We start from the raw sequence: 57,671 nt of genomic DNA, 5'->3' as shown, positions 1-57,671 counted from the left end.
ATTCCCAGTTATGGCAGATGCTCAAGACGACAGACAAAGGCTTCTGAAGATATATAAGAAAAGTTTAGATATGACGGCATTTATTGTACTCCCTTGTATGGTCGGGTTGGTCGTAATTGCTGAACCCTTTGTCAGGTTATTTTTGACGGAAAAATGGCTACCATCGGTGTTTATTATTCAGTGGTTATCTCTTTCTCGTATGATTATCCCACTTGGTGCAATAAACGCAAATCTTTTGAATGCTGTCGGACGTTCTGACCTCTACTTGAAAATTGATTTGATAAAGCTACCTTTGACAATATTAGGTTTGTTTATTTCAGCGCCATTTGGACTTGAGTATATGGTGATAAGTAATTTTGTTGTATCCATTTTTTATTTCTTCATCAATGCTTATTACCCTGGGAAGTTGTTTGGATATGGTGCATTCAGACAATTAAAAGATGTTTTTCCTGTTATCACTGCTACATTCTTGATGTTTTTATCTACAAATTACTTTTCATTTGATGGTGGACTTATTGACATCCTTGTTAAGATTTCTGTTGGTGCTTCCATTTATATAATATGTTGCATTATTTTTAAAGTTGACTCTCTGTGGGAGGTATTAAATTATGCTAGATTTAAGTTTATTAAAAGAAAATAACTGAATGCTATTTTCATATGTGATAAATAGCAGCGCGAATATGTTTCAGTCGATTTTTTGATTTTTGATAATAATATTCTAACTTAAGAATTTAAATGGGATGAAATGATGAAAAGAGAGAAGGTATTATACGTTGATACATGCCATGATGTTGCTGGAGGTCAGAGGAGTTTAATCGCTTTATTAGAAAAAATAAATGATAAAATAGACTTCAATATTTTAATAGATAAGGATAATAACAAGTATAAAAAAGAGTTATTAAAATCAGGAGTAAGTGAAAGTAAGATTAAATATATTAATAGCAAACCATTTAACTCACGATTTCTTGGTGGAATTAATTTAGCATTAAGAACATTAAGTAAAAGTAAGAATTATTCTATTATCCATTGCAATACATTTTATGATGGTTTATTTGCTATGCCATCATTCAGGCTAAGAGGGAGAAAAACTATCTTCCGAGCAAGATGCGGTATTGATTTGTCAAATCATGGCTATGTAGACAATATCATTTATCAACTCTCAACAGTAATACTGGCAAACTCTGAATATGTAAAAAAAACATTTGATCGTGTTTCTAATTCATTGTCTAAAATTAAAGTCATATATAATCCATTGGATTTGAAGTTTTTAAAACAAAAAAATATTGAAAATATTAACAATGATGGTACATATGTAATTGCGGTAATTGGTGCAATTACCGATGTTAAGAACCAAATGGAAGTGTTAAAGGCGTTGTTCTTAATGAATGACCCCTCTGTAAAACTGCGTTTTATCGGAGAGCCAAGGAGTACTGAAAAGGACAAGGATTACTATGAGGAAATACGAAAATTTACGAAAGATAAGAACCTGCAAGATCGCGTTGAGTTTACAGGGTTTATCTCTGATGTTCGAGACCAGTTGAATGATGTTAAATTAGTTTGTGTACCTTCAGATAGAGAGCCCTTAGGGAGAGTGATTTTTGAAACACAGTTATACGAAATCCCTGTTCTTGCATCAAATTCCGGTGGGAATTCAGAGTTAATAGAAAATGAAATTACTGGGTATCTTTATGAACTTGGAAATATAGAGCAATTATCCGAGAGACTTAAATTAGTTAAAGAAAATAATGATAATATAAAATTAAAAGCAAAAGAATTTATAATCGATAGATTTTCACCTAAAGAGACTTATCTTGCTGAATTGAATTTATATTCTGAAATCTTGAAGTGACTGTGTAATGCACCATCGCGAAATGAAAAGGTAGATTATTATTTTTAAATGTCATTCTTTTATTAAAAAATAGATTTTTTATAAAAAGGTGTAATATGAATAGGAGGTTGTTCTTAAGATTGATATTACCTATTATAGCTTTTAAAGAAAAGTTTTCTTATGCATTGGAAAATAAAAAACTTATTAATATAACCGGCTTGATAATAGATCTTATCTCAAAAAATAAACCTGTAAATATCCCAGATGGCAATTACTCCATAGATGTAGTTTCAATTAAACTTCGTTCAAATAGTAAATTAATTTTCTCAAGAAATGCATATTTTACTCTCAACAAGAATAAAGATAATAAAAATTGTTTGTTCTTAATCGATGGATCAGAGAATATTGAAATTAGTGGCGGTATATTCAAAGCAGATGATGATGTGGTAGAGGTTATTAGCATTAAAAATGGGTCAAAAAACATATCAATAAATGAACTATTTTGTATTGGTTGTCGATTGTTATCTTCTAACGTGACAAAAAACTATGATGCAATAAGAAATACTGACATCAATATGAATTTGAACATCACTGAATGTCGTGGAAAGACAGTAAATGTTAACACCAAAAAGGCTTTTATTGCATTGCGATATACTAAAAACTCAGTGTGTCAAAAATGTATTGTTGATGGTTACTATCATGGCATATTGTTTTGGGGGGGGGATTCTAACCCCAAAAAGAATGGGGCGGTATATAAAGAAAGAAAAACAGGTAACATTAGAATAATAAAAAACAGTATAAGTAATGTTCAACAAGGTGGCATCTGGGGCTCAATGGGGGAGTATGTTACTATTGACTCAAACTACCTTGAAAAAGGAGGCGATGTTGGAATTGATTTTGAAGGATGCAATAGGTCTACGGCTATTAATAACATAGTGAAAAATTTTAGGCATGGTGGGCTTGCCACATTCTTTCTCTGCAATGATATTCTCTTTGAGAATAATACAACAGTTTCATCCGAAGAAGGCAATGTCGTTGTTGCTATTTTCAATTCAACGCTTAAACAAACCAATACAAACATAAAATTTATTAGTAACTATTTTATTGGCGATGGTGTTATATCTTCATTTACTCAACATGGCTCAGTAAATGAACTTCTTGTTCAGAATAATAAGTTTTTAAATACCTTGTTAATTCTTACTAGTCCAAATAATGGCGAGATGAAGATTGCAAAAAACAAATTTAAATTTAACATTCCGCCACATGAAAATACGTTTATTGTTAATGTGTCAAGTGTGCTTAAAAATGACGGCGGTTTTATATTAGAGAGTAATGATGTTTTCAGCGATAACAAATGGTTTTTGAATGATTCTATATATCGTATAAATATTTTAATGTATAGGGATTCAGAGATCTTACCAATCATAAGAGATAATTCTGTTGAGAAAAGACAGGTACCTAATTCAGTAACGGTTTCAACAATACTTCAAAAGTAAATTTCAAATTATCACTTCAGGAATTATGATGATTAGGTTAAAAAATTTTTTGCTATTTATGACATTTGCTTTACCTAAAGCAGGAGCCAAGATTGGAGGGTTTCCGCTTTATGTATCACTTATAAGTAGTTTCTACTTTATGGTATCTGGGTTAATATTTGTTTTAAAAAGAAAAACAGATCTTCTTTTTGTCTTGTTGGCTTTTAGTCTAATATGTATTATGTTTTTGTTTAATCAGTTATCTTTTGCCGGGGCCGACTACTACAGAAATGGATATCTCGGATTTGCATCTGTAATTGCATACATAACTTCATTTTTTTCATTTTTATGTTATTACGGTGCTTTGAAAATAAAAAACTCTGAAGAGTGGAAGAAACATATTGCAGTCATATTTTACCTTCTTGTTATTTATGCATTAATGCAAAAAATATTTGGTGACTACAATGTCACGATCCCTGGAATAACAGCTAATTATCAAGATGCTATGACGCATGACTTTTTAGCGGGTAAGAATAACATGATCTGGGGAATTGGTTATTTAAAAGCAACTTCGACATACCAAAATGGTAACTTATTTGGTGCTAACCTTTTACTTATTGGATATTCAGTGATAGCGAATAACAGGTCTGCTAATAAAAAAATAATGCTCCCGATGATTTTCTTATGCATTGTCGTATTGCTGACTGCGTCTGTTTCTATCTACCTCGGTTTAATTGTTGGCTGTTTATGGATGTTCTTCACATCAAAAAATAATTCTGGGAGTACAGTTGTGATGTTTTGGTTCGGCGTGCTAATACTTGCACTAATATTAACTGTTATGTTTAGTACTGATAATATATTTCTTACAATAATCCAGGAGAGATTATTTAACAGAGATCTGTCAGAAGGGAGCGGTCGAATTGAAAAAATAAAAGAATATGTCACTCTCGTTGGTAATAATCCCTGGGTCTTGGTTAACGGAATGCTTTTTTACAGCAAAGAGTTTGAGGAGGCTTATGAAGTTTTACCTGTTGCTATTTTACAAATACTAGGGTTGCCCATACTGATTTTCTATGTTTTTTTTGTTTTATCAAAGTTAAAATTAATAGTGAAATCTCCATACGTCCTCCCATTTATAGCATATTTTTCAGCATCATTGTCAGATGGTGCTTATTGGCTCCCTCCCACTGCAACAAATCTGTTTATTATATTGGGGCTTTGTACCTCTTGGCATATTCAGGGAAGCAGGAAATGCAACATGGATTTAGCAAAGTAATTATTATTTTTGATAATGTAATTCAGAGAATAAGGTTGATATTTTATTGGCCTGAATTGATTTGGCATGAAAAGATCAAACATTTTTTCGATTTATATAATTTTTATCATGCGGGATTATAATTTATTCGACATGAAATTATTATTTTCCATTACGCATTTTATTTTATCTCGATCTCGATATATCTTTTAAATGTATAGTCTACTTCATGGCTTATCACACTAATCTCTCAGAAGTTAGAGCAGTATCTTTTCGTCGAGGTAATCATGATCCTTCCAGTAATCATGGCCGGTGGTACCGGCAGTCGTTTATGGCCAATGTCTCGTGAACTTTATCCTAAACAATTTCTTCGTCTTCATGGCGAGCAATCGATGTTGCAGGAAACTGTCACGCGATTAAATGGTTTAGGGGCTTCTGAACCTTTGGTTATTTGTAATGAAGAGCACCGGTTCCTTGTTGCTGAACAATTACGGCAGATTAACCGGTTATCAAAAAATATTATCCTGGAGCCTGTGGGGCGTAATACTGCGCCGGCGATTACGCTGGCGGCGCTCAGTGCAATCGATGAAGGCAGCGATCCCTTATTACTGGTTCTGGCCGCTGACCACGTGATTGAAAATCCCGAAGCCTTTCATCAGGCGGTGCAGAATGCCATTCCGTTTGCCGAGCAGGGGAAGCTGGTAACGTTCGGCATTGTGCCGACCGGCCCTGAAACAGGATACGGGTATATTCAGCGTGGAATGGAACTGAGCAGTAACGCGGAATCTGTTTTTCGTGTGCAACGTTTTGTGGAGAAACCCAATTTACCGACGGCACTGCAATATCTCGAGACAGGGGAATATTACTGGAACAGCGGGATGTTCCTGTTCCGGGCAAAACGTTTTCTCGAAGAGATGGCCACCTTCCGGCCAGATATTCTGCAAGCTTGTCTGAAAGCTATCGAAACACTGGAACCTGATCAGCAGCAGAATTTTATCCGCGTAGATAAGGAATCATTTTCGGCCTGCCCGGATGAATCTGTCGATTATGCGGTTATGGAAAAAACGACTGATGCCATTGTGGTTCCGTTAGATGCGGGCTGGAATGATATTGGTTCCTGGGCGGCATTGTGGGATGTCAATAATAAGAATACCGCCGGGAATGCCGTTACCGGCGACGTGTTTACCCATAATGCTGAGAATTGTTATATCAATACCGATGAAAAACTTGTGGCGGCAATTGGCGTTGAGAATCTTGTTATTGTTAATACCAAGGATGCCGTTTTAGTTATTGATAAATCCCAGGTGCAGGACGTTAAAAAAGTCGTTGAATATTTAAAGAGTGCTCAGCGCCGCGAATATCGTTTGCATCGCGAGTCTTATCGCCCGTGGGGCAGAAACGATATTGTGGTTAATACCCCGAGATATCATGTTAACCGAATAACAGTTAAACCGGGCGGTCAGTTCTCCCTGCAAATGCATCATCACCGCGCTGAACACTGGGTCATTCTTTCAGGAACGGCCAGAGTCACAATTAATGATGAGAACTTCCTGCTGACTGAAAACCAGTCAACGTTTATTCCCATCGGGGCGCAGCACAGGCTGGAGAACCCCGGAAAGATCCCGCTGGAGCTTTTGGAAATTCAGTCAGGCTCCTATCTGGAGGATGACGATATTGTCCGTACACAAGATCACTATGGTCGTTGTTAATTTGGGGATGAATGATGTCAGATAAATTGACCTGCTTTAAAGCTTACGATATTCGCGGTGAACTGGGCGTTGAACTTAATGAAGATATTGCTTACCGGATTGGTCGGGCTTACGGTGAATATTTAAAACCAAAAAAGATGGTAGTAGGCGGGGATGTTCGTTTAACCAGTGAAGCGTTAAAACTGGCACTGGCGAATGGTTTGCAGGATTCAGGAACAGATGTTGTCGATATTGGTGTGACAGGGACAGAGGAAATCTATTTTGCGACGTCTTATCTGGCACTGGATGGCGGAATAGAAGTGACAGCCAGCCATAATCCGATGAACTATAACGGCATGAAATTAGTTCGTGAAGAATCTAAACCTATAAGCGGCGATACCGGGCTTGGGGAAATACAACGTCTGGCAGAAGAGAACAATTTTTCACCTGCCGATCCTGCTCAGCGTGGAACCTACGAAAAAGCGTCGGTACTCGATGCGTATATCGACAAATTACTCAGTTATGTCGATTTAAAGAATTTTACCCGCCCGCTGAAACTGGTCATTAACTCGGGTAATGGCGCTGCGGGGCATGTTATTGATGCCATCGAAGCGCGCTTCAAACAGGCCGGTGCGCCGGTTGAGTTTATCAAAGTCCACCACCAGCCAGACGGCACTTTCCCTAACGGGATCCCCAATCCGCTATTACCAGAATGTCGTCAGGACACTACGGACGCCATTATCAAACACAACGCCGATATGGGGATTGCGTTTGACGGTGATTTTGATCGGTGTTTCCTGTTTGATGATCTGGGGAATTTCATCGAAGGCTATTATATTGTCGGGTTATTAGCTGACGCTTTCCTCGAAAAATATCCGCAATCCCGAATCATCCACGACCCGCGCTTAAGCTGGAATACCATTGATATTGTCAGCGGAGCGGGTGGCGTGCCTGTTATGTCGAAAACCGGCCATGCTTTTATTAAAGAACGTATGCGCCAGGAAGATGCAGTTTACGGCGGTGAGATGAGCGCCCATCATTACTTCCGTGATTTCTTTTATTGCGACAGCGGGATGATCCCGTGGCTTCTTGTCGCGGAATTACTGCATGTAAAAGGCAAGTCCCTGCGGCAACTGATTAATGACCGCATTATTGCCTATCCGGCTTCGGGTGAAATAAACAGTTTTCTGCATCAGCCGAAAGAATCTATTGCGCGCGTGCTGGCGGTGTATGAAGGTGAAGCGATTCACGTCGATCATACGGACGGTATCAGCCTTGAGTTTGATGAATGGCGGTTTAATCTTCGCAGCTCAAATACGGAACCGGTTGTGCGTCTGAATGTGGAATCCAGGGCTAATTCAAAACTGATGCAGGAACAGACGAGAAGGATCCTTTCTATTCTCCGCAGTATGTAATTATCTGTAAAATATTTTCTGGTGAGTAATACAGCTCACTCTCTTATTCGTATTATTCACTTTTAATTTCCGAGAGGTTTCGCGTTTACTCTTATTTATATTTTTTATCATCATACCAAAATAATAATTTATGAGGTTTTAATGATGTCACATGAAGTGAGTGTTGGGATTGTCGCTGACTGGTTGGTGACTTTTGCCGGGGCAGAAAAAGTTATTGCAGAATTTATAAAACTTTATCCTGAATCTGAGCTTTATTCGGTTGTTGATTTTCTCTCTGATGAATCCAGAAAACAATTTTACGGTAAAGATGTAAAGACATCTTTTATTCAACGGCTTCCGTATGCAAAAACAAAGTATCAGCAATATTTGCCGCTGATGCCGTTAGCCATCGAGCAGCTGGATGTCACAAAGCACAATATTATTCTTTCCAGCAGCCATGCCGTAGCAAAAGGGGTTCTCACCGGGCCCGACCAGCTGCATATCAGTTATGTCCATTCTCCGATACGTTATGCCTGGGATTTTCAGCATCAGTACCTCAGGGAAGCCGGTTTGGATAAAGGCCTTAAGGGAAAATTAGCACGATGGTTCTTGCACAAAATACGTATCTGGGATTGCCGTACCGCCAACGGCGTGGACCATTTTATTGCTAATTCACATTTCATCGCGCGGAGAATTAAAAAAGTCTACGGGCGTGATGCAGATGTTATTTATCCACCGGTGAGCGTGGACCGTTTTACGTTGCAGGAAAATAAAGACGACTTCTATTTTACCGCGTCCCGTATGGTGCCCTACAAGCGCATCGATATTATTGTGGAAGCATTCAGCCAGATGCCGGATAAGAAGCTGGTGGTCATTGGCGACGGATCTGAGATGGCCAAAATAAAGGCCAAGGCGGGTAAGAATATCCAGATTTTAGGGTATCAGCCGGACGAGGTCATGCAGGATCATATGCGTCGTGCGAAGGCGTTCGTTTTTGCTGCCGAAGAAGATTTTGGCATCACGCCGGTTGAAGCGCAGGCCTGCGGTACGCCGGTTATTGCTTTTGGCAAAGGCGGCGTGCTGGAGTCCATCCGGCCTTACGGCGAAGTAAATCCTACCGGTATTTTCTTTGCGGAGCAGACGGCAGATTCACTCCTGCGCGCTGTTTTGCACTTCGAGACCATTCAGGAATCGTTCCTGCCAGTGAATTGCCGCAACAATGCATTGCGGTTCTCTGAGGAACGTTTTCACAGTGAACTGGATGACTATATTAAAACAAAGTGGCAAGCGTTTAATGAAAGTAAGAAAGTCATCTATTAATTATTCACGGTTCATTTATGGAATTTATTAAACCGTTTCTGCATCTTAATTCTGGTTCGCTCTCTGCCTTCCGGTGAATAACCTTACGATTATAATCGGGCATCGTTCATGATGTGTTTATTAAATTGTAATCAAAGGATCTTATATGTCTAAAGTCGCACTGATTACCCATATAACCGGGCAGGATGGTTCTTATCTTGCCGAACTTTTATTAAAGAAAGGTTATACTGTTCACGGGATTGGCGGGAATGTCGTTCCGCTTAATACCGGTAATGCGGGCAGTAATTTTCACGATAAATCCTCTGATCTTCATATTTATACCCATGCTGATATCAGCACGGGAACGGCCCGTGATTTACTCGCTATTATCCGGCCGGACGAAGTTTATAATCTGGGCGGAGCGGGTCAGTTGTCCGAAAACTCTGACTCCGCAGATGATCTGTTTTCCACGGGGGAATTCAGTGCGCTGAAGGTACTGGAGGCCATCCGTATTCTCGGGCTGGAAACGAAAACACGTTATTATCATGCGTCGCCTTCGGCATTATGCGGTCTGGTGAATGGCATCGCGATTAATGAAATGGTGAGCCTGAATATTTATCCCTCCTGGTATGCCACGGGGATTTCTGATTTCTGGACTATTGTGAATTATCGCGAAACGTTCGGGTTATATGCGTGCAGCGGCATTCTTTTTAATCATGAATCACCGCGCCGCAGCGAGAACTTCGTCACCCGCAAAATTACCCGCAGCCTGGCCAATATCACGCAGGGGCTGGAGAAATGCCTGCATCTCGGGAATCTGAATGCGCTGCGTGACTGGGGCCATGCCCGGGATTACGTCAAAATGCAGTGGCTGATGCTGCAACAGGATAATCCCGAAGATTTTGTAGTGGCTACCGGCGTGCAGTATACCGTCCGCCAGTTTGTGACGTTTGCCGCGCTGGAGCTCGGGATTAAACTGCGCTTTACCGGCAAGGGCGTGGAAGAGAAGGGAATTATTACCGCGATCATCAGCCCGGTTGCGGCGGCCCTGAAAGTCGGGGACGTGATTGTCGCCGTCGATCCGCGTTATATCCGGCCTGCCGAAGCCTGTAAGGTCAATGCCAATCCGACCAAAGCACGCCGTAAACTCGGCTGGGCACCGGAAACATCTTTGCAGGATATGGTGATTGAGATGGTTCAGGCAGACCTTGCTTGCGCGAAGAAAGCTGCACGGCTGAAATTGTACGGATAACGCCAGCCGCTGTTTCTGAGATGTATAAAAAAGCCGGAGAATGCGCTGACATTCTCCGGCTTTTTTTTGCCTGCTTTTTACCGTCCGTATCCCAGCCAGAGTGCCAGTAAAACAGCAGCGATATTGGCAGCGATACTGAGCATAAATCTCGTTCTGAAAGGTTGCTTCTGCGTTTTATGCCGGAAAAGTTGCTGACCCGCCAGCGCACCAGCCCAACCACCGAGCAGCCCGAACAGCAATAATGTGGTTTCCGGTATCCTGCGCCAGCTTTTGCGGGCAGCAAGCTTGTCGGCACCGTAAATCAGCAATGTCAGCAGGTTGATCAGCAGCAAGCTAACCGGGACAAGATAAGGAGAGATGAGGCTGACACCGGCCGCCAGTATCAGCAGGACATAACACACAGCGTTCATTGAGCTATCACCGGAAATTGAAGGAAGACCCAGAGTAACTATAAAGAGAAGAAAGGACAGAAAAACAGAAAGGACAGAAAGCAAAAAACCAGCCGTTAAGCTGGTTTCTTTAAAGATGGTGCCCAGACTCGGACAATGCTGCGGAGCAGCTTTGAACAGCGCTTGCGCTGGCCCCGAAGGGGTGAGTCTCAGTATGAGACGAATAATCGAACGGAGTTCGATGGAGAGTCCGTAGCTCAGAAAGCAAAAAACCAGCCATCAGGCTGGTTTCTTTAAATATGGTGCCGGACTCGGAATCGACACTCAAGTTTAACTCGTTGATATATATTAGTTTTATTTAATTTGATTTATTTTGCACCCTCATTTATACCCTCAATCCCATTTGATGTTGAAATAAGGGACGTAAACTCAGGAACGAGAGGGCAGCATGGAAGGAAAATGTTTCGCCACGATGTCGTTCATCTTATCAACGAGGTCCAGCCTTTTAAAGGTGATATGCCCGTGCCTTTTTGAAAGTAACGAATACTGAAGTAGTCGTCCTCGTAGATATGCGATGCTTTCTGTAAACTGACATGATCCATCAGCCGGGTAGTAATATCACCCCGGTTGTCCGGGATGGGTTTTCCATCCAGTAAGTAAAGCATTCTTTCCAGGTCAGCTAATTGATCCCGCCGCCATCCCCCGCACAGACTGAAGCCCCAACGGTTGTAAGCCACCAGACTGTTGATGATGATCTTCTTTCCGAAACTGCACGGGCTATTGGTTTTGTAGTCCCATAACAGTCCCTTAAAGACGTTGATAATCCCCCGCTCAAATACATCGCTTTTACTCTGGTGCAGTTGCTCAAAGGTGCTGAGTATGTTGGCTTCACTGATGGCGGGGATTTCGTCCCCTTCAAGATTTCTGCCCCAGTGCTCCCGGGCCTGAGAGTCCATCAGACTGAGCATACCCGACTTTTTCATCAGATCCCGCCATATACCGCGGTCGAGATTGCGGGTGATCACTTTCATTGCCGTTTCTGCTTTCTCCATCAACCAGCAGCCGCAGCGAAAATCCTGTTTCATGGCCCAGTCCAGGGCAGTTTTGCCACCGATGCTGCCGGTCAGCGTCGAAATATCGCCAAACTGGCGGATCAATGCTTCAATTTGTGCCAGCGCGGTATCACGTCCGGTGACAATGCGTTCAATGCTGGTGGAGCAAATCACGTCAGTGTGATCGGTTAACACTTCGGGTTCTGCCTGCATAATTTTTTCTCCATAAAAGAAAACACCCGCCGGACGAGGACGGGTGTTGTGTGCTGATGATAAGGTTTGAAGGATAAAATGGCGTGGTGTTGCAACCGATGGCTACCAGTCAAAGGTCGCAAACGTTGGCAGCACGTCGCCCGCCGCGTCCAGGTGAAGCAAGTCGATACCGTGTAATTGCATGAGCCTGACAATAAGCCGGCGACAGGGTTTTGACAGCCCCATACGTTTTAGCCGCAGTAGGGGATATTCCCAGGCGCTGAGCCTGAGCAGATATCCCGTGCCGGAAAAGTGGATCCATTCCGCAGCGCCGTATTCTTCCCGCTGATGCGATGCATGAAATAGCAGGCTATTGTCGGCATGGGTGATATGGGCGGTGCTGCATTGGATACCGGTAAGGCGGACCGTCGTTGGTAAAGTACTCTCAACGATGATATTGCCGGGTTCATCAGCGATACGCAGTGTCCCGTGGTGATGGCTGACGGCATTCTCCGTGGCATTAACGGGGATTTTCATTTGTCCTGCCTTCGGTGGTCCTTTTGCCTTGGGTGAGAACGCTTATCTCTTTATACCCTTCTTGTTGCATCAGGCCGGTGGCCCGACGTGCCTGAAGAATGTTGACGTAGGAAATGAACGGCGGCTGCTCCGTGAAAGAAAAGCTGCTGCAGTCAATGCGCAGCAGGCCATATCGTTCAGCCACAAAGTTCACCGCATCTTTCAAAGAAATACAGGCATCAATATATTCCTCTATCACGGATTCATAGTGTAACGGCGTGTCGTTGAGCGTCAGGCCGTAATGGCGGTCGAACAGGTACGTCAGCAGTTGCTGCCAGACGGCTACAGGTGACGGGCATGACGATACGGGCACCGCTGACGGTGCCGCAGAGGTTGAAATTTTCATGGTGGTGATCTCGCTATGCGTGAGAAATAGAGTCAGGGAATGTATTGAAGTAACTGTAAGATAAGTGGAGGGATTTCATGTTGCCGCAGACGGTGTCGGATAAACGGACAGGTACACATACCCGTGCGATCCGAGGGTGTCAGCGTCGCAGGTCAGGCCATTGTGATGCAACGTAACGCGTTGCTGATGGCGCGGTTCAAGCCCACCGGACACCAGCGTTCGCTCCAGCTGTTTGTGTATCAGTGGAAATGCCTGGTCGAGCCGCAGGGCGGCGTCTGCGCTGAATTCACCGCAGAAGCCTGCCCGGTCGGCCAGATAATGCAGACGGCTGCTTTCCTGCACCAGGCGGGCACTGAAGCACGGAGATATATCGTTCCTAAGCCCCCAATGCGGACTCACAGGGACGACAGTCGGCTGGGTGACAGAGGGGAGTAGTAGAGTCATTTCAGTATTCCTTGAGGTTATGGGGAAGGGATCACACCATCAGGGGCATATCGCTATCCCCGATAGTCGGTAAAGCGTTCACAGTAAAGCGTGTAGTTGTCCGTGCCGATGGCACAGGGCCAGCGCTCTGTGCCGATTAACCGGCTGCACAGCGATAAACGGCCTGGGTAATGGATGAGGTAATAGCACTCGGTACAAAGATCGTCATCAGCAATGAGGCGGCCATGGGCTTTTTCACTGTTGGACAGGGTATCTGCCATCGGCATACCTCACAGCCAGCCACGTTCGGCAAACGACACCGCCTGGCCGTGGCCAACGACGACGTGGTCCAGTACGCGGATAGCGACCAGTAACAGCGCGTCAATGAGTCGCTTCGTGACCTTCCGGTCTTCTTTGCTGGGCTCTGCCAGGCCCGAGGGGTGATTATGAGCCACCACGACGGCGGCCGCGTTGTGCCCCAATGCCGCCTTGATAATTTCCCTCGGGTAAACGGCGGCGGCGTTGATGGTGCCCATTGAGGTGGTCTCGCTGGCGATAAGGCGGTGCTGATTGTCCAGCTACAGCTCCCTGAAGACTTCGCGTTCGAGCGGCTCCAGCTGAAGTCGCAGGTACTGCATTGTTTCTTCTGTCGAATTGAACCCCACGCGTTTCTGTTTCATTTGTTTTTCCAGCAGGGTCAGTGCCATCTGGACTACCCGTTGTTGGGTTTGGTATTGCATAGTTCACTCCAATGTATGAAAAGCCGACAGCCTGTTTCTGACGTGCGGGCTTGTATGATGAGGATATTTTTAGCGAGGAGATGGCTGATTGTTTTACATCCGGATTATACTGACGACGGCCCGCTGACCGGAGTTTCGTATAACTGATGGGCGACCGGGAAATCTCCGTTCTGTGCTTCGAACAATGACCAGATGTGCAAAACAGGCATCCCTGTCGCAAAGGGGCCGAAAGACTCACAGATAACCACGTCCTCATCCTCTTGCGTGGTACCCACCCTTCCCAGCGCATGCTACAAACGTTCCAGTTGTGCAAATTCAAGCCGGTCCATACCGGTTACCTCAGTCAATCAGGGTAAAGATGGCCTGGCTTTCGCGATGGTGCAGCGCGTATTCCCGCAGCCGGTAGAAATGGGTGATCATGTCGTCGTGCTCTGTGAGGCAGGCGTGGTGGCTGTAGGTCATCAGGCTGGCGACAATACCTGCGGCTTCACGACTGACGGTGGCCCCGTTGCCGTTGAACTCGTTAAACAGCGCGTAGTTCTGTTCAGTGCCCGGAACCATAAACGCGCCGCCGTTGGGTAAGGTATAAAAATCCCAAAAGTCGCCGTGATAATCCGCCCTCAGGCGGTCCAGCCAGGTGAAGATTTTGGGTTCGAGCAGTATCTATTGGGGAACGGTGCCAAAGTGTTGCGGCCAGAAGTTCGGGCGCAGGTGATCGGGCAGCAGAGTGGCGGTGATGGCATCGGTATTTTCAGTATCTGTAGCGATGTGTTGATTTACGGCGTTATTCATCGGTTGTTCCTTTTGAAAGGTAATAATCAGGGTCCCGTTGAACAGGGGCCTTATTGGCGAGAAGCAAGGTTCGGAGCTGAAGGGAGAGCGGTATTATCCGCAGGTAACATCAACAGGTAGTACGATCCGGTGCAGCAGCGGGCAGGATTGCGCTTAGCCGTCAGCGTTGCATCGTGAAGGCCAGATGCCGTCAGCCTCAGCCTACCGGCACAGACTGAGTTCGCCGGGGCGGTAACAGAGATGTGTACACCAGGCGCACAGGTCATCATCAGAAATAGAACGACAGGCGGAGTGTTTTTCCAGGGGCACAGGCCAGACCTCCGCCTTGCGTGCATTTGCAGGCACGTGCTGCCTCATCTCAGGGTCTGTTGCAACTCTTCGGCCATAACCCAAAGCGCACGGTTTAATTTGATATCGCCATCGATACCGTTGACTGCACGGGTGCGGCTGTGTTTGCCCTGCGCCGAACGCCCGGGCAGGCCACCCTTACTCAGATTCTCCTGGCAGCGATTGAAGACTGACCACAGGTCGTCTTTCCGGTCTTCATATCGACGCGGAGTCAGTATTTGCGCCTCGATCACCGGCTGGTGCTCTTCACCAAACCGGTACGTTAGAGCCGCTTTCGCCAGAGCGTGTTGTGCCGGCGGTGGTAATAGCAGCGACTGCATGGCCTCACGTTTTTCCTCCACCCGGTCAAATATCCCGAGGACCTCGTAGGCCCCTTGAATCACTTTCTCCACAATATCGCCGCGGTGCGGAACCCTTATTTCACCAAACGACTGTCCACAGACAAGCGAGTTCGTGCACACGCTTCTGAAGATCCCCGGAATTAACTGGAAACTGGATTCGCCGCCGTGCGAATTCAGAATGATGATTTCCGGCACCTGCTGACCGTTTATTTGACCGGCGCGTCGAAGGCGCAGCATGTGTTTGGTGTGCTCACGGCGGCCCGGGTCGCGTACGCGGGTCTGACAGGCGAAGAAGGGTTCAAAGCCTTCGCGCTGAAGGTTTTCCAGCAGGGTAATCGTGGGGATGTAGGAATAGTGCTGGCTGCGTGATTCATGCTTGTCACTCCCAAATACGCTGGGGACATGGTGCATCATCTCTTCGCGGGTTAACGGACGGTCGCGGCGTATCTGGTTTATACGGCCAAAACGGCTGGCTAATCTCATGGTAATTTCCTTAAATTGACGGGCATAAAAGCAAAAACCCCCGCTCCGTGAGGAGGCGGGGGCTGTGTGTGTTACGCAGGCGTCGCAGCACGCTGTAGCGTCAGAGGCTGTCCAGAATGTGCAGTATCTGTGCCATCAGCGCCGTTATCAGTGCGGTGACCAGCAGGGTCACGGCTTCTCTGGCGGCATCAATAGCCTCGTCGTCATAACCGGCCTGACGAAAGCGGATTTCAATAAACTGTCGGGCATGCTGCCCGCCGCACCAGGTCAGCACCTGACCCAGGGCGGTCACCAGCATTTTCAGAAAGGTCATAGGGTGTGTGCTCCGGACTGCCGGGCAGCAGTCCGTGGGGTCATGGAGTTATTAAGGGGGATAAAGCAGAAGCGCCAATCAGTGATAGGTGTAACGCCATGCGCCTTTATCGGTCGTGACTACCACTTCAGATGCCACGCAATTGTTATAAAAGTTCACGCTGACCGACTGCCCGTAGTGCAGGGCGGCAGGCAGAATGGTTTCCTTATTGCTGGAGTAAAGATACTTCTGGTTATCGATTCGGCAGTTACCGCGGTTAACGTCAATATTTTTGATCGTCACGCTGTCATCGAGTGCGGTGACGATGACGTTGACAAAGTGGGTTCCGGCAGGATGAACGCTGTTGCTGGCCTCCACTTTTATCAGCGGGTCCGGTGCGGCCATCGCCTGAGCGGACAGCAAGAGCAGTGCGGGTATTAACCCATGTTTAATTTTCACAGAGCAGTCCTTTCCGAGTATAACGACGGAATGCAAATGCCGGCCCGTGACCGGCAGTCAGTTAAAACGCAGCAGTTTTTCTGCAAGTGCGGGGTTAAGGCTGAGAGGGGATGTCGGAAGACGTTTGAATCTGCTGATGAATGATGCGGTGCTTTGCCAGCGCCTGCGGCAAATCGTTGATGCAGTACGTGATATAGAAGACGTTGAACACCACGGTATAGAAGGCATTCATCTTCAGGTCAAAGCGGAAGGTGGTCAGCGCATAGTGACGCAGCGCGGCTCTGGCCCTGAATGCCCAGACGATATACATCACGGCGCAGGCCAGCGACAGCAGGCCGCTCAGTGCCAGCAGCGTGTCGCTGGTCGGGTCGTAGCCCATTAAATCCGGTGATGCCGATGCCGCCAGCTGGCGTCCGACGCCAAAGCAAACCGTCAGCCAGATGATGAACAGGTTACCGAAAACCGGCATCCCCGTGGTGTCGCTGATAATGTCCTGCTTTTTGTACAGCCAGAGCAGCGGCCAGACGCCGCAGGTGACGATAGTGAGCAGCACGAAGTGCAGGGTAGGAGTTGCCAGACGCTGGCTGAGGGTGGAGATATCGTCCATACAATGTGTATCCTTACTTGATTTAATAAGAATTCAGGCAGTCGCCTGACCTGAGTGGTTACAACGCAAACTTCGAAACGCAGCCGTGTGTGTTAAAGGCGGGCAGAACTTTCCCGGCCCCGCTGAGCGTAAATGTTGCCGAACGCACGCCGTCACCGGAGACGGTGACCTGCTTACCGGTTCGCATGGCATTCCAGGCCAGAGTGAGATTACTGTCACCGACGCGGCTGTCGGAGTCGCTGATATCAATGGCTTCCTCCCTGTCAATCTGGACCTGAAGCGTTTTTCCTTCGTCTATACTGGTCTGATGTCCCCTGACGTCCTTGAAGATAATGGTGGCAGGCCTCGTGCCTTCGTCTTCACAGGCGAGGTACAGCTGCGACTGACCTTTTCCTTTAATGACAAACTCAGAAACGCCCTGACCCCAGCCACTCGTCCAGGCATCAGCGTTTCCGAATGCCAGTGCAGTCGTGGGTAACAATGTGCAAGCCAGTAGTGATGCGTATATTCGTTTTTTATCCATTTCTTGCTCCTTATCAGACAGCGTGAGGTGTCAGCCTCCGTGCCAGAGATATTTATTTAAAGCGATGATTTTGAATAAAACCTTCAGGGTCGCAGAAAGCCCAGAGGATTCTATAACCACAAAAATGCGGGGGATAACGATGAAATTCGATCGTACCGATCGACAAAATCGATCGTCATTGAGCAAGCATATTTATCGAAGCCATTAATTTATTAACCCAACATTTTAAGAGTCCAGACAAATATTATCTCCCTTCATTAAAACGTCCTCAGAGCGTATATATAGGCCATGGATTCATGAGGGTAATATATATCTTAAAAGTTTCTGAAACAGAGTAGTTGAAAATGATTCATTAAATCAAATACGCAAGGAAGGTAATTGTAACTTCTAATTCCCCGTCTCCACTTATACCCTTTTTCAATGAATAGAAAAATCATTGCTAATCCGAAAAATAGAGTTATATGTTATAAAAATAACTCAAAAAACTTGCTTAATTCTATGGACATCTCTCTTTGTCTACAGAAATCAATAGGCGTAATCGACTGAAAATCGTCAGCGATAATTGCTTGTAATAAATACAGTGAATGCTTTCAATAGATTCAGGAGGCACTATTCATTACCTAAAAACACAGAGGAGATATTGTGAACAGTATTTATCCATTAGCTACCTTAAATGAAGGGCCGCAGTTTCCCTTAAAGTCTGTACCAAACCTGATCCGTGAAGCGATTATTGGCGCTGCCAGCAAAACAAAAGCCCCCCTGCCGTTGATTTTTGCTTCCGCAATGGCACCGGTTTCTCTGCTTTGCCAGGGATTAACGGATGTCAGTCCGGCTGAAGGACTGACATTTCCTGTTTCAAGCAATTTTTGCACTGTAGCGGAATCTGGAGAACGTAAGTCTACGGTGGATAAGCTTTTTATGGCCCCAATACATGAGTTCGAGCGTGAAGCCGGGATTCGGTATGGCAATGCGATTCAGCAGTATGAGACTGAACGGGAGATATGGGAGGAGGAACTTAAGGCACTGAAAAGTAAACTGAATAAACAGGTCAAAAAAAACCAGCCAACAGAGGAGATTAAAGAAAGCATCAGGGCGCACCGGGAAACCATTCCGCAGGAACCTTTCCGGATACAATTATTAGCCAGCGATATCACTCCTGCTGCGTTGCAATATCAGTTGTATAAAGGGGGAGGCTCAATAGGCTTACACTCCGCAGAGGGGGATATCATTCTGGGAGGACAGGCAATACAGAATCTGGGGCTGCTTAACGACCTGTGGGATGGCGCACCGTTTACTGTCTCCCGCCGTTGTTCTGAGAGTTTTAGTGTCCACGGTGCCAGACTGAGCGCGAGTCTGATGGTGCAGGATGCCCCGTTACGTAAGTATTTCAAGCGCGCACAGCAGCAGGCACGGGGAAGTGGTTTTCTGGCAAGGTTCTTTTTCGCTAGCCCTGATAGCACTATTGGTACACGTACCGGCTCTACTCTGGAAGGGTATCAACAATTGCTGGCCCCGTACCATCGGCGTCTGCAACAACTGATAGAGGATTATGCCCATAAAACAGAAACAAAGGCCCTTTCTGACCGTCAAAAACTGACTTTCACGCCAGAAGCACAGCTTCGATGGGGGGATATAGGTGACTATCTTGAGCGGGAAATGGCTGAGAATGGCCGCTATTATTCCCTGCGCGATTTTGCCTCTAAAGAAGGAAATAAAGTGGCGCGTCTTGCTGCCTTGTTCCACTACTTTAATGGTGATGAAGGCTGCATCGCGGAAAAAACCTTACTGGATGCGCAGAAGGTCAGTGAGTGGTATCTCAAGGAAGCACTTTGTTTGTTTGGCACTCAACCCGAGCAACCGCAATATGTTCAGGATGCAGATCTGTTATGGCGATGGCTGCATGAGCGTTTTATGGATAATAACGGTCAGCCCATAACGAGAAGCTGGATGAGCCCCAGGGTGCCAAATCAGCTTCGCAGGCCGGGTCGGTTGCAGCCGGCACTAGAGCACCTGCAGAGTAACTACCGGGTAGCGATTGCACATAACGGCAGAACGATGCTTATCGCTCCTTATGATTTCAGGTGGTAAAGCAGTAAACGGCAAATTTAACCAATCTAGATTAACATAGAGCCCATAAAGCTGCTAAATCTGCTTAACTTAGCAAATTTAGCCGCTTTAAATGAGAATGATGAGGTGATTAACACCCCTTTATTTTTATTTTTGCAATATAATTCCACTCGAAATAATGCTACTTCTGTTCAATAAGGAGAACATATGAAGGACGAAATAAAGGATACAAATGTTGCTAGGGACACGGAGGAAAAGAGCTATTACCATCAGGTTCTGTCTCGTGCAAAGTGTGAGAAATACAATGCCTCACAGGAGGATGTAGATTGGTTTGACATAAAAAATTATCAGTTTACAAACAGAATCCCTTTCAAAGAACTTATTTGTGAGTTGATAGCGAGGGTTGATTCAGCGAATGTTGCGTATACAGAAGGTAGCTACGGCATTGTATCTGCATCGATATTTGATAAAATTTATTCTGATATAATAACCGGTCATCCCACTATAAATAATTACTTTGTTTATGATCATGATGACCCGCGAATTATATCTCTAGCTAATAAAATGGAAGAGGAAGTTGAAATATCTGACAGTGGCGAGTTGAAATTTATTACACTCGATCAGGTCCGTTCCAACATACCGGTACGAGAATTGAATATCAGCGATATCCATGATTGCTATCATGCCACCTCATCAACTGAAATTATCACTGTGCCTATTTATGCAAATACGTCACACCCTTGCTATACTGGATTTTTGAAAAAAGAAGACATCACTAATGAAACAACATTAACCACCATTCAGTCAAAAAATCATGGAATAGAACAACTTTATCTGTCTGTTGATCTTTCCTTCAGTGAAGCTCAACTCATTACTGCGTTCGAAAAGATACTTGCAGAACTGCGTCCACACAAGAAACTCACCAGAAGGAAGATATTAGATATTAAATTGCATAAAATTCTTCCGTTAATGGATCTGATTATCTGGCAGGTCAAAGAAAAAAAGCGATTGCCATTAAGGCAAATTTTTAACCTGCTTGAAGGACTCCCCGTAGAATGTTCAGATAGCATTACCGGATTTGACTGGAGTAAATTCAATAAAGGCGTTCTTAGGACGCTTGAAAAGGTGCTGGGCCAGGGAACGCTTTTACCGTTACTGGACGCACTTGACGATAAGACAGGGCATTATGATATCAGCCTAGATGAATTACAGGATAAAGCACCTTGAGTTCATACTAATATACTTATGTCAACGTTCTTTTTTACAAAAAAATTTTTATCATTACTTCATTGATGCTGTTGCTTATTGTAGTGCTCTGAAAACACAACAAGGGCAAAATGATGATAGATAAAAAGCAGCAAAACGAATATCAGAAAGATGAGCAGCGGTTCAAGCTGGTTGATTTGAAATTTATCTGTGAAAAAACAGGATTTTCAAAGGCATATATCTATAAGCTAATGAATAACAACTTATTCCCAAAACCATTGAAAATTGGGCGCTCCAGTCGTTGGCGCCTCAGTGAATTTCAGGAGTGGCTGGATAGGTTGCCTCAGGAAGTGAAGGCATCCTGATAAGGAGAAAGCTTGCCTATCCAGGCACAGATATCGCCTAAAAAAAGGAACACTAACTTTCTCGATATAATCGATAAGTATGTGTGTATTGAAACAAGTGTCCTACTGGCATTATATTTACAACATAGGTTCATGGGTGTGATGCTAAAAGTAGAGCAATAATGGTTCTTATATTATTAATAATATTAATCATGTTGTTATTTGATAGTAATCATGCATAGCATTGATTATGTTAATTAGCCATTGAAACTATTATTAACTCAATAACCAACCAATAATTTAACCATCAAGAGCACTCATCTAATTCTCTTTATGAAACCCACCTTATAGAGGACGAGATAATAACACCTTTAATATTGGCATGGAGGTAACCAGGAATGGTTACCTTCGTCAAACATTATCATTATGTCTAATGACGTTGAAACAGGAAAAACATTATTATGTTTACTGACAGCTATTTTGATGTTGAATCAACCAGTATGCATTTAGCTGACCGTGATACTACACTCATGGTCAACGATGACCTTGATACTGTACAACAACAGTGCAGGTTACTCTCAATTTTAAATAAAATTGTCAAATCCGAAGCTGGAGCATTCGGGATTACCAAGACAGAAAGCTATAAGAAAACAAAAACTGGCGATCTCCTTGAGGAAGCTGTGGGTGGATTAACTGTACTGGAAAATGGTATCGGTGAGCATCAGCAATTACACCCAACGATACAGTTATTTAGTACGACGTTCAAAACACATAACCTGCCAGAGATGCTGGCATTATGGAATACATCACCTCACGAAGCTGATTTAATAAACAGCTGGTTGAAATTATTCAGAACAGAAGTGAGATCCGCCTCACATAAGCGGAAGCTACGTTATTTCCAGAGGGCCGCCGGTAAGAACCTGTCAGGTGCATTAGCTTACGTTGATCACTTATTTGAGCATCACTCCCGGTTGCTGGTTATCCGTGTAGATCTCTCATATCAGAAAGCCATTGTGAAGAATAATGTCGTCTGCGCCGACATGACGCGGTTACATCGAAAACGTTTATTTAAACGTGTTCAGTTACATTCCTTATTTGAACACTGCCTGGGGTACATCTGGAAACTTGAGTACGGGCAATACAAAGGTTTCCATTACCATACCTGCTTCTTATTTGACGCAAGCAAAGCTCGAGCTGATGTTATATTAGCTCGTCGAATTGGTGAGTTCTGGATAAATGAGATTACCGAGGGTAAAGGGCTGTACTTTAATTGTAATGCGATTGCCAATAGCTACGACCAGTCAGGGATCGGTGATATCCATTATACAGACCATACAAAACGTAACGCATTAAAGAAAGCAATAACATACTTGGCTAAAGTAGATACGGCTGTACGACTGACGTTACCCAAAGGAGCTCGTACGTTTGGGCGCAGTGAATACGTTGTACGACAGGGGAAAAAGCGTGGGCGGCCACGGTTGGCTGTTGAAACAACGGGGAGCAAGTCAGCCGGTATTTCCAAACCAGATTAGAAACCCGCTGCCTGCTCGCATACCAGTACATTGATTGGCGATAACGATCGAAATCGAATTATCGATCTATAAAAACGATTATCTTTTCAGCAATCTCTCTGGTTATCCTTGGCTTCCATTGATGACGAAAAATGGCTTTGCATCGCGGCGTATTACAGCTGTGGGGCTTGCTACGCCATCACTGCAGGGATGCCAGAAACAAATCGTCCCTCAGTTAACCTTTATTGCTTCAGATTAGTACGCCAACACCAGGCCACCATGCTTGAACGATGCAGCCGTGAAGAGATGAAAATGAAAAGATGTGCCCGCTGTAATAAAAAAAGAAACTTCATCGAACGGTTATTCGCGCTGGATAAAGAGATCTGTGAGGAATGCTTATACGATATTCAATTGGAAATCCGAGAAAGAAGAGAAATCCCGGTCAAAAGGCACAAAGATTAAATGGCGTTCATTCAGCAAAATCAGCAGGCCGTGATCGAGGTCAGCGTCATTATCCCTGTTTTTAACGCCGCAGATACCCTCAGTAGTCTTATCACCAATATCCTCAGCGAAACCCGTATCGCTATCGAACTTATCATCGTTAATGACGGTTCTACCGATGGTACCGGCAGTATTATTCAGGGTATGCGCGACGGCCGAATTATTCTCATTGAGCAGGAAAATCAGGGTGTCTATGCAGCACGCAATGCCGCGTTGGCGATCCACCGTGGTGAGTGGGTGATATTTCTGGATGCAGATGATGATGCTGAAGAGGGATTCATCTTTGCACGCTGGCAGACCGCGATAAAAACCCAGGCCGACGTGGTGATCTTCAATGCCTGGCGCACCGGTGCCGGAACTTCCAGAGCTGCCGTACACACGAAGCAACCCTATGGACACTCCTTATCCGGGCATGAATGGATACGCCACTGCGTGACGCAACGCGAATGGCCCCACTACCTGTGGTTGCAGATTGTCAGGTCATCCTACGCCAAAGGCAACGCGCTGCATTTCCAGACCGGGAAAAGCCACAAAGATATTCTCTGGACGTTGGATCTCGCGGTGGCGAACGGTCGGTTTTATCTGTCGGATCTCAAAGACTATACCTACCGGATCAATGCCGCTTCGATCACCCACCGGCATGACTACTATGACGTCAGGGCACAGAGTTATATCGACGTGGTTGCAGAAATCATTCGTCTGGCGGAATTGAAGTCAAATAAGGCGGTTAGTTTATTTCTGTACCGCCATGCACTGAGGGAAGCCCGTCATTTTTTGGGACTGTACCGGAATCATGTGCATAACAGGCCCGCATTGAAAGCGGATTTCAGCCGCCGTATATCGAAGGTCAGTCTGGCCCGTGGGATAAGCAGTATCAGCGATGTTTTTTTTCTGGTGAAGCTTTGGGTTAAGCTTTCGTAAACCGGTCTGTTAGCAGAAAGTTATCCCGATGTAAATATCGTATCAGGGAGAGTACGGGAGGCGTTACCGCGAACATTGTGCCGCAGTGGTGCAGAGACCCGCATTTGCCTGTCGAATGTTCCACGGTATACTCACTAACCTATGAAAAAAGCCCCTCCTTCTGTATCACCCGAACACACCGTCGCTGACCTGGCGCATTTTGCCTGGTGCGGACTTGTTGCATTGCGTACCGCTCAGCAGGACGGTCAGGCGGGATCTCCGCTGGCTGCCCATACGTTTTTGCTGCGCTGGCTCGCCGTGGCGCAAAAGCAAAAACGCTTTCCGCGCACCGTTGCACCCGATATTGCGGGTTTACTGGCATTGGGACGCAAGAAAGGCATTGCCGCCAGCTTATTCAACCGTCTGGAGTATCTGTGGACATCCTGCACAGGGCCGGTGCCTGCTCAGTCGGATTTATACCGGCTGACTTACGCTATTGAACAGCTTAAATCACAGGGCTGGATCAATGCGGTGATCAATGATGACGACTGGGACGAAAAATCTCTGAGCGAAGATTACGGTAACAGTGTTGCACTGCTGGTAAAAAAGTCGGCATTGACCTGCGGATTTTCAGATGATGGCAAACTTGTTGAGCCGGTTGAGTTTAGGGTGCTCGGGGATATGTCAGCATGTATAGATGCTTTTCAGACCCATGTTTTACAAGTTGCCATTCTGGGATCCAACAGGATCACGTTACTACCTGAGTAGGAGAACAGGCGTTACCAACCAGACAGCAAACGAGCGGCGGGTTAACCGCTCGTCGTTAGTTACACGGGAATGTGTGCAGTATGAACTGAAGACATATATCTTGGCAGCATTGGTCCGGGACTTAGGGGAGGCACAGGCATAGACGTCTGAGTCCATTGCTTACCTTGTGTCGGTTTACCCCTGATGACCGTCACGTTAGAAGCGGTCCACCCTGCTTTTTAATGAAACAGGCAAGCGCACATCATTCAGTCAAAAAGCCCCCGGCGTGACTGCCCGGGGACTTTTGCCTCAGGGGCGCGATTTGTGGGCAGTTATTCATAATGAAATACAGGCCATTGACTGAACAGACCTCTCTTTCAGAACGCCTCTGCGAATAGGCTAGTCCTTTAAAAAAAAGAGCGCAGGGCTGAAGTTAGCGCCCCTTTGCCAGATATTTCTCCATCTCATCAGGCGGCACCATGCCGCCGCCCGTCGCCCACACCAGGTGCGTTGGGGTTAGCGACGGGGTGGGTACGCGCACTGGCCCCGCCATGCCCGCCAGCGCGGAAGGCTCAAGACGTATCCCTTCCTCCTCTGCCAGCCAGCCTAGCAGGTTGTACATGCTCTGGTCGCTTAGCGTGTAAAATCCGTCGAGCAGGCGCTCCATGGCGCGGCCAACGAAGCCGGACGCCCGGCCAACCGCCAGACCATCCGCCGCCGTCAGGTTGTCAATGCCCAGGTCCTGCACCGCGATACTGTCGTGCAGTCCGGTGTAGACCCCCAGCAGCATGCAGGGGGAATGCGTGGGTTCGGCGAAGAAGCAGTGTACGTTATCGCCAAACGCCAGCTTCAGCCCGAACGCTACGCCGCCAGGCCCTCCGCCGACGCCGCAGGGCAAATACACAAACAGCGGATGTTGTTCATCTACCACGCGACCCTGTTCGGCAAACTGGGCCTTCAGGCGTTCACCCGCGACCGCATAGCCTAAAAACAACGTCCGGGAATTCTCATCATCAATAAAGAAGCAGTTGGGGTCGCCTTCGGCCGCCTTGCGACCCTGCTCCACCGCCACGCCGTAATCCTGCTCGTACTCGACGACTTTTACGCCGTGGCGGCGCAGCTTGGCCTTTTTCCATTCCCGGGCGTCTGCGGACATATGCACCGTAACCTTGAAGCCTACGCGGGCGCTCATTATCCCGATGGACATCCCGAGATTGCCGGTCGACCCGACGGCAATGCTGTACTGGCTGAAAAAATCCCGAAAGCGGGGTTCGAGCAATACGCTGTAATTGTCAGTGTGTGACAGCAGGCCGGCGTTTATCGCCAGCTTTTCGGCGTGGGTAAGCACCTCATAGATACCGCCGCGCGCCTTGATGGATCCGGAAATCGGCAGGTGGCTGTCCTTTTTCAGCAGCAGGTTGCCGTTTATAGCTGCGCCGAACTCTTTCTCCAGCCGTTTCTGCATGGCGGGAATTTCCACGACCTCAGACTCAATAATGCCGTTGTTTTCCGCCGTTTCCGGAAAAGCTCGTGCCAGATACGGCGCAAAACGGGCCAGGCGCGCGTGCGCGTCGTCCACGTCCGCCTGCGTCAGCCCGACATACGGCAGTCCTTCGGCCAGCGAAGTGTTACGCGGATTGAGCCAGGTGGTTTCTTTTAAAGCCATCAGGTCTGCAACCAAGGGATACTTCGCCGTTAATGCGCTAATTTTTTCGTTTGTCATCATTTGTCTCTTTACGCTCAGATAATGAAAGAAAGCAGGAACGTGCCGCCCAGGGCCAGCACTGAGGCGATAAACGTCGCCGTCGTATAGTATTTGAAGGTCTCATTCAGGGTCGCGCCGCAGTACTGCTTCACCAGCCAAAAGAGGGAGTCCGTCACGATGGTGCAGCCAATGGCTCCGGACCCGATGGCGATGGCGATAATCTCCGGGCTAACGTCGGGATAAAGCGGCAGCATCGGTGACACAATCGCCGTGGCCCCCATCATCGCCACCGTGGCAGAGCCTACCGCCGCATGCAGGATGAGCGCGACCAGCCAGGCCAGCAAAATCGGGTGCATGTGCATATGAGAAAGGAGAAGGGCCAGGGTATCGGCCAGTCCGCTGGTCTTAAGAATGGCGTTGAACGCGCCGCCCGCCCCGATAATCAGCAAAATGTTGGCGATAGAACCAAAGCCATTTTCAGTGTGTTTCAAAAGCGCGGCCATGCCGATTTGGCGGCGCAGCCCCAGCAGGTAATAGGCCACGAAGACGGCGATAAACATGGCGGTAATTGGGTTGCCGACAAACTCCAGAAGCGTAAAGAGTGCGCCGTCATTTTGCATATTCAGCTCAGCAAGCGTCCTGGACAGCATCAGGCCGATGGGCAGCAGGAGGGTAAAGAGGGTGGCCCCCAGGGACGGCAGCGTGTGTTCTTCACGCACCTTTAATGCCGAGAATTCTGCCGGCACGGGTTTAAGCGGCAGACGGTTGCCGAGTAATTTCAAAAAAAGCGGCCCTCCCATCAGCGAGGCCGTCAGTCCGACCAGCAGCCCGTAAACGATCACCGTCCCGACGTCAGCCCCCAGTTTGTTGGTGACAAACAGCGCCGCCGGATGTGGCGGAACCACGCAGTGAACGGCCATCAGGGCGGTACATAAAGGGATCGCCAGTTTCAGCAATGAGGTTTGCGTACTTTTGGCAACGGAAAAGGCCAGCGGGATAAGCAGCACGACGCCCACTTCAACAAACAGCGTGATACCACAAATAAGCCCCACCAGAACCATGATCACATCGGCGGACAGCCAGCGGCACCGCTGTAGCGTCAGGCCAATGCGCTCCGCCGCCCCGGACACCTCCATCATTTTGCCCAGAATAGTGCCCAGACCGATCACCGCGGCGAGAAAACCCAGCGTGCTGCCGATGCCGCTTTCAATCGCATTGACCATATCCAGCGGGCTCATCCCCATCATGGTGCCGACGAAAAAACTGGCCAGCAGCAAGGCGAGAAAAGGATGAAACTTCAGTTTAACGATGGTTAATACAATCAATACGATGCTGCTCAAGAGCGTCGCTACAACCCAGACCTGAGATCCCATATGTCACCTCATTCCTAATCCTTATGCAATGTGCTGCTATTGGACAAAGAAATGAACCGCCTGACAAACGGATAAAATCGTGCTTGAGGTGAGCTGTATTGCATCAAGAGAGTGATACAGGTCAATTAAAATGCCATTGTTAAGTAAATGGCTCATGATAATTCACCAATGCTGGTTGGTCTGGGCATAAAAACATCGCGAAAGGAACTGAAATGGATGACGTCAATGAGGTCAGGAATCGCCGGCTTAACAGCTGGCAGTTGTCAAAAATGCACACCTTCGAGGCGGCCGCGCGGCATGAGTCCTTTGCCCTGGCGGCGTCGGAGCTCTCGCTCAGCCCGAGCGCGGTGAGCCACCGCATCAACCTTCTTGAAGAAGAGCTGGGCATTACGCTGTTCGCGCGCTCACACCGTAAGGTGGAACTGACCGGAGAGGGGAAGCGGGTTTACTGGACGCTCAAGTCGTCATTGGACGCCCTGAACCAGGAGGTACTGGACATACAGAATCAGTCACTGTCCGGCACGCTGACAGTGTACTCGCGTCCGTCGATAGCCCAGTGCTGGCTGGTCCCCAGACTGGGCGATTTTACCCGCCAGTTTCCGTCTATCTCCCTGACCATTCTGACGGGCAATGATTACCCGGACATGCAGCGGACCGGTATCGATCTGGCTCTCTATTTTGACGACATGAAGGTCATGCAGCAGGCGTCCTGCTTTTTAATGCACGAAGCCATCCTGCCCGTGTGTTCGCCGGCGTATGCCCGCCAGCATGAATTAATACAAAATCCCGATAACCTGCGGCACTGCACCCTATTACACGACCGGCAGGCATGGAGTAATGATTCCGGTACCGACGAATGGTTTAGCTGGGCGCAGCATTTTGCGGTGAGCTTGCCGCCCTCAGCGGGCATCGGCTTCGATCGCTCAGATTTGGCCGTCACCGCGGCGATAAACCACGTCGGGGTGGCCATGGGGCGTAAGCGGTTGGTGCAAAAGCGGCTTGAGCGGGGAGAGCTTATTACCCCGTTTGGGGAAAAGGCGCTGGAATGCCCACAGAATTATTACGTATCAACGCTGTCCGGCCGCCACTGGCCTAAAATCGATGCGTTTATTCAGTGGCTCAGAGGCCATGCACAATGATGCCCCTCATCCCCATTCTTTGCGCCGGCAGGAAAGAGGAAGGCGATGGGACCTGCTTACAGAGGCGTGATGGGGCAGGGGGGCTAAATCAAAAAGTGACCCATTGAGACGGGGCCCATGGCGTTTTAAAAGACCACTGAAACAGGCCGTTCGGTGGTCTGCGCGCAAAACCCCGACATCCTGCCTATTTCATGCCATGTAATGGACTGACGATGTTAATACCTTTCAGAAGCTTTACCCTGTTCCCCTGATAATCCTCTAGCATTACGGCAATAAACAAGCTGTCCAGCAGGTTAAGTTGCACGATCCTGGCGACCGCGTTTTGTCCTAACAGCGGTCCGCTCATGGCTGGGCTGAAAATAGAGAGATCTGAGCACTGTGAAAGCGGTGAACCATTATCGTTGGTGATACAGATGATCTTCGCTTTGTTGGCGCGGGAGGTATTCACCGCATCTACTATTTCCCGGGTATCGCCCGTCTGAGAAATCGCGATCACGACATCCTTCTCATCAAGCTGGCTTGCAGCCATGAGCATCAAATGAAAATCACTGTACGCATGACAGATGATGCCAATGCGCAGGAGCTTGTGCTCAAAATCCATACCGACCGACGCCGACCCCCCCACGCCAAAGATAACTACCCTGCGCGCCTGAAATATCAGGCGGGCCGACTGCCCTAAAATAGTCGGGTCAGACACCGACCGGGCCTCTTTCAGCAACTGGATACTGCTTGAGAAGACTTTATCGAGCACCGTATCGAGGCTGTCGAGCTCTGTGATTTCCTCCTCCCTTTCATAGGGCAGGGCTGCAAAATAGCTGAGAAGTGCGCTTCGCAGCTCACGAAAGCCCGAAAACCCAATCTTTTTGGCGACCTTAACGAGCAAAGGCTCTGAGACGTCAAGGATGCAGGCTACCTCGCGTAATCCTGTTTGCTGGCGGATATTGCCTTTTGTTATCAGCCATTCCGTAATTCTTCGTTCAGTGGGGTTGAGCTGGGAAAGCGACATTTTTATCCGTGCTCCGATCGCGAGCGGACTGTCCGTGTCCCTGACATTACCTTGTTTACCGGTCATTTTTACACCCTAACGGCCATGACAATGAGTCGGAAAATTCTATCACAAGGCGCCGACCGGCTGAATGCTAATCTTGTGCGTCAGAGTCTTTAATTTTACTAATTTATATTTTAATGTGAATTATAAATTTTCCAGCATAAACAAAAAGACAATAAAAACAATTAGTTAAAGTATTTCTTTTGTCCTGAGTTAATGCTTAATAATACAGATTCATTTATTTTTGTGATGTTCGTCATCATGCCGTGCTTGTCAGCCCATGTCTTCACAGTGATAATGGATTTTGTGAAGTTACTGCTCGGGTGATGAAAAATAAAGACACCCTTTATGGCCCGCACCTGATTCGAACCTTGTCCCTAACATGGTTAATAAAACATTATGAAAACAACAATTTTTGGAATTCTTCAGCGTATAGGGCGCTCTTTTATGCTCCCCATCGCTTTATTGCCAGTGGCCGGTTTGCTGTTGGGCATTGGCGCTTCCTTTACCAATCAGACGACCATTGACTCATACGGACTCCAGTCTTTTCTGGGGGATGGCACAATTCTTCACGCTTTACTCACCGTAATGAAAAGTGCCGGAAGTATTATTTTCTCCAACCTGCCGGTGCTCTTTGCCATTGGTGTCGCGATGGGAATGGCTAAGAAAGAAAAAGAAGTGGCCGCCATTTCCGGCGCCATCGGTTTTTTCGTGATGCACGCGACCATCAATGCCATGCTCGAGATCCGCGGGCTGTTGGCCGAAGGGGCATTGCCCGACGGTTCGCTGGGGATGACTCTGGGTATCAACTCCCTTCAGATGGGCGTATTTGGCGGCGTGATTGCAGGGCTTGGCGTCGCGGCATTGCACAATCGTTTTTACCGGATTGAACTGCCTGCCACGTTCTCCTTTTTCGGCGGGACGCGGTTTATCCCTATCGTCTCGGCGATTACGTACCTGGGGGTCGGCATTTTGATGTTCTTTATCTGGCCTGCTATTCAGAATGGCATTTTGCACCTGGGCGCGCTGGTCAACAGTGCGGGCTACGCCGGAACATTTATCTATGGTGTGATTGAGCGGGCCCTCATTCCCTTTGGCCTGCATCACGTCTTTTATATGCCATTCTGGCAGACGGGGCTGGGGGGCACCGCCATTATTGATGGCGTGACCGTATCAGGCGCGCAAAACATTTTCTTTGCAGAGTTAGCCAGTCCAAATACCCATGAGTTTTCCGTTGAAGCGACCCGCTTCATGGCCGGTAAATTCCCGTTCTATCTGTTTGGGATCCCCGGCGCGGCGCTGGCTATCTATCACACCGCACGGCCAGAAAAACGCAAACTGGTTCTGGGCCTGCTGCTGTCCGCCGCACTGACCGCGGTGCTCACCGGAATAACCGAACCGATTGAGTTTTCCTTCCTGTTCGCCGCCCCCCTGCTGTATGTACTGCACTGTATCTTGGCCGGCTTGTCTTTCATGTTTTGCCACATTTTCAACGTGGGGGTGGGCCAGACGTTTTCAGGCAGCCTGATTGACTTTGTCCTCTTTGGCGTCATGCAGGGCAATGCTAAAAGCCATTGGATTAACGCTGTCCTGATTGGTCTGCCCCTGTTCCCGATTTACTACTTCAGCTTCCGCTATCTGATCACCCGGTTTGATTTTAAGACGCCGGGGCGCGAAGAGGACGATAACCAGGAGACAAAGCTTTATACCCGAAAAGATCTCGAAGCCCGCAATAAGCCATCCGTTGTCGACAATCACGTAGCCGGAGACGACGAAATCGCAGCGTTGATCCTGGCGGGGCTGGGGGGAATGACCAATATTTCGGACCTTGATTGTTGTGCCACTCGCCTGCGGGTCACCGTGTTTGATGAAAATAAAGTGGATGGAGACATGCTGAAAAGCTCCGGCGCAAAGGGCGTGATCCAGAAAGGCAAAGGCGTGCAGGTCATCTACGGGCCACACGTCACCCTGATCAAATCCAACCTGGAAGATAGCTTACAGGGTACGCATTAACTCAAAGGGAGCGGCGGCTCCCGTTAACAAACATCTTAATTTAATCTGACAATATGAGAGAGAACATGAAAATTGCTATTGGCTGCGATCACGTCGGGATTATTCTCAAACCGGTCATTACAGAGCATCTTGTTGCACGCGGTATTACCGTCATTGATAAAGGCGCACATGAAGACACCCGTACTGATTATCCCATCTATGGCAAAGCGGTCGCTGAGGCCGTTGTCTCAGGAGAAGCGGATCTGGGTATTGTTTTTTGCGGTTCAGGTGTGGGTATCGCCATTGCTGCCAATAAAGTGAAAGGTATCCGGGCAGTGGTATGCAGTGAACCCTACTCGGCTAAGTTATCCCGCGAGCATAATAATACGAATGTGCTTTCTTTCGGTTCCCGCGTCATTGGCTCAGCGCTGGCCAAAATGATTGTCGACGCGTGGCTGGATGCCAAATTTGAAGGGGACCGTCACCAGAAAAGAGTGGAAATGATCGCAGCGATTGAGGAGGAACAGCCATGAACGTGGAATTTTGCCCGTCATTAATGTGCGTGGACTTCGCCCGGCTGAGTGAAGAGATCGCTCAGTTAGAGAATGCCGGGGCGGCCATGTTCCATATTGACGTGATGGACGGACATTTTGTTCCCAACTTTGCCCTCGGCCCGGAGGACATCAAAGCGGTATCTAAGCTGGCGAGGATTCCTTACGATGTTCACTTGATGGTGACCAACCCCGATCCTTACATAGAACGTTTTGCCAATTTGGGGTGCAGCGTTATTTATGTCCATGCCGAAGCCCCCGTTCATCTTCACCGCACGCTAAGCAGTATACGCAGCCGGGGCATCAAAGCGGGGGTGGCGATTAATCCGGGAACATCCCTTAGTATGCTGGAAGAAGTGCTAGACGTCGTGGATATCGTCATGGTGATGTCTGTTAACCCGGGGTTTGCTGGCCAGCCCTTCATTGCATCTTCTGTCGGGAAAGTGCAACGGTTAAGAGCGCTGCTGAGACAGCAGCAGAGTCACGCCAAAATAGCCATCGATGGGGCCATTTCGCCGCAGGTGGTAAAAATGCTGGGGGCGGATGTGGATATGTTTGTTCTCGGTACGGCAGGCCTGTTCTGCAAAGATATGTCCTATAAGGAAGCCATCGATATTCTCCAAGAGCAAGCCGCCCTGGCCCAGGAGGAGAGGCAAAAGATACCCGTCTGACTTAAGGCCGGAGGCAGGGAGGTTATCATGTTTCCGGCTCTCGTTTAGCCTTTAACGCAATACGGGGTTGTTGAATGGGGCGGACCGTCGTGGTCGTTGAAAACGGACCACCGGGGTAGGGTTTTTGAGGAATAATCGTTCGGGTTCATTCGGCGTCAACCCCCCGTATTGATGAGATCGCGTTTGGTCGTAATACGGCGTGATGTCATATGTCATTGTGATGCAGGCTTTGCTGAAAGTCATCGGATTGCCTCACCGTGTCAAACATCTAAAACATGTTTCATGGGTTGTCATGCCTGTATTTGACCGCAAAGGGGACGGCTTTACTTTCGCTGATAACGCTACATTAATTGCCTGAAGACCCAGCGGGTATCGTAGTCCTGAGCAGGATGCCAGAGTAAATTAGCATGCTTTCCTCGCGCTTGCCAGAAAGCGGGCTTTCGCTGTCAGTGCCGAATCCGGGAAAATGGGTATAGCCCAGGCATCAACGTTACGTGAAACAAATCGAGCCCTCCGTCCAAATGAGCCCCGCTTTAAACGGTTCAGACATAATTCGCATCGCCGCGCCTTGGCTTTTCTTCATGGACTTGACCAACGTACGCTGACAGCCGGGTTCAAAAATACCCGAAAATACAAGTGGATCACTTGATCGTAGTGGTATCTACGATACGGCGGCACGGGAAGGAGTATCGCAGGTCCGGCGAGTGACTGAACGCGGACGCCTGATGAAAGATATCTTCGATTTCAGGCCACAATCTCACAGTTCTGCGCATCGTATTCAAGCCGCATGATGTGCCAGCCTACCGGTTTTCTAATCCGGTACCTCGCCGTTTTGACCAGTGAATATGGGTTAAAACCGTGTTCCACTTTCTGTCAGTTTTGCTCTTTCTCAGCCTCACCACCTTCCGATTTCCTTTCCCAATGAAAACTGCCAATAACACGCTCAGGTTCGCGGTGGAATAAGCGTCTTCACTTTCTTATTTAGCCGCTCGCATGGCATGTTTTGTGCATAAACGCCATCGGCGGAAGCCACTTTACTGTTTCGATGGGGGTGAGAGATAAGCCTTACAACAGAACAGGAGCTTCATAAAAAATTCATCCCCCCTGCACGGAAAGCAATGTGCGGCGAAAGAAGCGTATCAGCATCTGTGTATTGAGAGTCAAGATAGCTCAGAGAAACGATTTCCCACGCGAAAACGCTTGAGTGCTTCTTACTTGCGCCACAGCGCCAGTTCACCCCATCTAAATGTCAGTAAGGCTCAATCGATGAGCGCCTTTTAATAGGTTTTCACCGGTTGATTTTAAACATCTATTTTTCTGCGCGATATCACCGACGGGCAGCGGTGGGGTTATCTGATCGCGATGAAAGCCAAAAATCGATTTATTGGCAATGTCTCACACTTTAGGTAATAAGCAAGGTGAATATCATTAAGCTGTTTGTAAGACTTATTAATCATTAATTAAGCTTTACTGTCTGCAAGTGAGGAATATATCAGAATATGATATCGCAAAATTTATAAGCTTCAGGGTTTACAAATAATATCAAAGGAAATTCTCAAAAAATGGACTCTATTGGGTTAGGTGAATCACATGGTTCGTATTTTTTGCGCAGTATATTCACTTTTTATTAACTTAGGAGGGGAATTTTGTTTTTAATCAGTATGTTAATTTGTTGGTTGGTTTGTTGCGTTTCTGTGGCGATCGATCGATGGCGGGCTTTTTGATAGTTGTTAGCTATCAAAATAAATTTTATGATCGGGTTTGACGATCAATGGATATCTGTGCATAATGCTTCGAAAATAGGACATGGGAAATTTCTCATAATGAATCAAATACTGAATGTCAGTATGGGTTTTGACCTGAAATAAGGTTGAGGTGATTTCAAATGCGGAGGGGTGATGATGGCCAAACACAGAAGAAATGAATCTTCCCGCAACTGCCGCCATCAGTCCTTTTTGACAAGGAGCGTCCTGAAGGAAAAAATCTCACTCTATGGATTCATTGAGTGTGGGCAAATCATTAATTTTCTTAATTACATTTGTGATGACCCCCCTGGGGAGCCAGAGCTGAAATATATTCAGAGGAAATTAATAGAGTGCCTGCTGGAGCATGATGACGGGAGTGCTTATTTTTCTGGGATGCTGGCGCTGCTGCATGACATTAATCATGCCCTTCGCTGTTATTTATCAAAAAAATATGCGATATCCATGCATTCATCCCATGAGAAGGATGAGTGATATACCTGAGGGTTTTACTGGGTTGATTTTTTTTAATAACTCAGCGGATGCGCTCGTGTAAAAATAGGGTGCTCATAGATAGCCTCTCTTCTGTAGTAATTCGTCATTGCCGGGAAAAGCATATCAGAACAGGTTTTTTGACGACTTATTTTATTTTTAAAGGGGCAGGGCAGAGCGTTTTATTTCCTTTCATCACGGCGTTTATTATTAATTAAGAGAATGAAATATGATGTTTAACCTGTTAATTCGTGTGGTGGTTGGGACGCTGTTTGTGTGCAGCATGTCGATGGCCAATGCCGGCATGTATGTCTATCCCATGGAGCTGACTCTAGGTCAAAAAGGGGCCGCTCAACTTAAGCTCATTTCGAAAAGCGATGAAGTCCAGTTTGTCAGGGTGACGTTAAAACAAATCATCAATCCCGGTACACCAGAAGAAAAAGAGATTGATGCTGACATCAGCGACGCGGCGGGCGTCGCCGTGGTGCCGACGAAAATCGCCCTTGCGTCCGGCAGTGAGCGGGTGGTGAGAGTCATATCCATGCTCCCCCCTGAAAAAGAAACGACCTGGCGCGCTTATTTTGAGGCGGTTGATGAGCGAATTTTTAACGAAACCCCCGGTGACGATGCCATTAAAAAGAGCACGGGGAATGTCGGGGTGAATATTATCTGGGGCGCACTTATACACGTGGTTCCGCAGACCACAAGAGTAGCGCTGCAGTATCAGGAAAATTCCGGTCAGATGATTAATACCGGCACCGTGCGGCTTCCCCTGCGAGAAATAGGCATATGCTCGGCGACAGGGTACTGCCGCTGGCAGAAAAATATCATGACGGTCTATCCGGGTATGAAAAAAGCGGCTGCAGGAGTCACGTTTCACGCCGGTGAAACATACCGGGCAAAATATCTGGACGGGATAAATGATCATCTGCAGGAAATAGCGTTGGAAAAACTGAAAAACTGAAATTCCATTTATGTCGAATGGAATAATGTAAGCGAGAAAAGGAAACATCATGAAGCACATTTTTAAAACCACACTGCTCTCCGCTCTTCTTCTGAGCGCCTTCGCTACCCAGGCCGTACAGCGCAACATTACCGTCACGGCGGTGGTTGACCCGACGGTTGACATGACCCTTGCCGACGGCTCAGCGCTGCCGGACGCGCTGACCATGGAGTATAACGTGGTGACGGGGCTGCAGCCTATTTCTCAGCAGGTGAAACTGTGGACCAACTCAACCACGGCAAATCTTAACATCAGCCTGGCGAGCGCGGTCAATCTTGCCTCCGGGACAACTCAGGTGCCGCTTACGGTGAAGTTAGATGGTAAGACCCTCACCACCACCGCTACGGCCCTCACCTACGCCACCTACTTTCCGAACGGTAACACCACCGGGTCGCTTGCCGTACCTTTGGAAATTTCCCAGACCACCGCAGGGGCTTTGAAGACGGCGGGTACCTACACCGGTACCGTCGGCCTGGTGCTCGCTCAGGCTACCTCCAACTAATCTTATGACTTCCCGGCAGAGAAATTCCTCTGCCGGCTTCAGCACCGTCGACCAAAATAATACAAGAGAACTCACGTGCGAAAGTCCAGCCCTACAGCCCGCATCATCATCATGTTGTGCTCGCTTCTGCCTCCAGCTTATGCCAGCGTCCGCGTGCCGGACGGGTTTGAGGAGCTTGCACGTGGCCAGGACATTGTTGCTGATGTTGACCTGTACGGTCAGCCCCTTGGGACTGTACGCGTGCATGTTGACCTGGAAAACGTGACTTTTTTACAGCCAGACGTGCTCTCGGCCGCGGTCAAAAAGCTATACGGCGACGCCCCGGCGCTGAACGTCATGCTGGAAAGTAAAATCCGACAGGCGCTTAGGCGAAACGGCGACCTATCCTGCAGCACCAACGGCCACAGGGTCGGGTGTGACTACCTGAAAACCGACAGCCTGGGGCTGATATACGATGAAAATAACGCGGTTATCCACCTCTTTCTGGGCGAGCAGTACGCTCCTCTCACCCGCGAAGACGCCAGATATTATCAGGCAAGCCCTGAGATAAAGAACGCGCTGGTGCATCAGCAGAACGTTAATTTTGCAACCAGCGGCCGCTATCAGTCCCTGTCGGTGCAGGGGAATGGCGCGCTGGGCGTGGGCGACAGCAGCTACCTCGGGGTTGACTGGAACTGGCTTGCTCAGCGCTCAGGCGAGGGAACGGCTCAGCAAATTGAAGCCCCCAACGCCTATTTCCGTCAGGATTTCCTGAAACGCATTTACCTGCAGGCCGGGCTGATGAACTCACAGGATATCTATACCAATGCGGGGGGGAACATTGCCCTGACGCAGCTGCCCCTGGGTCGTATCCGCGGCGTGCGGGCCGGTTCGACGCTTGCCTGGGTTAACCGCGAGACCGTATCCGCAGGTACGCCCGTTAACGTACTCCTTACCCGTGACGCTCGCGTTGACGCCTACCGGAATAACCAGCTTCTTACCTCCTTCTACCTTAAGGCGGGTGCACAGGCGCTGGATACCCGCAGCTTCCCGGCGGGGAGCTACACGCTCACCCTGAATATTTATGAGAATAACCAGCTGGTCAGGACTGAAACTCAGCTTTACAGCCGCCAGGGGCAGGGCTGGGGCAATGACTTTCAGTGGTTTTTGCAGGCGGGCGTTCCCGATGAGCAGAATGCCCTAACCACAAACAGCGTGGCGGCAGAGCATTACGTGGTGCATGCCGGAGGCAGGCTTCCCCTGACCGAGTCCGCCGCCCTGACGACGGGCGTGGCACTCTTCAGTTCTGCACGGTATGTGGAGTCGGCACTCGACTGGTCTCACGGATTCAACTCCGGTCCGCTGGACGGCCAGCTCACCACGCGCGTGAGCTGGCTTCAGGGCAGTGACGGCTCCCGCGGCAGCACGCAGCAAGTTTCCTACAACGACGGGTTCTCCCTGAGCGTTTACCGGACCAGCCTGACCTCGGAGGACTGCAACATGCAGCAAGCGCGCGCTTACGGATTTACCGGGTGCTACACCAATACCAACGCGATGTTTTCCGTCCCCCTGGCCGGCTGGAACGGCACGCTGGGTTACTCGCTGAGCAGTAATGAGGGGCGTTACGTTTACCGTCGGGACCTGTCGGCAGACAGCGAAGAGGTCAGCGCCGGGGCGCCTTGGGACCAGGTATACCAGTCCCGCTCGCGCAGTCAGACCTGGCAGACCGGGCTAAATCGCACCTTTGTGCTCAGCAACCTTAACGTCGGCGTCGGCCTGAGCGCCTTCGCCAGCCGGTCCAGCGGTTATAACGGCATGGATAAAGGCTTTTACCTCAGCTTTTCCCTGTCGGGCGTTAGCCGAAATGATAGCGGCGGACGCAGCGCGGCATCGGCCGGCGCCAGCTGGCAGCAAAGCCGGTCCGGCGAAAGCCAGCTTGGGTATAACGCGAGCTACACGCGCTACAGCGAAAACCTTCCGGGTGACTCGGTGAGCGCTTCGCTGAACGGTATCAATACCGACACCGTCAATGCCTTGGCGCAAGTGCGCGGGGACAGTCAGTACGGCAGCGGCTCGCTGGCCGTGAGCGACGCGTGGAATACGCAACAGAACGTGCATACCACCGGCAGCAGCGGCTCCTACAGCTCATCTCTGATTGCCGACAGTGACGGGGTCGCGCTGGGGGGCTGGGCCGCCGGCGGAGCGTCCTCCGCGCTGGCGGTGAAGGTAGACGCTAATGAGGATGACAGCCGTGCTCGGGTGACTGTGGCGGTCGGCAGCGGTGGAAGAAGGGACATCGGCGGCGGCGGGCGGGGCATATTCCTAATGCCGGGCTATGAGAAAACGACCTACAGCGTCAACGAGGCGCTGGCCACGCCGGGCGGGGTCAGCAGTGAAATACGCAAGGGTACCGGGCGGGGCAGTATCTTTATGCCGCCCGGGAAAGTGCTGAGTAAAACGGTGGAGGTCAGTACGCGCTACCTATGGCTGGGCCGGCTGCTGGACGAACAACGCCGGCCACTTGAGGGCGGCATACCGCTTAACGTGGCGGCATGGACGCCGGTCGGGAACGGCGGATTCACGATGGAAACTGACCGGAAAATCAGCACGCTCTACCTGATGAGGGATGACCATTTTTGGCAGTGCAGGATTAAGGTGCGCGCGGTGCGGGACGTGATCCGCTACCTGGGGGCAACGTCGTGCCAGGACACCGACATGGCACGCCTGCCGCCTGCCGAACAACGGCAGGTCGAACTGATGTCTGCGGGCGTACGGCGCGATGCTAAACCCGTGGCGGTGAACGGCCAGCAGCACTCACTTGAACATTAATCTAACTATTTTTTGCAGGCGGAAAGCGCCGGGAGACTCACCTTGAAATCCGTGATAACTCTAATTTTATACATACTTGTCGCAGGAAGCATGAGTAGCGCGGGCGCCGTTTCCAGAACGACTGCCGTCTCCGAGACGCTCGATATGGGCTCGCTGCCGTCCTACGTCTCCATCTGGCAGGGCCTCGTGAGCAGGGACAGCAGCACGGACACCAGCCACGCCAATGACTCGCTGGTGTGCCAGAGCTACTCGGACGCCACCTATGGGGCGTGTAATACGAGCAGTATTTTCCGGGGCACCAACGTAACAGCAAGTGCCATTACGCTGACGTTCACCAATGCCGCAAGGGGCAGAACCCAGAAGCTAACAGTCAGGGCAAACCGATGCAAGTATTCGAGCTCCTGCTATGCGGGCAGCGATACGGATTATTCCTATGAGCCCTGGAATGGATTTAAAGGTACTGAGGCTGTTTATGCAGCGTTTACATACTGGATCCCGAACAGCGAGTTAGCCAAACTGACCACGACCGGCACGTGGACCGCCACCCTCTGGCTCTCACTAAAGAATAAAGCAGGGACATCCAATGCAGAAACCGACCGGGGTCAAACCTGGACGGCAAACATTACCCTGACTGTTAAGGGGCCCTCGGCCCAAATCTACTTCCCGGCGTTTCCGGATAGCACGCCGAGCGTAAACTTAAATCTGTCGAACCTGCCCGGCTCAGATAACAACACCAGAGCCAGCGGGAGTAACACGCTGGACATGTGCCTTTACGACGGCAACGACTCCACGAGTTCTTCCATGACGCTGCTCTTTGAGGATTCTGTTGGTAATGGTGACACAACAGGAAGGAATTCTGGTCTGTTTTCCCTTTTTCAATACAATGTGACGGTTCCTTCCGGGCGGCTTGACTACCAGGTAAGCTTTGTGAACCCCGTAACGGGCTCGCCGCAGGTGGTGGCGAACGGTATACCGATAACCCTGGACACCCGTGGCTCGGGTGTCGCCACGCGCAATGTCTTACTGCCCGGTTACGCCGATGTGTACGTCTGCATCCCGGCTCCGCTGACTTTCACGACGCCCGAATTTGTGCTGTCATCCAAGTATCGCGGTAATTATTTCGGTACCCTGACCGTCACTTACACGCCCAGCACCTCTTGACGTGCACCTGAAACCACGTGTGGCAATGTGGGCGTTTCAGGTGGCCCCTTTGTCACACCGTTATGTCACACATCGTGATTATTCAGTACTGCCAAAACAACAGGCTCACTGCCATACGCATGGCCTTATCAGGAAACCATTATGTCGGTATCGCCGCACTTAGCCATGATATCTGCCAGGCAGGTATATTTATAGGATTCAACACGGTCAAGGTTGGGGGGTTACTGTCAGGCCGTGATTATTCCCCAAATACGGTGGCATCACAGCGTGGTGCGCATTACTGAAGCAGACCTTCATCTCTTTGCTATTAGCTATCAGGGATACTTCGGCGTGGTCAGCGTTGATGATTATATCTCTAACAAAGAGCCTGGAATAACTGGATGATCGCAGCATTGAAGAAATATGAAACAGCATAATTCAACATTAGTCATGACACCGTCAGGTATACATGTCCTTATCACAGACACTTGTCATTACAGCCGCGCCGCACTCAGCTGTCTGGTGTCTTCTATTTCTCATTATAAAGAAACTCAATCTGTCATTTTGCCGGAGAAAATGCCTACTGGGATAATTTTGTATTTGCGAGGCACGCTGTCGGAGCAAATTACTTCTCTCAGGTCCCTCGTTGATTTTTATGCAAAGAAGATGGGCAAAGGGCGGGTGGCTATCATTTCTGATATGCCGCCGAGATGCGCCAGTATATTACTCCGTATTGCCGGGCTTACCGAGGGCAGGGGGAATAATATCTACATGGTTCCTACACGGCTCATTTGTGAGGACATGCAGTATACCCTCAGGAGTATTCTGGAAGGTACGACGACCTTAACACCGGTTGCGCAGCATGAAATCCAGCTGTTACCTCCTCGCTTGCACGCTCTCTGGTCAATGATATGCGGGCTGCATCAGAGCCAACAGGCACGCATGCAAAATTGTCCGATTAAATCTGTCTATAATCATCGTACTTTATTGCTAAAGCAGTTAGGCGTTTCGAGCCAGCATGCATTTTTATGCGGTACCTTTTCACAACATTCCACCGCGACCAGGGTTGAGAAAGATGGCGGTAAATATTAAATAAATGATGGCGTGATCATACTTCCTGTTGCCCTTGTAGGAGGCGGGGGCACGACATCAGGTGGTATGCAGGTAATACAAATTATGACGGTGATAGTGCTATATTTGGAAGAGCCTGGCGTATCTGCGATGTCCCAGTTAAGCTGCCGGACATTTAATATTACGTTGAGGAAGCTTGACGGGTTTCCATTTTGATTATCAATAACTCCATGACTGAACATATCAATCATTTCTGCGCTGCCTGACAGAATATCAAGGCGTTAAAGAGTGTCTTATTTTACCCCCCCCTAGTGCCCTCATGGTCTGCTATCAATAAGTCCTCCCCTCCAGATGCTGTGAGTAAAATAACCAGTCTGACAGGTAATTATGAATTTATCGGGCTGGTTTTCTTTGAAAAATACCTGTCCAGTCTTCATGTTGACATGTAAAAATTGGTTGTTCAGGCAGGGAAAGTATCATGTAGGTTGAAATGGTATCTAATTAATTTATTTCTTAAATCCATTAAGTCAGTCTTGCTGGGAATAGGCTGTTTTGTAAATATTCTTTTAATCCTTTTTTTGTGGGGGTAATGAGATCTCCTTTAAGGTAATAATTATTAATTTTTTATTTGGCAGAAAAAAATGTGCTTTTTTTTTATCTCTTCTATTAATGATTTCGCCATGTTTTAAGTTAGTCCGTTAATTGTTTTCCCTGTGACTACCTGGCTCTTGTAAACAAGTATCAAGGTATTTTAAGGAAAGGTTGCAGATAACAGGGGTGATATTTAAATAATAAATGATGCATCGATCAATAATGTCTTATTGATAGTTTGTGGCTATCAATAAAAAGATCTTGATCGGAATTGACGATCAATGGAAATTGTGGATAATAGGCCTGGCAATGGTTTTTTGATTTTAAACATAGAGTGACTTGATTTATTTAAAGGCTCTAGTTCGACGGCTGGATGACGTGATTTTCGATATTTTTTACATCAAGGATTGATGGTGGTCAGCTATGGATTGAAATCGAGGAATAAACCTAAACTACGTTATTTGCGTTATTTGCGTTATTTACGTGATGCGGAATTTTATTTTACGGGATGTATCCATTTTGCTGCGGCATAGGCTTGTAGTGAATGGACAACCTGTGTTGTGCGGATGTTACTTATATAAGGATGAAATATGAAAAACGCTTGGATTAAAAAAAGCCTGGTTATCATTACGCTGGCAGGAATAACGAGCCCTTCCTTTGCCGCTGAGACAGATGCACCGGTGACTGCAAGCTCTACCGGGGGAGTGATCAACTTTGAAGGGAGTGTGGTTAATACCCCCTGCATTATTCAGTCAGACAGTAAGTCGCAGACCGTTCTCCTGGGGGATGTGACGGCTAAAGCGCTCAAAACCTCGGGGGCCAAGGGCCCTTCAAAAGGGTTTAATATTCAACTGGTCGATTGTGACCTTACCGGCGTGACAGCGGCCGGGGCTGCCGCTGCCAATTATTCAACAGCAACCGTTAAATTCACGGGGACCACCGTATCCGGAAACACTAAAGCCCTGGCACTCGGCGCTGCGGATAATTCCGCAACGAACGTGGGCGTGGAGATTGCCCAAAACGGCACAGCCCTTGCCCTGGATGGTTCGGCGGATGCAGCTGCGCAGACTCTTAACGCCAACGGCTCCACCATCCCCTTTACGGCGAACCTTGTCTCCACCGCGGCTAACCCAACCGCGGGTGCTGCAAATGCGATGGTGAACTTTACCGTTACCTATAAGTAATTATCATCTGAAAGGCAGACTCACCCTCTGCCTATTCATTCTGCTTTTCATTTTTGGAGGGAATTATGTTTTCTATTCCATTCAGGGCGGCATTACACACGCTATTAATTCCCTTGTGTTTATTAGCAGCATCCACTGCCAGTGCTGAGGGGGGAATTGCCATCGGGGGGACCCGCGTTATTTATCCGGCAGGTCAGAAAGAAGTCGGCATGTCCGTACGTAATACGTCGGCAGAAACCAGCTTTATGATCCAGAGCTGGGTGGAGTCCCCGGACGGTAAGAAAACGCCGGACTTTATTGTCACCCCGCCTTTATTTGTCAGCGGCCCGCGAAATGAAAATACCCTCAGAATAATGTATGTGGGCGACGCGCAAAAGAAGGACCAGGAGTCACTTTATTATTTCAACGTAAAGTCTATCCCTTCCATGGATAAAAAAGAAATTGAAGGCAAAAACATGCTTATCCTTGCCGCCATTACGCGCGTCAAGCTGTTTCTGCGACCGTCAGGGCTAAAACCGTCGATTGAAAAAGCCCCCGGGATGCTGACGTTCCGGCGTAAGGGGAACCAGACAGAGGTCACTAACCCGTCCCCCTACTACATTACGATGGCGCAAATTATGACCGGTGCGCAAAAGCCAGAGGACACCATGGTTCCCCCGCGTGGAACGGCGCTGATTTCTGCGGCCGGCTCGCCGGGCAATACCATCAGCTTTCGCACCATCAACGATTATGGCGCCGTCACGCCGGTTCAGCGCGTGCCAGTTCAATAGTTTTTTCAGTGCAGACGCGGATGGAGTGAGAAATGGACGTCTATTTGGGTCAACGAGCCAGGTCGGTGCCGACATTGATAGCGGCGTTGATTGCCACGGCGTTATTCCTGCCTGCCGCCAACGCTGAGCTTTATTTCGCCCCGGCGCTTATTTCGTCAGACCCGGACATGGTGGCTGACCTTCAGCGATTTGAAAAAGAAGGAGCACAGCTGCCGGGGAGTTACCGTGTGGATGTCTATATCAACAACGTCCTCTCCGCCAGCCGGGATATCGTGTTTGTTGACAAAAGCGGGATAAATGAAGAGTCCGCCGTACTGGCGGATGCTATCAGGGATGAAACCGGCTTAATGGCCTGCCTGACGATGGAAGAGCTGGAGAGCTCCGGCGTGAATGTTTCCCTGTTTCCTGATATGCGAGAAGTGAAGCCCGGGGGGTGTATCTCGCCGGGCCACTACATCACCGGGGCGTTTACCCGCTTCGACTTTCAACAGATGCGCCTGGATATCAGCGTTCCCCAGGTGGCCATGAAGAGCGTGGCCCGCGGTTATATCTCACCGGCGCGCTGGGATGAGGGGATTAATGCGGCCATGCTCAACTACAGCATCAGCGGGAGTAACAGCAGCAATAACGGACAAAGCGGAAAGACGCTCTATGCCTACCTGAACGGCGGGGTAAATCTGGGACCCTGGCGTGCCAGAGACTACTGGACGATGAATGATTATTCCGGCCCTCTGGGGCACACCCGACAGTGGCAGCATGTACAGTCTCAGGTCAGCCGGGCCGTCATCCCGCTGCGCAGTGAGCTGGTGGTAGGTGACAGCACCACTCCCGGCGACGTATTTGACCCCCTGGGATTTCGGGGGGTACAGATGGGCAGTGATATCAATATGTATCCCGACAGCCTGCGGGGGTATGCCCCCGTGATAAAAGGGGTGGCCCGCACCAACGCCCGCGTGGACATCCGCCAGAACGGATACTCAGTCTATCAGGCGTTTGTGCCCCCGGGGGCTTTCGCCATTAATGACTTGTATTCCGTGACCACCAGCGGTGACCTGGAGGTCACGGTGACAGAGGCGGATGGCGCGGTCAGTAAATTCGTGGTGCCCTACTCCGCGGTACCGGTCCTGCAGCGGGAAGGGAACGTGCAGTACTCGCTCACCGCGGGTACGTACCGGCCGTCGGGGAATAACTACAACCGCCCGCAGTTCGTTCAGGGGGCGTTCATATGGGGGCTTCCCTACAACACCACGGCGTATGCCGGTATGCAGTACGCGAGAAACTACCGCTCGGCGCTTCTCGGAGGCGGGCTGAACCTGGGATTGTTGGGGGCAGTGTCCGTGGATGTGACGCATGCCGACAGTACGCTGCCTGACGGAAGCCGGCAGGAAGGGCAGTCCGCGCGGTTTCTTTATGCGCGCTCGCTGAATGCGCTTGGCACCACCTTTCAGCTTACGGGTTACCGCTACTCCACGCAGGGGTTTCATACGCTGGACGAGACGGCGCTGAAGAGGATGAGCGGCTGGCTCAGGGACCCGCAAGAGCGGGATGCCGATGGGAAGCTGATACAGCTGACCTCAGCGGATTACTTCAACCTGTATAACAACAAACGTTCGAAGTTTCAGGCTACGGTAACGCAGCGCCTGGGCGACCTGGGGTCAGTGTATCTTTCCGGGGTACATCAGACCTACTGGGGGCTGAGCGGGGCCAGCAGTTCGTTACAGACCGGTTTTAGCAGCTCGGTGGGGAGCGTCTCTTACAGCCTGAGCTACGGGTACAGCAAAAATGCGGGGCGGGGAGGTGCTGACCGCACGGCGTTTCTGAATATCTCTGTGCCGCTGTCGGCGTTTATGTCACCGGCAGGCGCCTCCTCATCCGGTACGTTGTATGCGAACTATAGCGCAGCCCGCGATACGAACGGCGCCCTTACGCACAGCGCCGGGCTCAGCGGAACGGCGCTGGAAGATAACCGCCTCAGCTGGAACGTTTCCCAACAGTACGCACGCGATGCGGGAAATAACGGCAGCCTTTTTGCCGGCTATCAGGGGACATACGGCGCTGGTAATGCCGGATACAGCTACAGCCCCACGAACCGGCAGATAAACTATGGCGTGAGCGGAGGGGCCGTTCTGCACCGCAACGGCCTGACGTTTGGTCAGCAACTTGGCGAGACCGGCGTGCTCGTCGCGGCTCCGGGCGTGTCGGGTACCGAAGTGGAAAATGAGACCGGGGTGAGGACCGACTGGCGGGGGTACGCCATTAAACCCTACGCCACGGCCTATCGTGAAAACAGGGTGGGGCTCAACCCCGCCTCCCTGGCGGAAGATGTTGAGCTGGAAGACATGGTGCGTACGGTGGTTCCTACCAGAGGCGCGATTGTCAGGGCTTCCTACAAAGGCAACAAGGGGGCCCGCGTGTTGATGAAGCTGATGATGAATCAAAAACCCCTGCCGTTTGGCGCCATCGTCAGGGTGGGCGACCGGGGCAGCATCGTCGGAGATGACGGGCAGGTTTACCTGTCGGGGATGCAGCAAGAGGGGGTTCTCCAGGCTAAATGGGGGGAGGAAAAGGACCAGTCTTGCACGGCGCGCTGGCGTCTGCCCGAAGAAAAGAGTGCGCCATCCGTTTACCGGCTGGTTACGCAATGTCGCGGTCAGTGATAAGTGAGGAAGGAGCTATGCGTTCGAGATATCAGGCCCTGATGGTGACAGTGCTGCTGTTTTTACCCGGTTTATCGTGTGCGGCGGACACGGTGATTACGCTCACCGGCACGATTAAGGCCAGCCCCTGTACGGTGGACTCGGCCACAAAGCCGGTCAATTTGGGGGAGTATTACGTGGATAAAATAAAAGCGAGCGGGGATTATATTCCGTTTTCCCTCTCCCTGAGCAGTTGTCCGACCGGCACCTCAACCGTGACCGCAACGTTCAGCGGGACGCCGGATACGACATCGCCAGTTTGGTATTACGCCAACGCTGGAACCGCTAAAAATATCCATATAGAGCTGGCCACGGATGCGACCACGCCGGCTGGGTTAGGTAACGGAAAGTCCATGAATGCTTCCGTGAACGGCACCTCCAAAGCGGTTGAATTCAAAATGAAAGCCAGGGTCAATAAGGATGACAGCCTAACTCCTGCCCCCGGAACCATACTGGCGACGGTGAATGTAGCTTTTACCTACAGTTGATGCGCAGTTGGCTGACAGGCAGACCGGTTGATAATAAAAAGGAAAGGTTAATGAATGCCAAAAAAACCTGCAGTATGGCTCTTATCCTGACTGCGCTGAGCGCGGCTGGCATGCCGGCAGCCTGTGCGCAAAATGCCTCAATAAACGTGACGGGCAGTCTTGTCAACCCGACCTGTACGGTTAGTGGTGCTTACCAGGAGGATTTTGGGGAGGTTTATATTGACAAGGTTTCCTCTTCCACCCTATCTGCCCGCCTGATAAATCTAACATTAACGAATTGTTCTAACACGACGGTAACAGCCACGGCAACGTTCAGCGGCACTTTGGATGCCGGCACAGTAATTTTTACAAACATGGGGTCGGCGACAGGGGTGGGGGTGCGAGCCTATAGAAACTCTGGTGCCGGGCAAACCGTGAGTAACGGTCACCAATGGACTAAAAACGTGGATGCTACGTCGCACAGCGTCACTTTCCCTACTGTTTTCACACTCGTGAGAAAGTATGTTGCATCGAATAATCCACGTTATGTCGCTATGACGTCTGGAACCGTATTGGCTGTAATCTCCGTGTCATATTCTTACAGTTAACAGTTTTTTATCACAGCCCCTGAAAATGAATCCATCATGCTCTGATGTTTTCGCAGGAAATAATACTAGGGGTAACACGATGTATTTTAAGCATGGGAATAATACTGGCTGAAACATGTTAATTTTTCAAGAAGTCTATTTTAATCATGGTTACCTCAATAATCCTATGTATTGTAAATATATAAATCAGAGGGATAATGAAAAATATTAGCGTTTTCCTTCGACAGGCTTTACTGGGTACGGTTCTCTGCATATGCCCGTTATTCTCAGCGTTGAGCGGTTCGGGGAGTGGCAGGATAACGATGAGTATCACTATCCGGGATGATACATGCACCATTGAGTCAGGTGCGAGTACCACTCTGGATTTCGGGAAAGTAGATATGACAGGTTTCCGCACGGAGGGAGGTGAATATAAACGGGCTACTATAAAGTTAACGTGTCCGGACACCACCACGAGGGTAACGGCGACGCTGACGGGTACGCCAGATGCCAATACCCGATTATTTAAAAACGCGGGAACAGCAACAGTCTCTGCCCGTGCTTATAAAGCGGGGACGGTGACGCAATTATCGAACGGGACTTCCTGGGGGCTTAACGTTCTGAATAAAGCCGTCACATTTGAGGTTGATGTGCAATTGCTCCCCTCAAAAGAAAGCGCTCAAATGCAAGCGGGTTCTATACAAATCCCCCTGTCGATAACCTTCAGCTACAGCTAAAGCATATTCAATATTAAGGCTTATTGAGGTTGATAACGATAAAATAATAAGTACAGCTGTTATCAGTTAACGCTAACTCTTATCAAAAGGTCGAAGCATGAAATTCTTATCACGATACGCCATTTATACTGTGGTGGTATTTTACTGTGCATTCTCAAGCGCCGTCACCATTAGCGCTGATACAACTCAGACGGTGAGCGGAAGCAGAGCATTCTCCCGCGTTAATGGGAATACGACAATTATAGTTACACTTCGTCCTGCAAATGGCGGAAGTGCTAGTGGGGTAGAGGACCAAAACTATAGTTATGATTGCCCCATCAATATTTTTACTGCCAATGCATTTGATATTCCACCTGTCCCAAGTATAGTTGGAACTACACAAATGTTTGAATCAAGGGGGACTTGCAAAAAAGTAACGAAAGTTTTTTCTCAACATTCTGCCTTTACAGTAAATTGGTCTTTAACCAACAAGACACTTCAGGAACAAACCTTGCAAGTATACGTGGTCTGGCTGCTCTCCGGCGGTAACTCTGATAATGCAGACATAGCGTATATCACAATCCCAGCCAATTCGACCTGTTCCGCAACGGTTGATAATGTCGACCTGGGTACGGTCAAAGCGGGTGTCAGAACGTCATCATCGATTAAGGCCAGTTTCACAGGCACAGCCAGCTCCAAAGCCATGACCATAAACTCGGATAATATCTCCTCGAGCGGTAATTTAGCGTTAGGGGGGGTTGGCAGTCAGGTAAAAGTTTATCCTACGGATAGCAACAATATATCAGCGGGGGGGGTATGGGAAATGCCCTCATCGGGGACGCTTCCGCTGACCGTGGATGCCACCTCCGGCGTCAGGGGCGTATGGAGCACTTCGCTTCTTGTAAGTCTGACCTGTTCGTGATGCTAATTGAACTTTGTTTTTAACGAATTCCCTTAGTGAGTTAATTATCATTACTATCCTATTTTTTTTAGTGCCGATGTAATAAAAGATTTGTTTCTTCGAATATCTTGCTGTTGCGTTGGTTATCAGTAGATAAAGTAGAGTTAGATGAACTTTTTATTATCTTGGGGTGGCAGTTGAGTAATGGTAATGCAGTATATCATTATATTAACTGAATATGCCCTTGAGAAATATTACTGTCTTGGGTAGCCGGTATTTAAGCCAGGCTATAGAACTCCATATCAGGAGGTTTATGTTTAGTGGATAAAAGTTCACTCATGCAGTGATACTCTTACCGCTCCATAGTTTGGTTCAAAAGGCCCGCTAGATTTCCCCAATAACGATATTTTCTCGTGCGCAAAGGTGTTTCTTTTCAGAGTAAGTAGTGTATTACTTTTATGTGACGATGTAATTCAAACGTACTTTTTTGGACGGTTTAATGCCCCTTCTGGGGTGAATAGGACATTTCCGGCTTTTAACCGAGGTCTGCCGGGTTTCGATTTTATGGAGATAACAGATGCTTCAAGGGAACGTGACAGATAATCCGTACTTTACGCTCGGCTCCGCCGGTTTGGTCCGTGAGATTGAGCGGGGCGGAAAAGTGTCTCCGCTGTTTGTGAACTTCAGCAGAACTAACATTGCGGCGCTGCTGCCAACCAGATTTATTTCTGCTCTGGGACACCTGCAGGATGTGGTGCTGATTGCTGACGTGCACCTTTACCCTCTGGCAATGTGCTACCACCAGCACATTGGCACCATTTTGGGCGTGTTCAAAAGCGATACCCCCCTTCAGATGATGGTCTCCAGGCTACGCCGCCTCGGTAATGGCGAAAAAATGAACCTCTCCCCTCTGGCAAAAAAGGCGGCCATTTCTTACAGAGAGGCTGTCTTACTCGAACAGTCTCTCGAGGGTATACCTTTTACCCTTCTGACCCTCTACTACCACAGGGACGCGAAAACCCTCTATAGATGGCGTAAGAACATCGCCAGAAAATTAGGGGTGCGGCAGCTTCACTACCTTGCGATGGCCTCCGCATGATGCCTTGGCAAGTGAGGCGGCGCGAGGGCCGGACTTCACATTTACCAGGCCCGCTGCAGAATGCAAACTGAAAAATGAGGCGTACTATGCCTTGTCCTACTCAAGGCAGCTCATTCCTCATTTTGGTATCCGCGCTGCTTTTCAGCGCCTGCCACGCCGATACTGGGGATTGCAGTCCTGCGACAGCCTGCGGCACGGCAGAGCTGAGCGCCGTCATCAGCCGCAGCCCGCTTGGCGTGCAGGAGGCCAAACACCTGACCGCAGTTAACGAGGCGTTGCGACGCCGATGCCGCAGTGAAAACCTACCTAGCAATGGGTGACCTGCAGGCAGTTCCACCCCCTTGAGAAATCTATGCCGATTAATCCAACACGCGCTGGCCGACTGCTTCTGTTATGCATACTCATCCTGGCCTGCACCTTCGTCCTGCTCGCATCGGTGTGCCATGTACAGCACGCCTTTAAAAAAGGCACCTCGTGCCTCCTGTCGCACATGTCGGCGCGCAGGGACTCCGCCCAGGGCGTGGGTGCTCAGCCCGCTCGCCAGGATATTGCACGATATTGAGGAAGGAGCAAGGTGATGAAGGTGAGGGATGCGCGGGCGGAGGTGCTCGAGGCCGCAGGTTTGTACCGCCGGGCGGCGCGGCGCTGGCTGGAGGTGTTTGACTCGCGCATAGACGAGGGGGAGCGGGACTGGCTGCGCCAACGCAGGAATGCCTGCCTGCGACGGGTGACGAGGATAAAAAAAGGCCGGGACGACCTGCACTTCAGGGAGGTAAATCAGGCGGCGAATGCTGCACTGCGCCGTATGGGGTTGCTTTCAGGTAGCGATGCTTCACCGACTAGGGATACGTACAAAATGCAGACGGACAGCAAAGCGTCCCTGCCGGATAAGACGCGGAAAACATGACGCGGCCTTCATACCAGGCGGTCAAGCTTGACCAAAAAAAACAGGCTACTGATTTTGTAGAGGGTGCGGCGGTGCAAAAGATGGAGGATCCGCTCGCTGTGCTCAGGCCTGGTGAAATGTGGTCCTGTGCGTTGAAGGGCGGGGAGCGTATGTGTAAAAGTTAGCGCCGGACTTATAGCCTGTCACGCCGGGCATCGGTGAGGCGGTCTGGAAAATTGAATTTTGCGATATTCAGAAATACCGCGTAATGCGCTTAAGTTCAGTCTGGCGTCGCCGGCTCTCAGGCTGGGCATCAGACTGAGTTTTATTGGTTGATGAATCAGGACTGTACTTTTACCCGAGCTTAAAAGCTATGCGTGGTGATATCAAAACGGGTAGCGACGATTGCGATGGAATGGCCGCGATCGACAACCTGTTTAACCGCTTCAATTTTGAACTCTTCGGGATAACGTTTACCGCTCATGGGCACCTCTCTTTAAGTCACCTTAAATGACTTTGAGGTGTCTGTTAAATCCGTGGCGATTCAATGTGCCCGACCTTGCTGTGTTCCGAAAAAAGTCTGCACTAACGATCGTTTGCAGAAAAAATAAAGAATAGGACAGCTCAGCCTTTGGCTGAGCTGTATTTCTTCATGAGTTTCTACTGCCTATCGTGCATCTTTACGGGTCTATGAGAATGGTACCCCCAGCATTATTTCCCAACTGAATTTCACAAAAACTAGGTGTGTTTATACTTGCCGCGAGACCATTCTTATCCATGTGAGCCAGATTCATCTGGGATCCCAGTCTTGAGTTCCTATATCGCCCTGATTGCTAATACATCGAGCAACTATCCAGAGTGTAGTTTTGCAAATTCAAACGGGCTCACAGTTATTTTAGCGTTTGCATCCAGAAAATCAGCCCACCATTGCAACATCAGCCTGCGTTCATCCAGAAACTCTGCCTTATGAATATACGCCGCACGCACACCGTTACGTTCCTGATGGCTCATTTGTCGCTCCACGGCATCTTTCGACCACAGCCCTGACTCAATTAATGAGCTGCAGGCCATCGCCCGGAAGCCATGGCCGCAAACATCCACTTTTGTATCGTAGCCCATGAGGCGTAATGCATTATTGACGGTGTTTTCACTCATTGGTTTCCAGGGATTATGGTCGCCCGTAAAGACCAACGTATGCTCGCCACTGATAGTGTGGATTTGCCGTAATATATCCAGAGCCTGCCGCGACAAAGGGACCAGGTGCGGCGTACGCATTTTAGAGCCTCTGTGTGAATGTTTAACGCCAGGGAGAGGTTCACGTTCAGGAGGGATGGTCCACATTGATTTTTCAAAGTCAATTTCAGGCCACCTCGCAAAACGCAGTTCACTGGAGCGAATGAAAACCAGCAGCGTCAGTTTTGTGGCAAGGCTGGTCAGCGGCTGTCCTTTGTAGGTCGCAATGCGGTTGATAAGCTCAGTAGTGCGACTGAGGGCAAGGGCAGGGCGGTGCTGACGTTTTACGGTAGTCAGCGCACCAGCCATATCTGCCGCCGGATTGTAATTGATGATACCGGACTGTGCTGCATATCGCATGATTGCCGAGATGCGTTGTTGCAGGCGGGAGGCAATTTCGTAAATCTCTCTTGCTTCAGCCGCTTTAACAGGGACTAAAAGGTCGGGCGTTTGCAGCGTGGTGATATCTCGTGCGCCAATAAATGGAAAAACATGACTTTCAAGGCTTTTTAGGGTTTTCTCGCTATGTGAATCAGACCACTTTTTATTGCTACTGTGCCATTGGCGGGCAACAGCTTCAAACGTATGAGCAACATCTGGTACGGATTTCTTAACGCGTTTTTGTTGGCAGGGATCAATGCCTGTTGCAATCAGCTTTCTGGCTTCATCACGCTTTTCACGTGCTTCAGATAAAGAAACCTCGGGGTAAACCCCCAGAGCGAGAGTTTTCTCCTTACCCAAAAACCGATAGCGGAGTCGCCAGTACCGAGAGCCGTTGGGATGCACCAGTAAAAACATGTTGCCGCTGTCGGCGAGTTTATAGGGTTTTTCATCCGGCTTAGCCGCTCGGATCTTTGCGTCAGTGAGTGCCATGGAAAGGTCTCCTGATTGTATTAAGGGGTATAAATATTATCGAATCAGACTATACCCTCATTTGTACCCGCACAAGCGGCTTGATGTGGGGAGAGTTAGATTGAGTTCAGTGGAATTGAATTAGAGGCGAGGCGTTGATTCTAGCGAGAAAACCAAACAAAAACGGACCTCCGTGGAGGTCCGTTGATATGAATTTGGTGCCCGGACTCGGAATCGAACCAAGGACACAGGGATTTTCAATCCCTTGCTCTACCGACTGAGCTATCCGGGCAACGGGGCGCATTAAACCGTATTGGGCATGTGCCGTCAACGGCTTTTTGTAACATCGGTGGGGTTCGTCACCCGACTGATGCTTTTTACCGCGTTTTGGCGATTTAACTTACGATACCGGGAAAGTGTCCGTCAAAACAGGGTGTGATGGGGTGAATTTTCGCGTTTTGTGATGTCGCATTCTGTAAGAATTTCCCGCAATGTTCAGGGTTGAACAGGGGAATAAAAGATGCCATTATTGCGCCGATTTATTAAACAACTCTGATCCCGTTTTCACGCGACAGCTCAAGAGGGTTGCGGCATGGCTGGTTTATCACATCGCGCTTTTCATAAGTGCAGAAAAAATCTGATGATGATCTCCGGGTGCTGTAAACACCACGATTTCAGTTTTCCTCCTTTTGCAGATCCTTTCATGCGGTAAGGCTACCGTTTGCCTGCTGTTAGATATTAGTAAAAACAGAGCGCACCTCTGATTTTACTGTTGTCTATCAGACGTGGCCGGGCCTGAACGTCGATCTGTTACCACTTTGCCCCTCTGGCATCGTTTCATCATACTCGACCTCGCGCTCAAGCCAACGTCATTTGCCGGGCTGGACTCTGCGCACTATACCTTTAAGACGTAAGAACCAGCTCATTGCCGTGCCCTGTGGCACACCCTCTTACTTAACCGTTTGAGAGTCTTAATGAAACACTTAAAACTTGCAGCAAGCGCTTCTGTCGCCCCTTATCTCCAGACATCTCGCCTGGTCGTCGATCTGCGTCGTGCCGATTATGCCGATGTGGCGGCCATCATTATTTCTGTCGGGGATCTGAATCACGGCAGGCTGGCGGAGATAGAAACGCTGGGATTCGGGATCCCTGCGTTTGTTGCAGTGCAGGGAACGGAGCAGATTTCGCCGGAGTTTTTGCCGTCGCTGAAAGGTGTGATTACGCTGTCCGATGCCAATCAGGCATTCTATGCGGCGCAGATTGAATCGGCTGCGCAGGGCTATGAAGAAGCCTTATTCCCGCCGTTTTTCGACACGCTGAAAAAGTATGTCGAGATGGAGAACGCGACCTTTGCCTGTCCGGGGCATCAGGGCGGTGAGTTTTTCCGTCGCCATCCGGCAGGGCGTCAGTTCTATGATTTTTACGGCCCGAACATTTTCCGCTCCGATATGTGCAACGCTGACGTCAAACTGGGCGATTTGCTGATCCACGAAGGCTCGGCGAAAGATGCGCAAAAGTATGCGGCGAAAGTCTTCAGCGCGGATAAAACCTATTTTGTGCTCAACGGGACTTCTGCGGCGAACAAAGTTGTGACCAACGCGCTGCTGACGCGCGACGATCTGGTGCTGTTCGACCGTAACAACCATAAATCCAACCACCACGGCGCACTGCTTCAGGCGGGCGCGACGCCGGTGTATCTTGAAACCGCGCGCAACCCGTTTGGTTTTATCGGCGGCATTGACGCAGCCTGTTTCGATGAAACGTATCTTCGTAAGCAAATCAAAGAAGTGGCGCCGCACCGTGCTGCGGAAAAACGTCCGTTCCGCCTGGCGATTATCCAGCTCGGCACGTATGACGGCACCGTGTATAACGCGCGTCAGGTGGTCGATAAAATCGGGCATCTGTGCGACTACATTCTGTTTGATTCTGCATGGGTCGGTTATGAGCAATTCATCCCGATGATGAAAGAGTGCTCGCCGCTGCTGCTGGAACTCACCGAAAACGATCCGGGCATTATCGTCACGCAATCCGTGCATAAGCAGCAGGCCGGGTTCTCGCAGACGTCGCAGATCCACAAAAAAGACAATCACATCAAAGGCCAGAAGCGTCATTGCAGCCATAAGAAGCTGAATAACGCATTCATGATGCACGCTTCGACCAGCCCGTTTTATCCGCTTTTTGCCGCGCTTGATGTTAATGCGCGTATTCATGCCGGTGGCAGCGGTAAACATATGTGGATGGAGTGCGTGAAGCTGGGTATCGAAACCCGCAAAATGCTGCTCGATCAGTGTTCGATGATTCTGCCGTTTGTTCCACCGGTGGTCGGTGGAAAGCGCTGGCAGGATCATGAAACCGCTGAGATGGCGAACGATGTGCGTTTCTTCGATTTTGTGCCGGGCGAGCGCTGGCATGCCTTCTCGGGTTACGCGGAAAAACAGTATTTTGTTGATCCGTGCAAGCTGCTGCTGACCACGCCGGGCATTGATGCGTCCAGCGGGAAATATACCGAGTTTGGTATTCCCGCGACGATACTGGCGAACTACCTGCGTGAGAACGGCATCGTGCCGGAGAAATGCGATCTCAACTCAATTCTTTTCCTGCTGACGCCAGCCGAAACGCCGGCCAAAATGCAGTTGCTGGTGGAAGAGCTGGTTCGCTTTGAGCAGTACATCGAAGAAGACGCGCCGCTGAGCGAGGTGCTGCCGACCGTTTACCGTAAAAACGAAGACAGATACCGCAACTACACCATCCGCCAGCTGTGCCAGGAAATGCATAACCTGTACGTCAGTTTTGATGTGAAAGAGCTGCAAAAAGAGATGTTCCGCGAGAAAAGTTTCCCGAAAGTGGTGATGAACGCGCAGGACGCTCACAACGAGTTTATTCGCGACAATATTGAACTGGTGCCGATCGGTGAAGCCGAAGGCCGTATCGCGGCGGAAGGTGCGTTGCCGTATCCGCCGGGCGTTCTGTGCGTCGTGCCGGGCGAGCTTTGGGGCGGGGCTGTGCAGCGTTACTTTATGGCACTGGAAGAGGGGATTAACCTGTTGCCGGGCTTCTCACCTGAACTTCAGGGCGTTTATATCGAGAAAAAACCAGTCGGCTGGAAGCGCATTATGGGCTACGTCGTCGCGGAGTAATCTGCACGTTTTTACGCTCACGCAGAAATGAGAACGGAGGCCAGCTGGCCTCCGTTTTTTTGTACTGCAATCACATCAGTCTACGCGACGATAGCTGCGCTGCGTGTTATTCACTTTGTACAGATAGCGGCGCGATTCGGCTGACGGATGTTTGGTGGTCAGCGTGGTATAGACATCGCCCGGTGCCATGTTGTTGATGATGTTGAACGCCTGCGTTTTGTTCTGTGAGAACACGCGCAGCACGCTGCCTGCACCGCCATTGTAGGCCGTGATCACGGCGTAACG

Annotated in this window: 50 protein-coding genes, 1 tRNA gene and 4 pseudogenes (2 of these 55 cut by a window edge); 35 read left to right on the top strand and 20 right to left on the bottom strand. The window is 49.1% G+C overall.

The features are described 5' to 3' along the window. From IV433_RS07390 to IV433_RS07355, 8 genes are all read left to right on the top strand, one after another. On the top strand, nt 1-640 hold the final stretch of the coding sequence (locus IV433_RS07390; protein ID WP_195813809.1) for a lipopolysaccharide biosynthesis protein. The gene continues 806 nt to the left of window position 1, outside the view; the window shows 640 of its 1,446 coding nt (coding positions 807-1,446); its start codon lies beyond the left edge, outside the window; its stop codon occupies nt 638-640. A 105-nt stretch (nt 641-745) separates the two neighbouring features. Continuing rightward, nucleotides 746-1,849 carry a glycosyltransferase gene (locus IV433_RS07385; protein WP_229893275.1) on the top strand — a complete coding sequence of 368 codons (1,104 nt, stop codon included), beginning with the start codon at nt 746-748 and terminating at the stop codon, nt 1,847-1,849. Between the two features lie 119 nt (nt 1,850-1,968). Further along, nucleotides 1,969-3,324, top strand: coding sequence for a right-handed parallel beta-helix repeat-containing protein (locus IV433_RS07380; protein WP_195813810.1), 1,356 nt, complete (start codon nt 1,969-1,971; stop codon nt 3,322-3,324). A 28-nt stretch (nt 3,325-3,352) separates the two neighbouring features. Further along, complete coding sequence (locus IV433_RS07375) at nt 3,353-4,579, top strand: hypothetical protein (RefSeq protein WP_195813811.1); 1,227 nt, start codon at nt 3,353-3,355, stop codon at nt 4,577-4,579. A 266-nt stretch (nt 4,580-4,845) separates the two neighbouring features. Continuing rightward, nucleotides 4,846-6,267 (top strand): mannose-1-phosphate guanylyltransferase/mannose-6-phosphate isomerase, encoded by a 1,422-nt coding sequence (locus tag IV433_RS07370; protein WP_195813812.1) that lies wholly within the window; start codon nt 4,846-4,848, stop codon nt 6,265-6,267. A gap of 14 nt (nt 6,268-6,281) precedes the next feature. Continuing rightward, complete coding sequence (cpsG, locus tag IV433_RS07365; protein ID WP_195813813.1) at nt 6,282-7,661, top strand: phosphomannomutase CpsG; 1,380 nt, start codon at nt 6,282-6,284, stop codon at nt 7,659-7,661. Between the two features lie 144 nt (nt 7,662-7,805). Then, nucleotides 7,806-8,960 carry a glycosyltransferase family 4 protein gene (locus IV433_RS07360; protein ID WP_195813979.1) on the top strand — a complete coding sequence of 385 codons (1,155 nt, stop codon included), beginning with the start codon at nt 7,806-7,808 and terminating at the stop codon, nt 8,958-8,960. Nucleotides 8,961-9,105: 145 nt separating this feature from the next. After that, nucleotides 9,106-10,191, top strand: coding sequence for a GDP-mannose 4,6-dehydratase (locus tag IV433_RS07355; RefSeq protein WP_195813814.1), 1,086 nt, complete (start codon nt 9,106-9,108; stop codon nt 10,189-10,191). A 77-nt stretch (nt 10,192-10,268) separates the two neighbouring features. Here the strand turns inward: IV433_RS07355 and IV433_RS07350 are convergent, their stop codons facing one another. From IV433_RS07350 to IV433_RS07290, 13 genes and pseudogenes are all read right to left on the bottom strand, one after another. Continuing rightward, a complete protein-coding gene (locus tag IV433_RS07350) occupies nt 10,269-10,601 on the bottom strand; it encodes a DUF1294 domain-containing protein (protein WP_195813815.1) in 333 nt (110 codons plus the stop codon). A gap of 408 nt (nt 10,602-11,009) precedes the next feature. Beyond that, nucleotides 11,010-11,548, bottom strand: a pseudogene (locus IV433_RS26390) (DUF4942 domain-containing protein). 399 nt (nt 11,549-11,947) lie between these two features. Then, nucleotides 11,948-12,361 (bottom strand): DUF5983 family protein, encoded by a 414-nt coding sequence (locus tag IV433_RS07340; RefSeq protein WP_229893274.1) that lies wholly within the window; start codon nt 12,359-12,361, stop codon nt 11,948-11,950. Continuing rightward, complete coding sequence (locus IV433_RS07335) at nt 12,345-12,746, bottom strand: TA system toxin CbtA family protein (RefSeq protein WP_195813816.1); 402 nt, start codon at nt 12,744-12,746, stop codon at nt 12,345-12,347. The genes IV433_RS07340 and IV433_RS07335 overlap by 17 nt, the downstream gene beginning before the upstream one ends. Nucleotides 12,747-12,821: 75 nt before the next feature. Then, nucleotides 12,822-13,190, bottom strand: a complete 369-nt coding sequence (locus IV433_RS07330; RefSeq protein ID WP_195813817.1) for a type IV toxin-antitoxin system YeeU family antitoxin — start codon at nt 13,188-13,190, stop codon at nt 12,822-12,824. 53 nt (nt 13,191-13,243) lie between these two features. After that, nucleotides 13,244-13,450: a hypothetical protein gene (locus IV433_RS07325; protein WP_195813818.1), complete on the bottom strand. Its 207-nt coding sequence runs from the start codon at nt 13,448-13,450 to the stop codon at nt 13,244-13,246. Between the two features lie 9 nt (nt 13,451-13,459). Further along, nucleotides 13,460-13,909: pseudogene (locus tag IV433_RS07320) on the bottom strand (JAB domain-containing protein). A gap of 339 nt (nt 13,910-14,248) precedes the next feature. Continuing rightward, nucleotides 14,249-14,701, bottom strand: a pseudogene (locus IV433_RS07315) (antirestriction protein). Between the two features lie 353 nt (nt 14,702-15,054). Next, complete coding sequence (locus tag IV433_RS07310) at nt 15,055-15,873, bottom strand: DUF932 domain-containing protein (protein ID WP_195813819.1); 819 nt, start codon at nt 15,871-15,873, stop codon at nt 15,055-15,057. Between the two features lie 100 nt (nt 15,874-15,973). Beyond that, nucleotides 15,974-16,186 (bottom strand): hypothetical protein, encoded by a 213-nt coding sequence (locus IV433_RS07305; RefSeq protein ID WP_195813820.1) that lies wholly within the window; start codon nt 16,184-16,186, stop codon nt 15,974-15,976. Nucleotides 16,187-16,264: 78 nt separating this feature from the next. Then, entirely contained in the window at nt 16,265-16,624 is a 360-nt protein-coding gene (locus tag IV433_RS07300; protein ID WP_195813821.1) for a hypothetical protein, read from the bottom strand. A gap of 94 nt (nt 16,625-16,718) precedes the next feature. Further along, nucleotides 16,719-17,231, bottom strand: a complete 513-nt coding sequence (locus tag IV433_RS07295) for a DUF4234 domain-containing protein (protein WP_195813822.1) — start codon at nt 17,229-17,231, stop codon at nt 16,719-16,721. A gap of 58 nt (nt 17,232-17,289) precedes the next feature. Further along, nucleotides 17,290-17,754: a hypothetical protein gene (locus tag IV433_RS07290; RefSeq protein ID WP_195813823.1), complete on the bottom strand. Its 465-nt coding sequence runs from the start codon at nt 17,752-17,754 to the stop codon at nt 17,290-17,292. Nucleotides 17,755-18,396: 642 nt separating this feature from the next. Between IV433_RS07290 and IV433_RS07285 the strand changes: the two genes are divergently transcribed. From IV433_RS07285 to IV433_RS07255, 7 genes are all read left to right on the top strand, one after another. Continuing rightward, complete coding sequence (locus tag IV433_RS07285) at nt 18,397-19,842, top strand: YfjI family protein (protein ID WP_195813824.1); 1,446 nt, start codon at nt 18,397-18,399, stop codon at nt 19,840-19,842. A 186-nt stretch (nt 19,843-20,028) separates the two neighbouring features. Next, nucleotides 20,029-21,048 (top strand): DUF6387 family protein, encoded by a 1,020-nt coding sequence (locus IV433_RS07280; RefSeq protein ID WP_195813825.1) that lies wholly within the window; start codon nt 20,029-20,031, stop codon nt 21,046-21,048. A gap of 110 nt (nt 21,049-21,158) precedes the next feature. After that, nucleotides 21,159-21,392, top strand: a complete 234-nt coding sequence (locus tag IV433_RS07275) for a helix-turn-helix transcriptional regulator (RefSeq protein WP_229893273.1) — start codon at nt 21,159-21,161, stop codon at nt 21,390-21,392. Between the two features lie 440 nt (nt 21,393-21,832). Then, on the top strand, nt 21,833-22,903 hold the full coding sequence (locus tag IV433_RS07270) for a YagK/YfjJ domain-containing protein (RefSeq protein ID WP_195813826.1): 1,071 nt from the start codon (nt 21,833-21,835) through the stop codon (nt 22,901-22,903). Between the two features lie 108 nt (nt 22,904-23,011). Beyond that, a complete protein-coding gene (locus IV433_RS07265) occupies nt 23,012-23,344 on the top strand; it encodes a hypothetical protein (protein ID WP_195813993.1) in 333 nt (110 codons plus the stop codon). Continuing rightward, nucleotides 23,345-24,304, top strand: a complete 960-nt coding sequence (locus tag IV433_RS07260) for a glycosyltransferase (protein WP_195813827.1) — start codon at nt 23,345-23,347, stop codon at nt 24,302-24,304. 141 nt (nt 24,305-24,445) lie between these two features. After that, nucleotides 24,446-25,051, top strand: a complete 606-nt coding sequence (locus tag IV433_RS07255) for a DUF2913 family protein (protein ID WP_195813828.1) — start codon at nt 24,446-24,448, stop codon at nt 25,049-25,051. Between the two features lie 412 nt (nt 25,052-25,463). On the opposite strand, the gene dsdA is transcribed toward IV433_RS07255, so the two are convergent. Then, nucleotides 25,464-26,753 (bottom strand): D-serine ammonia-lyase, encoded by a 1,290-nt coding sequence (gene dsdA / locus IV433_RS07250; protein WP_195813982.1) that lies wholly within the window; start codon nt 26,751-26,753, stop codon nt 25,464-25,466. 17 nt (nt 26,754-26,770) lie between these two features. Continuing rightward, nucleotides 26,771-28,108, bottom strand: a complete 1,338-nt coding sequence (dsdX, locus tag IV433_RS07245; RefSeq protein WP_195813829.1) for a D-serine transporter DsdX — start codon at nt 28,106-28,108, stop codon at nt 26,771-26,773. A 212-nt stretch (nt 28,109-28,320) separates the two neighbouring features. Between dsdX and dsdC the strand changes: the two genes are divergently transcribed. Then, nucleotides 28,321-29,247 carry a DNA-binding transcriptional regulator DsdC gene (gene dsdC / locus IV433_RS07240; RefSeq protein WP_195813830.1) on the top strand — a complete coding sequence of 309 codons (927 nt, stop codon included), beginning with the start codon at nt 28,321-28,323 and terminating at the stop codon, nt 29,245-29,247. 184 nt (nt 29,248-29,431) lie between these two features. Here the strand turns inward: dsdC and IV433_RS07235 are convergent, their stop codons facing one another. Continuing rightward, entirely contained in the window at nt 29,432-30,319 is an 888-nt protein-coding gene (locus tag IV433_RS07235; protein WP_195813831.1) for an SIS domain-containing protein, read from the bottom strand. A 375-nt stretch (nt 30,320-30,694) separates the two neighbouring features. On the opposite strand from IV433_RS07235, the gene IV433_RS07230 reads away from it, so the two are divergent. The 18 genes from IV433_RS07230 to IV433_RS07145 all read left to right on the top strand — a co-directional run bounded on the left by IV433_RS07230 (nt 30,695) and on the right by IV433_RS07145 (nt 52,185). Continuing rightward, nucleotides 30,695-32,308 carry a PTS transporter subunit EIIC gene (locus IV433_RS07230; protein WP_195813832.1) on the top strand — a complete coding sequence of 538 codons (1,614 nt, stop codon included), beginning with the start codon at nt 30,695-30,697 and terminating at the stop codon, nt 32,306-32,308. A 65-nt stretch (nt 32,309-32,373) separates the two neighbouring features. Then, nucleotides 32,374-32,820: a ribose 5-phosphate isomerase B gene (rpiB, locus tag IV433_RS07225; RefSeq protein ID WP_195813833.1), complete on the top strand. Its 447-nt coding sequence runs from the start codon at nt 32,374-32,376 to the stop codon at nt 32,818-32,820. Next, nucleotides 32,817-33,509 (top strand): ribulose-phosphate 3-epimerase, encoded by a 693-nt coding sequence (rpe, locus tag IV433_RS07220; RefSeq protein WP_195813834.1) that lies wholly within the window; start codon nt 32,817-32,819, stop codon nt 33,507-33,509. Before rpiB ends, rpe begins: the two co-directional genes overlap by 4 nt. A 1,898-nt stretch (nt 33,510-35,407) precedes the next feature. After that, entirely contained in the window at nt 35,408-35,746 is a 339-nt protein-coding gene (locus tag IV433_RS07215) for a hypothetical protein (protein WP_195813835.1), read from the top strand. A 226-nt stretch (nt 35,747-35,972) separates the two neighbouring features. Further along, on the top strand, nt 35,973-36,707 hold the full coding sequence (locus IV433_RS07210; RefSeq protein ID WP_195813836.1) for a fimbrial protein: 735 nt from the start codon (nt 35,973-35,975) through the stop codon (nt 36,705-36,707). A gap of 49 nt (nt 36,708-36,756) precedes the next feature. Continuing rightward, nucleotides 36,757-37,248 carry a CS1 type fimbrial major subunit gene (locus IV433_RS07205; RefSeq protein WP_195813837.1) on the top strand — a complete coding sequence of 164 codons (492 nt, stop codon included), beginning with the start codon at nt 36,757-36,759 and terminating at the stop codon, nt 37,246-37,248. 75 nt (nt 37,249-37,323) lie between these two features. Beyond that, nucleotides 37,324-40,056, top strand: coding sequence for a TcfC E-set like domain-containing protein (locus IV433_RS07200; RefSeq protein WP_326838647.1), 2,733 nt, complete (start codon nt 37,324-37,326; stop codon nt 40,054-40,056). Between the two features lie 90 nt (nt 40,057-40,146). Then, nucleotides 40,147-41,217 (top strand): CfaE/CblD family pilus tip adhesin, encoded by a 1,071-nt coding sequence (locus IV433_RS07195; protein WP_195813838.1) that lies wholly within the window; start codon nt 40,147-40,149, stop codon nt 41,215-41,217. Nucleotides 41,218-41,619: 402 nt separating this feature from the next. After that, the gene (locus tag IV433_RS07190) at nt 41,620-42,288 is read left to right on the top strand and encodes a hypothetical protein (RefSeq protein WP_195813839.1); all 669 of its coding nucleotides are present in this window, start codon (nt 41,620-41,622) and stop codon (nt 42,286-42,288) included. Between the two features lie 1,160 nt (nt 42,289-43,448). Then, entirely contained in the window at nt 43,449-44,042 is a 594-nt protein-coding gene (locus IV433_RS07185) for a fimbrial protein (RefSeq protein WP_195813840.1), read from the top strand. A gap of 65 nt (nt 44,043-44,107) precedes the next feature. After that, on the top strand, nt 44,108-44,812 hold the full coding sequence (locus IV433_RS07180; protein WP_195813841.1) for a fimbria/pilus periplasmic chaperone: 705 nt from the start codon (nt 44,108-44,110) through the stop codon (nt 44,810-44,812). 32 nt (nt 44,813-44,844) lie between these two features. Continuing rightward, on the top strand, nt 44,845-47,469 hold the full coding sequence (locus IV433_RS07175) for a fimbrial biogenesis usher protein (RefSeq protein WP_195813842.1): 2,625 nt from the start codon (nt 44,845-44,847) through the stop codon (nt 47,467-47,469). A gap of 17 nt (nt 47,470-47,486) precedes the next feature. Next, the gene (locus tag IV433_RS07170; protein ID WP_195813843.1) at nt 47,487-47,996 is read left to right on the top strand and encodes a fimbrial protein; all 510 of its coding nucleotides are present in this window, start codon (nt 47,487-47,489) and stop codon (nt 47,994-47,996) included. A gap of 50 nt (nt 47,997-48,046) precedes the next feature. Then, nucleotides 48,047-48,583, top strand: a complete 537-nt coding sequence (locus IV433_RS07165) for a fimbrial protein (protein WP_195813844.1) — start codon at nt 48,047-48,049, stop codon at nt 48,581-48,583. A 302-nt stretch (nt 48,584-48,885) separates the two neighbouring features. Beyond that, on the top strand, nt 48,886-49,299 hold the full coding sequence (locus tag IV433_RS07160; RefSeq protein WP_195813845.1) for a fimbrial protein: 414 nt from the start codon (nt 48,886-48,888) through the stop codon (nt 49,297-49,299). Between the two features lie 97 nt (nt 49,300-49,396). Continuing rightward, entirely contained in the window at nt 49,397-50,200 is an 804-nt protein-coding gene (locus tag IV433_RS07155; RefSeq protein WP_195813846.1) for a hypothetical protein, read from the top strand. A gap of 556 nt (nt 50,201-50,756) precedes the next feature. Beyond that, on the top strand, nt 50,757-51,278 hold the full coding sequence (locus IV433_RS07150; protein ID WP_195813847.1) for a hypothetical protein: 522 nt from the start codon (nt 50,757-50,759) through the stop codon (nt 51,276-51,278). 577 nt (nt 51,279-51,855) lie between these two features. Continuing rightward, the gene (locus tag IV433_RS07145; RefSeq protein ID WP_195813848.1) at nt 51,856-52,185 is read left to right on the top strand and encodes a PerC family transcriptional regulator; all 330 of its coding nucleotides are present in this window, start codon (nt 51,856-51,858) and stop codon (nt 52,183-52,185) included. Between the two features lie 349 nt (nt 52,186-52,534). Here IV433_RS07145 and IV433_RS26385 read toward each other — a convergent pair. The 3 genes and pseudogenes from IV433_RS26385 to IV433_RS07130 all read right to left on the bottom strand — a co-directional run. Next, nucleotides 52,535-52,648: pseudogene (locus IV433_RS26385) on the bottom strand (transposase); the annotation flags it as partial. 365 nt (nt 52,649-53,013) lie between these two features. After that, nucleotides 53,014-54,270 (bottom strand): tyrosine-type recombinase/integrase, encoded by a 1,257-nt coding sequence (locus IV433_RS07135; RefSeq protein ID WP_195813849.1) that lies wholly within the window; start codon nt 54,268-54,270, stop codon nt 53,014-53,016. 195 nt (nt 54,271-54,465) lie between these two features. Further along, a tRNA-Phe gene (locus tag IV433_RS07130) sits at nt 54,466-54,541 on the bottom strand. 682 nt (nt 54,542-55,223) lie between these two features. Here IV433_RS07130 and speF point away from each other — a divergent pair. Then, nucleotides 55,224-57,386: an ornithine decarboxylase SpeF gene (gene speF, locus IV433_RS07125; protein WP_195813850.1), complete on the top strand. Its 2,163-nt coding sequence runs from the start codon at nt 55,224-55,226 to the stop codon at nt 57,384-57,386. Nucleotides 57,387-57,461: 75 nt separating this feature from the next. Here the strand turns inward: speF and mltC are convergent, their stop codons facing one another. Further along, on the bottom strand, nt 57,462-57,671 hold the end of the coding sequence (gene mltC, locus IV433_RS07120) for a membrane-bound lytic murein transglycosylase MltC (RefSeq protein ID WP_152327729.1). The gene runs 870 nt beyond the window's last position; only the last 210 of its 1,080 coding nucleotides appear in the window; its start codon lies off the right edge, out of view; the stop codon is at nt 57,462-57,464.

The sequence above is a fragment of the Rahnella laticis genome, assembly GCF_015644585.1.
Taxonomy (GTDB): Bacteria; Pseudomonadota; Gammaproteobacteria; order Enterobacterales; family Enterobacteriaceae; genus Rahnella; species Rahnella laticis.
The sequence above is the reverse complement of the archived record's forward strand: the minus strand, read 5'-3'. Positions and strand labels throughout refer to the sequence as shown.

Excerpts from the sequence above, each read along its gene's own strand:
- IV433_RS07385 (WP_229893275.1), top strand. The coding sequence starts at position 746 with ATGATGAAAAGAGAGAAGGTATTATACGTTGATACATGCCATGATGTT.
- IV433_RS07375 (WP_195813811.1), top strand. The coding sequence starts at position 3,353 with ATGATTAGGTTAAAAAATTTTTTGCTATTTATGACATTTGCTTTACCT.
- IV433_RS07370 (WP_195813812.1), top strand. The coding sequence starts at position 4,846 with ATGATCCTTCCAGTAATCATGGCCGGTGGTACCGGCAGTCGTTTATGG.
- cpsG (WP_195813813.1), top strand. The coding sequence starts at position 6,282 with ATGTCAGATAAATTGACCTGCTTTAAAGCTTACGATATTCGCGGTGAA.
- IV433_RS07360 (WP_195813979.1), top strand. The coding sequence starts at position 7,806 with ATGTCACATGAAGTGAGTGTTGGGATTGTCGCTGACTGGTTGGTGACT.
- IV433_RS07355 (WP_195813814.1), top strand. The coding sequence starts at position 9,106 with ATGTCTAAAGTCGCACTGATTACCCATATAACCGGGCAGGATGGTTCT.
- IV433_RS07350 (WP_195813815.1), bottom strand. The coding sequence starts at position 10,601 with ATGAACGCTGTGTGTTATGTCCTGCTGATACTGGCGGCCGGTGTCAGC.
- IV433_RS07340 (WP_229893274.1), bottom strand. The coding sequence starts at position 12,361 with ATGAAAATCCCCGTTAATGCCACGGAGAATGCCGTCAGCCATCACCAC.
- IV433_RS07335 (WP_195813816.1), bottom strand. The coding sequence starts at position 12,746 with ATGAAAATTTCAACCTCTGCGGCACCGTCAGCGGTGCCCGTATCGTCA.
- IV433_RS07330 (WP_195813817.1), bottom strand. The coding sequence starts at position 13,190 with ATGACTCTACTACTCCCCTCTGTCACCCAGCCGACTGTCGTCCCTGTG.
- IV433_RS07325 (WP_195813818.1), bottom strand. The coding sequence starts at position 13,450 with ATGGCAGATACCCTGTCCAACAGTGAAAAAGCCCATGGCCGCCTCATT.
- IV433_RS07310 (WP_195813819.1), bottom strand. The coding sequence starts at position 15,873 with ATGAGATTAGCCAGCCGTTTTGGCCGTATAAACCAGATACGCCGCGAC.
- IV433_RS07305 (WP_195813820.1), bottom strand. The coding sequence starts at position 16,186 with ATGACCTTTCTGAAAATGCTGGTGACCGCCCTGGGTCAGGTGCTGACC.
- IV433_RS07295 (WP_195813822.1), bottom strand. The coding sequence starts at position 17,231 with ATGGACGATATCTCCACCCTCAGCCAGCGTCTGGCAACTCCTACCCTG.
- IV433_RS07290 (WP_195813823.1), bottom strand. The coding sequence starts at position 17,754 with ATGGATAAAAAACGAATATACGCATCACTACTGGCTTGCACATTGTTA.
- IV433_RS07280 (WP_195813825.1), top strand. The coding sequence starts at position 20,029 with ATGAAGGACGAAATAAAGGATACAAATGTTGCTAGGGACACGGAGGAA.
- IV433_RS07275 (WP_229893273.1), top strand. The coding sequence starts at position 21,159 with ATGATGATAGATAAAAAGCAGCAAAACGAATATCAGAAAGATGAGCAG.
- IV433_RS07270 (WP_195813826.1), top strand. The coding sequence starts at position 21,833 with ATGTTTACTGACAGCTATTTTGATGTTGAATCAACCAGTATGCATTTA.
- IV433_RS07260 (WP_195813827.1), top strand. The coding sequence starts at position 23,345 with ATGGCGTTCATTCAGCAAAATCAGCAGGCCGTGATCGAGGTCAGCGTC.
- IV433_RS07255 (WP_195813828.1), top strand. The coding sequence starts at position 24,446 with ATGAAAAAAGCCCCTCCTTCTGTATCACCCGAACACACCGTCGCTGAC.
- dsdA (WP_195813982.1), bottom strand. The coding sequence starts at position 26,753 with ATGACAAACGAAAAAATTAGCGCATTAACGGCGAAGTATCCCTTGGTT.
- dsdX (WP_195813829.1), bottom strand. The coding sequence starts at position 28,108 with ATGGGATCTCAGGTCTGGGTTGTAGCGACGCTCTTGAGCAGCATCGTA.
- dsdC (WP_195813830.1), top strand. The coding sequence starts at position 28,321 with ATGGATGACGTCAATGAGGTCAGGAATCGCCGGCTTAACAGCTGGCAG.
- IV433_RS07235 (WP_195813831.1), bottom strand. The coding sequence starts at position 30,319 with ATGACCGGTAAACAAGGTAATGTCAGGGACACGGACAGTCCGCTCGCG.
- IV433_RS07230 (WP_195813832.1), top strand. The coding sequence starts at position 30,695 with ATGAAAACAACAATTTTTGGAATTCTTCAGCGTATAGGGCGCTCTTTT.
- rpiB (WP_195813833.1), top strand. The coding sequence starts at position 32,374 with ATGAAAATTGCTATTGGCTGCGATCACGTCGGGATTATTCTCAAACCG.
- rpe (WP_195813834.1), top strand. The coding sequence starts at position 32,817 with ATGAACGTGGAATTTTGCCCGTCATTAATGTGCGTGGACTTCGCCCGG.
- IV433_RS07215 (WP_195813835.1), top strand. The coding sequence starts at position 35,408 with ATGATGGCCAAACACAGAAGAAATGAATCTTCCCGCAACTGCCGCCAT.
- IV433_RS07210 (WP_195813836.1), top strand. The coding sequence starts at position 35,973 with ATGATGTTTAACCTGTTAATTCGTGTGGTGGTTGGGACGCTGTTTGTG.
- IV433_RS07205 (WP_195813837.1), top strand. The coding sequence starts at position 36,757 with ATGAAGCACATTTTTAAAACCACACTGCTCTCCGCTCTTCTTCTGAGC.
- IV433_RS07195 (WP_195813838.1), top strand. The coding sequence starts at position 40,147 with ATGAGTAGCGCGGGCGCCGTTTCCAGAACGACTGCCGTCTCCGAGACG.
- IV433_RS07190 (WP_195813839.1), top strand. The coding sequence starts at position 41,620 with ATGAAACAGCATAATTCAACATTAGTCATGACACCGTCAGGTATACAT.
- IV433_RS07185 (WP_195813840.1), top strand. The coding sequence starts at position 43,449 with ATGAAAAACGCTTGGATTAAAAAAAGCCTGGTTATCATTACGCTGGCA.
- IV433_RS07180 (WP_195813841.1), top strand. The coding sequence starts at position 44,108 with ATGTTTTCTATTCCATTCAGGGCGGCATTACACACGCTATTAATTCCC.
- IV433_RS07175 (WP_195813842.1), top strand. The coding sequence starts at position 44,845 with ATGGACGTCTATTTGGGTCAACGAGCCAGGTCGGTGCCGACATTGATA.
- IV433_RS07170 (WP_195813843.1), top strand. The coding sequence starts at position 47,487 with ATGCGTTCGAGATATCAGGCCCTGATGGTGACAGTGCTGCTGTTTTTA.
- IV433_RS07165 (WP_195813844.1), top strand. The coding sequence starts at position 48,047 with ATGAATGCCAAAAAAACCTGCAGTATGGCTCTTATCCTGACTGCGCTG.
- IV433_RS07160 (WP_195813845.1), top strand. The coding sequence starts at position 48,886 with ATGAGTATCACTATCCGGGATGATACATGCACCATTGAGTCAGGTGCG.
- IV433_RS07155 (WP_195813846.1), top strand. The coding sequence starts at position 49,397 with ATGAAATTCTTATCACGATACGCCATTTATACTGTGGTGGTATTTTAC.
- IV433_RS07150 (WP_195813847.1), top strand. The coding sequence starts at position 50,757 with ATGCTTCAAGGGAACGTGACAGATAATCCGTACTTTACGCTCGGCTCC.
- IV433_RS07145 (WP_195813848.1), top strand. The coding sequence starts at position 51,856 with ATGAAGGTGAGGGATGCGCGGGCGGAGGTGCTCGAGGCCGCAGGTTTG.
- IV433_RS07135 (WP_195813849.1), bottom strand. The coding sequence starts at position 54,270 with ATGGCACTCACTGACGCAAAGATCCGAGCGGCTAAGCCGGATGAAAAA.
- speF (WP_195813850.1), top strand. The coding sequence starts at position 55,224 with ATGAAACACTTAAAACTTGCAGCAAGCGCTTCTGTCGCCCCTTATCTC.